The following is a 57,671-nucleotide window of genomic DNA, read 5'->3' on the forward strand; positions in this document are numbered from 1 at the left end:
CGCCGAACGCAGTTCCTTGCAAATAAGCGATATTATTCATGATGGACTGAAGGAGGTACTGGAGCGAATACAGCCTGCCATCCTCGATGAAGAGAGCGCTAGTAAACCAATCGTTCCAGAAAAACACCGCAGTCATAAGCCCGATCGTAGCGAATACAGGCGTCGATAAAGGGACAACCATCTTGATAAACGTGTTAAACTCGCCCGACCCGTCAATCCTAGCCGACTCTATGATCGAATCCGGAATCCCGATGAAGAAATTCCTCATGATGAGCACGTTTATTGAAGAGACGAGATACGGGATGAATAACACGAACAACGTGTTTTTGAGATGAAGGTATTTCGTGATCAGGATGTACCATGGCACAAGTCCGCCGCTAAACAGCATGCAGAACACCACAAGAAAAGCGACGATATGCCGATACTTGACTTCTTTTCGCGAGAGTCCGTAAGCAAGCATGGACGAGAGGATCAGATGCAGAATCGTTCCCGCCAAAGTAGCGATCGTCGTGACCCCATACGCCTGCAAGATGGGCGATGATCCGAACAGGATATATTCGTAAGCTTGGAAACTGAAATCCACCGGAAGAATGTGATAGCCGGTCCTAAAGATAGACTCTTCATCAGACAACGAGATGGAAAGAACGACAATCAACGGAATGACGCACAAGGCGGAGTAGATCAGAAAGATCGCGTTCACGGATAATTTAAATAGAATGGGCTGCTTCATCTTTGGCCTCCTAGAACAAAGCGCTGTCGCGGTCGTAGATTCGAATGATCCAGTTCGATACCATAATGAGAACAAATCCGACGCAATTCTGATAGAATCCGATCGCGGAAGACATGCCGAAGTCGTTCATCCCTCGCAAAGCGCGATAGACGTAAGTATCGATGACATTGGTCGCGCTGAACAAGATCCCCTGGTCCTTCGGAAGGGTATAGAACATTCCCCAATCCCCAAAAGCCGCGTAAAAGATCTTCCCCGCCTGCAGGAGCACCAAAATAATCGTAATCGGAGTCAGCATGGGTACCGTAATTTTAAGAGCTTGCTGGAATCTGTTAGCACCATCGATCTTCGCGGCCTCATAATACTCCGGGGAGATCGTAGTAATCCCCGCTGCGAAGAAAACCGCGAAGTAGCCCACGTTTTTCCAAATATAAGCGGCCGGCAAGATAAACCTCCAATACGAAGGTTCAAAATACCAATCGATCGGTTCCCCACTAAAATGAACGATCATTTTATTAAGAATTCCGTTATCCGTGCTCAGAAACGCATACAGTAAATAGCTGCCGACTACCCAGGATAAGAAGAAGGGAAGCAAGATCGCGCTTTTGTACGCGCCGGCAAAATGACGATTGCCGATTTCGTTAAGCAGAATCGCAGCCACCAACCCGAGGCCGATCCCCGTTACGAGGAAAATCCCATTATAGAAGAGTGTGTTAAACGTCACTTGAAAAAACGCGTCCGATTGAAAGAAGAACTTGAAATTGCTTAACCCGACCCACTTGCTGTCCCATATTCCTTTGATCGGATCGAATTCTTTAAACGCGATCACGGCTCCGAACATCGGGAGGTAGAAGAAAAGAAGGATAAACAGTAATCCCGGAAGCATCATGGCATAAATCGTTTTGTTTTTGATGAGTTCACCAATGACCGGCCATCGATTTAGACTTATTCTATTGGTTTTTGTTTTTGACGGCTGCAAGGCCTTCGCAACTCTTTCCATCGCCATTTCTCCTCCGTTTCTTTTTTGTAGCCCAATCATAAATTCTCGGCGCTGCTGTTGAAAACAATGAATAATGATCAAAACAACGATTTTTCGATAGGAGCCGCACAGAGAAAAGGGTCGTTCAACGAAAATCGCTTCGTCCGCCGCATCAAATGCCGCCCGTTTGAACTACGAAAAATGGGTTTTTCTCTAAATAATCAAGAAACGGAGGGAAATCCAATTGTAAACCTGTTTCGGCCAACCCAGTTTTGATACAATTTAGAAAGCGTTTACTTTAGGCAAAGGTGGCCCTGACTGCATGTACAAAAAATTACTTCTCACCTTCGTTGCCAGCATCACGTCGCTGATCTTGGTGCTTTCATCTTTGCTCTATTACAACTACAATTCTTCTATCGTAAGCACTGTTAAAGGAATGAACGAAAACCTCTTATCGAATATCAGCTACAGCTCCGTCTATATGGACAATATTTCGAAAAAGTTTTGCCAATCGTTGATGCTGAACAATGCTATTAAAGCCTTCGCCTATAGTAACGACAATCAAGACGAAGACTTCTTAAACATTCTGGGTGCCATTCGCACGTTAAAGGAGTTCACGATCCCGAACACTTACATCTACTCGACCTACGTGTATAACCGCCACATCGATACCGTTATCGATTCAAGTTCTTTCTATGACGCTTCCAATTTCTACGATAAGGAAATCATTCAACTCATTAACGATGCAGGAACGGTAGCACCGCTTAGCCTGAGCCCGATTCCGAGAAAAATTCCGGTGCCGCGCGGCTCCGATAAGAGAACCGCCAACGTGTACACGTATATTTTGTTCGATAACAACGATTACAAAGGAAATTTCGACAGCGCCATCGTGTTAAACGTGGATGCGGAATGGCTCAGGCTGACCATCTCGTCCCTGAACAAGCTCGGCAACGAAATTATCGTTTTGGACGATCAAGGAGATATCGTCAGCCACTCTTCTCCCGATATGTTCATGAGAAACGTTTCGAATGAGGACTACCTCCAAGAAGTGTTTACCGCGTCCGCGCCGACGGGCACGTACATCGATCGGATGAATCGGGAGAAGCACGTCATCTCTTATGTTTCTTCCGACGTCCTTAAATGGAAATTCATTAGCCTGACGCCGTATGACACCGCATTCTCCGCCGCCAAGAAGAATGGGATTATCACCCTTATCTTTTGTTTGATCGTCTTACTGCTCGGCTTATTGTTCGCCGTACTCGCTTCCAAGAAACTGTACAGGCCGATCGGAGCGCTTACGAAGGGCATCATCCAGAAGCTGGGACCGGATAGCGCGCCTTCCAAAAACATGGATGAATTGGGCTACTTGTCCACGGCGTTCACGGGGATGATCGATAAAACGCAAGTACTGGAAAATATGAAGAGGAACACGACGCCCGTCATAAAAAACGAATTTTTGAAAACCGTCGTAACCGGCCGCGCTCACTTGTCAACCGACAAACTGATCGCTAAGCAGCAAGAGCTTCAAATCGATTTGGATTTTCAAAATCGCCTTTACTTGTTTATTTTGAAAATCGACTTCTATAAAGACTACGTAGATCGGCACAGCGATAAAGACCGTTCCCTCTATCAATACGCAATCACGAATATTGCGCGGGAAATTACGGGGGAGCGTTTCAGAAATGAAGTCGTCGAGACGGCGCACGATCAGTTCACCGTTCTGGCGGATATCGGCGGAGCCCCGGAGCAGCTGTCGCAGCTGTCGGATATATTCCACGGCATCGTCGGCAAAATCCAAGAGAGCGTTCTGGAGCTTCTGAACCTCTCACTGACCGGAACGCTCGGTTTCGTTATCGAGTCACCCGATCGCATTAAAGGCGCATACGACGAAGCGTTCAACCTGTCTATGTATCGAATCAAGACGGGCCACTTCAGTATCATTTCGCCGGAGACGCTAAAAGAAACGGATACGGGCGCCTTCATCTTCCCGATGTCCAAAGAAAAGCAGCTTATCGATTCCCTGAAGCTGGGGAGTGGCGAAGCTGCCAAGGATAACTACCGGGAAATCATCAAGGCCATCGAGCATTCTTCCTACGACAATATCCTGACGTCGGTCATTTATTTGTTTTTCTCGATTTACAACTCCCTGAACCGGATCGTCGAAGGCTCGGAATCCAAATTCAACTCGATTTCGATCAGCTTCTTCAACAAAGTGTCCGGATTCGAGACATTCGAAGAAATCGAGCGTACGTTCTTCGAGCTGATTGACGAGATTATCGCGCTGAAGGACAGCGCGAAGGACCGGAAAAAGAACGACATCGTGAACGCCGCCATCGACCATATCCACGCCGCCTTTGCAGACAAGAATCTCTCATTGAACAGCTGCGCCGAATCGCTTTCCTTATCGTCCGTCTATCTCGGGAAGCTGTTCAAGAACGCAACCGGCAGATCTGTAGCCGAATACATTACGATGGTCCGAATGGAGAAAATCAAAGAGCATCTGGAAAACAGGAAAGTGCCGATCAACGAAATTCTGGAGAGATGCGGCGTAGAGAAATCGAACTACTTCTACACCAGCTTCAAGAAATATTTCGGTGTCTCGCTTACCGAATATCGATTGAAGAACGTAAATAACGATCGTTGACCGGCTTAAATCTCAATCAGCCTTGGACGAGAATACGCAGTCATTCGAATGCGATGAAAAACCACCTCCACAAGGAGGTGGTTTTTCATTTTCATTGTGTCCAGAGTTAGACCCCATTATAGTAATGAAGATTATTCCTGTAAAATACCTATCACGTCATATTATATAGATTTGTATCTATCTAAATCATCAAGCGTATTATTCGTTTGACTGCAGCGTAAGACGGAAACGGTATTTCATATCATCCTCGAACCACATGACGAAATTTGTGCCCCATACGTTGTTATGCAGATTAAAGTGAAACCCGCCGTCAAGCGAGGCAAAGCGGTTATCAAACTGCAGAATTCTCCGTTCTCCCGGACAAACGATAGGCGTATCCAACGTTTCGATGACCGCGTTGCCGTCTGCACCTGCATAGTATAATCCGGACTGAACCCCATGCATATTTCGATTGCCGTTTTTGACTACAGACAGCGGCGAAATACGGCGTCCCAGCTTATCCATTTCCCATAGATTCGGATTATCGACAAGCGGCGAGAATGAGAACCAACTCGCTTCAGGCAGACGGCTTGCTTGTTTCCCCTGCCATTCAAGCTCTGCCTCTAGATGCGGAGCGCTGCGGTGAAATGTATATCGAACGCTCAGCTTTTGCGGGGCTCCATGATGCTCACGCGCGTAATCCGGAAGCGCTAATTCTACGTTCACGATGTCATAATCCGGCTCTCTGTCCAGCTCGATCCGCTCGACTCTTGCCTTAAACTGTCGATGCTCCGGCTTCGGATCAACAAACTCAATTCCCGGTTTGCCTAAATCCGCCTCTGCCCAGCTGTGGTGGATGGGCAGGTTGGTTACATATTCATTAAAATAGCGGTCAAAGCTCTCTTTGCTGAACGTTTCATAGACGAAGCTGCCCAGCCGGTGATCTTCATCCGCCCACACTTTCCCTCCACCATCGATCAAGGAGTAGATGGAGCCCTCGGAAGAGAAAGCAACGCGGAATGTTCCCAGCTCATAGGATTTGCCAATAATCATAGGTTCAGCATGAACGGGCACTTTACGTTCCTCAGAAGGATTAAGCCGCTCAAGCGCGCATGCGGCTTCCTCCGCCAAAGCTCCGGGAAGAGCAGAAATGGCGCGAGATAGATAGTCGCGCTGCTCTTGCCATGAACGCTCCACTTCGCTGTAGCGGCGAATCGGGTTTGCCAATTGACGGAGATAGTCAAACTTTCTCCACTTCGTGTCGTCGACCACATCCCGCTCTCTCGCGGCAGCCAGAGAAGATGGCGAATAGCTGCCAAAATCAACCAGATAGACGGACTCGTTCAAGCCCCATGTATGCTCCGGAATTAGCATTAAATCATCGCAAAACCGGGCGTAAGCTCCGCTTTGCGGATCCAGATCGCCGGAACTTACCCACTTGTCACGCAAACGAAGCAGCTCGCGATATCGCGCGATCTTCCACGGATCAGAGGAGATGCCGTGTATCCACGAATCTCCGATTTCCTCCGTAACGACCAGCAATAGATGCTTGATTGCAAGCAACTTCTCGGCGTACGCATCCATGGTTGACGCCATGATGTCGGCCCCTGGATAATCATGCTGAAGCTTCTCATATAACGCTCGTACTTCCGCAAGCGTTGGCGGACCATCGTTATCGCCGGTATGCGCAAAGTACAGTGCGTCCTCCATCCCGTCCATATAGAAGGGCCTGCCGTAAGTGTCGGCATAATTCACGATGATTTCCGAACCATCTGCCGCGCGCCACACGAATAGCTTCGGAACCGCCGGATTTTTGCTTACCGGATTCGCGCCGAGGTGAAGATATTGAATGCCTTTGCTAGCCATCATCGGGACAATGGCAATGGTATGGCCGGGGACATCCGTCATTTTGGAAGCAATCGTTTTGCGGCCGTAAGTTTCATCCAGCTCTTGCGCAAGCGAAAGCCCATACTCAAACAAACGCTCATCCATGATCTCCGTGTGGGTCGTAAACGGCAGGCCGTGCCATACGATGCGTCCTTCCCGAATACCTTCCTCCATACGAGCGCGCATCGGCTCCGACGCATTTTGCAGATATTGCTTGATTAACCACGATCCCGTCGTCCATATGAACTTGACTGGTCCATCTTCGCGAGCAAGCTTCTCCGATAACTCCAATGCTTGCGGGATAAAGCTATTCATATATCGATTGAACACATCTTGCGCCATATGGGTAAATCCGATATCCAAATGCGTTTTGAAAATGACATGGACCCGTTTAATTGCTTTCATCCGGTTCTTCCTCTCCAATGCGCCAAACCGTCAGTCCTGCGCTCATGGTATGGCAATGTCCAATCGCTTCAGCAGCGGATGCAACATTCCCGCTCCATTCCAGACCATAGCGGAACTCGTAGAAGCCGCCCAGCGTTGCTTTGAAATTCGTTTCCCAGTAATTCGTCATCGCCCATATGTATAGCTCAGGCTTTATATCTTCCGTTTGCTGCGTATGCAGCAGGCGTTTGCCATACTCAAGCGTGCCCAGCTGCAGAAGCGGCGTATCCGGCGTTGCCAGCATAAGCGAGCCTTTATCGCTCACATATGCAAGTCCTTCTTGAATGCAAGTGAAATCAAGGAGAGAGCCCGGTATTTGATCTACCCATGGACGAACCAGCGCGCCCGCTTTCTCGATCCATAACGTCTGTTCGCTTTCTGATCCCGATGTAAACGGCAATGAGAAATAGACATTCTCCGGTTCCCATACGGAATCTTTATGGAGCCGCACCGCAACATCAACTCGGTTAATCTTCGCATACACCTTTAGGAACAAGGAATAATAGCTTACGCCGGGAAGCTCAAACTGCAGCTCTACGGAACCGAACATCGGCCCGTTATCCAATAGTTTCGCTTTTACTAGGCGACCGGCCGAACGGCGAACGTTCATCCCTTTCCGATTGCGCCCCATCGAACCGCGAGCCGAAACGCCCGGTGTCACTTCATAAACAGGTGTGAACGCCCCATGCTTGCTGTCATCGCGAATCTGTTCTTCCCCGGTTTCCTTGTTGATCCAAGAAATGATGCCTTTCTCTTCCGTCCAGCAGATCCGAACGAATGGGGATTCAATAGAATACTGATTTGCAACAACGGTCCCTTCCGCTCTTCCGCTCGGAAACATATCATGAACGTCGTCAACGCTGTCCGCGGCAAGCAGCCTGAAATTATTCGTTGTTTTCGCCTTAGATACCTTGGCCGGACGAAGCCTGAACGCCTTCTGCTCACCTGGCTCAAGACTGGCTTCGATCGTTACGCTTTGATAGCCGGGCTGATGAGGGACGACAAGTCCCGTGCTTTCATCGATGACTTCGATGCCCTCCTTGAAGGGTTCATTCTCGAAGCCCTCCCATTCCATTTCAACTAGTTGCCTGGAATGCTGAAGCTCCGTATTCGCGACGCGGTAACGGAACGCGCGGCCAGGGTGAAGCAGCGTGCCCCCCATCGCATTGCGCACTTTATCTAACGCGGAATGCGCCAGACGGCTGCCATTGGCGGCATAGGCAAGCTTCCGCACCTCAAGCATTTGAACATTAAAGTGCCATGGCTGATGAACGGAGGTGTGGAATCCCCATGTATGCTCTGCGTACATGACGAGCTGACGCTCAATTTCGTCAAGCTCCTGGCGGCTTACAATACGCTGCTCCGGATCAAGGCGCTTTACCTTGCGAAGCACGCGTTGGCCATCCTTGAAAATTTGCGTATGCATCGGAGTAGAACCTGCGCCATCCGACCACCAATCCGGCCAATCGCCGGCATAGACAGGGATATCGATCGGCTGTTCCTTCAAATGATTGAAAAATTCACTTAAGGTCGCCATTTGAATCTGCACCCAGTCCCCATGCTTGGCGTTCCATCTGTTGATGACATCCATAATCGCTCCGTTCGGCGCCCCGTTGTCTGTCGCAAGGCCCGAGACTGTTACCGGCACGAAATCATATGGATAATTCTCTTGTTCAAGCAAACTTAAATAACGGTCGATTCGTGTCTCCATCATTTCATCATGGTTGCTGACGATCGCCGGCGTATGGAACTCATCGCGAATGATATAGCTGCCTACGGCATTCGGACACATCCCCAGCTCGTTGCCTAAGAAATAATGATCCCCGTTCCAGACGAGCAATTTCTCTCCCTTTGGCGTCTCCCACCAGAAAGGCGTCTGCTTCCGTCCCAAAACGAACATGCCGTGATGCGTATGAATGCAGGAGAATAAATGCTGCACGCCCGAATCCAATAAGCTTTGTCCATAACCCCAGCTATAGCCGTTAATGTCAGCCGTCATGGCTGAATCCACGTGCACGCCAATGCTTCTTCCGTATTCGGCAGCCTTGGCATGAATCGCTTGCAGCAAATCGTAATCGGCAAGCTCCGTCATATTCAGATAGGTACCGGATAGCTCGATATCGCCGCTGCGTACAGCTTCCGCGAAGTCACGTTTCTCCTCTTCGCTCGCTTCCTCCAGAAACTTTTCGACAGCCCAGAAGGTTTCGCACGTCCACTTGAACCCTTTCCACTCCGCTTTCTGCCCTTGCCCGATTTGCTTCGTAATTTGCAGGGCTTGCCGAATGAAATCGACATGGAATTGCTCAATTCTTTCTTGTCTTCTTGTATAGCCGATATCGGTATGTGAGTGATGAATCACGAAAATGCGCCAGTTGCGGCTCAGCTTTGCCATATGAATGTACAGTCCTCTCCAACAAATGAATGATATTTACATTGCTACTCTTTCACGCTTCCCACAACGATTCCTTTTACGAAGAACCTTTGCAGGAACGGATATACAAGCAAGATCGGCAATGAGCCTACGATAATTTGAGCGGCTTTCGTCGTACGGTCGGAAATCTCGGACATATGCTTCGCCTGCAGCATGCTGATTTTGTTGAAATCGGGTTTGATGATGATCGTCTGCAAATACGTAGCAAGCGGATATTTATCCGGTGACTTCATCAGAATCAGCCCGTCAAACCAGGAGTTCCATTGACCGACAAAGGCAAACAACAGGATGGTCGCAATCGATGGCATCGAAATCGGCACAAGAATTCGCCACAGTGTCGTCCAATGCGAAGCACCGTCAATGAATGCGGACTCCTCCAGTTCCTTCGGCAAGCCGCGGAAGAAATTCAGCATGAGAACGGCATTAAACACTTGTACCGCTCCCGGCAGCACTAATCCCCATATCGAGTTGTCGAGCGAGAACATCTTAATCGTCATATACCACGGAATAAGCCCGCCGCCAAACAGTACCGTGAACATGAAATACCAGGCGTACAAGGTCCGAAACCGGAAATCCTTAACTTCCTTGGACAAAGGATAAGCCAGCAGGATCGTAAAGAATATACTGATCGTTACCCCAAGCACGCAGCGCTCTATCGAAATGAAGAACGACTTCACAAACTGAGAGTTCGATAGAATGAACGAATACGACGCCGCTGTCGCATCGACAGGCCATAGCTTGACTAGACCGGCAGACGCGGCAGTGCTGGTGCTAAACGAAATGGCAAGTACATGCACCATCGGAGCCAGACATAGAAGCGATAACAGAATAAGAAAAACATGATTAAATACGCTAAACGTACGGTATTTAAATGACGGACGATGAATCATAGGTTTGTCCCCCTAAAATATGCGATAGTTAGATAGTCGGTACGCGAGCCAATACGAGATGCTAATCAGCAGTAAGGACACGACGGATTTGAACAGTCCCATCGCCGTTGCAACACTGTATTGCGCGTTGACGATACCGGTACGATAGACGAGTGTATCCAATATATCGCCTGTTTCGTATACGGTCGCATTATACAGGGTGAAAATTTGATCGAATCCGGCATTAAGCACATTGCCTAAGCTTAACGTCATCATCAAGATCACAATTGGGAAAATGGTCGGAACCGTAATATGCCTCGTTTGCTGCATGGGTGTAGCGCCATCGATGACAGCTGCTTCATATAAGGACGGGTTCACGCTTGTAATCGCAGCTAAATAGACGATCGTACTGAAGCCGAACTCCTTCCAAACATCCGATATAATTAGCACTGGCCGGAACCAATCGTTGCTGCCTAAGAAGAAGATAGGTTCAAAACCCAGACTCTTAATCACTTGGTTGACAATCCCTGACTCGGGGGACAGAATGTCAATTAATATTCCGCCCAAAATAATCCAGGACAGAAAGTGAGGCAAATAGATCAGCGTCTGAATACCGCGCTTAATTAACGCGTTTCGAACTTCATTGAGCAGCAGGGCGATCGCAATAGGTACAATAAGGCCGACAACAATTTTAATAGAGGCAATAATGAGCGTGTTCTGGATCGCCTGCATCGTATCCGGCATCATAAAGATATAATGAAAGTTATCGAAGCCCACCCATTTGGAATGGAAAAAGCCCATTAACCCCTTGCCTTTAAGGCGAATAAACTTCTGAAAGGCGAGCACGATCCCAACCATCGGGAAATAACTGAAAATAAGAGCGAAAATAAAGCTGGGAAAAATCATGGCATGCAGCGGAAGTTCCTTTCTCAACCTTCTGTACATAGAGGCACCTCCTAGTTTCCCTATAAAAGTAAAGAGAGAGGAGTGAGGGACCCTCCTCTCTCTTTCTATTCACTTCCTATTACTGCTTTGCTGCCCAATCATTCACTTCAGCTGTAATTTGATCGCCGCCAAGCTTCTTCCATTGCTCGACGAACTTATCGAATTCTTCGATCGGCGCAGCGCCCATAATGATTTTGGTAAAGGTTTCATTTTGCAATTTGTCCAGCACGCCTTGTTTCTCAACCATCGTCGGCGTATTGGCGCCTAGGTAACCCGTCGTAAGCAAGGTATCTTTATAACCAGCCAATACCTCGAATGAAGATTCCGTCGGACCTGCTTGGCGATAAGTCGCCCACTGTTCTTGGTCGCCGTTCATAAACGCCGTGATTTTCTCGTACAGGGACTTTTGCTCCGGATTCAGCGCAGCTGTATCTTTGGATTCCACTGCCCCTTTAACTGCAAGGTAGTTATCCGGAACGTCCTTATTAGGTGCGAATACTTGGAATACCGGATATTGGAAGAGCTCTGTTCCTTTTGCGGATACGGAGTACTTCGCCCAGTCCGCCGTCTGCCCATAAGCACGTTCCAGCCATAGGTTTAGCATTTTCACGATCACTTCAGGATGCTCGAAGCCATCTTTAGCCACATAATATTCGTATACAGGGAAGCCTACGCCTGCGATTGCCGGCTTATCATCTGCGGAAACGATCGGAAACGGCTTCCACTCCATGCCTGGATTTTGCTTTCTAGCATCGTTAAACGGCCAGTAAGAATACCAGTTCGCGCCGAAATAGATGCCTACTTTGTTTTGTGAGATGGATTCAATCACTTTACCTCCATCTTTCACGGCAAACTCTTTATCCAAGAAGCCTGCTTTATACAGCTTCTGAAGCTCCCCTAATGCTGTTTTCATTTCAGGAGCGATGTTTCCGTTCGTCAGCTTGCCTGATGCGTCTTTCACCCAAATGCCGGGATAAGCGTGGAATCCATTGTAGAAGCCGGTCAAACCACTAAGCTCTTTGCTGATCGCTAGGCCGAATGTGTCATTCTTGCCGTTCCCGTCCGGGTCCTTGGTCATGAATGCTTCAGAAATTTTGAGCAGCTCATCCATCGTCTTCGGCGGCTGCATGCCCAGTTTTTCCATCCAATCCGTACGAATCCACAGAATATCTGCGCTCGTAATATTTCCGCCGAATTTCGGAATCGCCATCAGTTTACCATCGAAGGTGGCTGATTTAAGTGCAAGTCCTCCATCTTGATTTGCCAATTCCTTCAGTGCAGGTGAAGCGTACTTCTCCCATACCTCTGTTAAATCTTGAATTTGCTCGCCTTCTACCAACTGGTTCATCTGCTTCGTAGTGACGCCGAATACATCCGGAATGTCATTAGAAGCAATGGAAATATCCAATTTGTTGCTATCACCGCTTGGATCGCCTAGCCAGTCGTACACAAGCTTAATGCCTAAAGCGCTGTCATACTCTCTAGTCCAAACATTATTCTCATTCGTATCGCCATTCTCAAAGCGGTCTGCCGGGAGGGCCATCCGTACAGAATGTACGGTAATAGGCGGAACGTATTTACCGAATGGGTCAACCGTGCCTTCAGCGTCCGTGTTAGTCGATGTCGTGTTTGTATTTGCGCCATTATTTGCGGATGTCGCTTCACTCTCTGTCGATTGCTTCGAAGCTTCATTACCCGCATTGTTGTTTTCCCCGCATGCCGAAAGCATAAGCGAAGTTGTAAGTAAGCACGCGGCGAAGAGTGTAATCTTTTCTTTTCTTGCCATTTCTTAACCCCCTGGTTTGGATGTATTGCTTACAAGTTGATTATAAGTAGACGAAGGGGCAGCCATCTATTCGCCTTTCTTTACTTTACACTCGCATTTCTAGACATCACGACACTATCCCGATATTCCTGAGGCGTCATCTGCAGAGCCTTCCGAAAGAAGCGAAAGAACGACTGCTCCGATAAAAAACCGACAGAAGTAGAAATTTCATGGATTTTCAAGCGATTTTCTTCCAGCAGTTCTTTGGTTTTCGCAAGCCTCGCCGTCATAATATAGTCGGATAAGCCTTCATTCGTGACCTGCTTGTACAACCGAGATAGATACGAAGGATTGTGTCCAACCACATCACCAATACGATTAAGCGTCAAATCCCCTGCTATGTTCTGCTGAACATAACGCTGCACCATCCGAATCACATCGTGCTCCTGATTTCCTTTGCCTGCCTGTTTATGCTCAAACAGCGCCTCCGCCAGCTTATAGAAATAATCCACTACTTCCTTCCAGTTGTCATGACAATCAAGAGCCGTCATTTTACCCAAATGGACTCGGCCTCCAACCTCACTCTGAACTTCCCAGCGGTTGATATAAGATAAGAAGATAGAGACGAGTGTGAAATAAACTTCCGTCTTTATTGCATTCTTAGCAGCCGCGCAGTCTGTCAGCGCTGTCATAATGCCTATATATTCAGCCATAAATTGCTCCTTCTGCCCGTTCTCCAGCAAGGTATGCAGCAAATTCAGCCTCTTGAGCTGCTTTCGTTGATCATGCTCTACTTGATCGGCTGAGGTAATCGTGATCGTTGGCTCTATAAGCAGCAGCTGTTGACTCAGCCCAAGCCCCCGGTTTAGGAGCTGCTGCAAATGTTCGAATTGCTCCGATATGCGATCCCATTCCTTGAACGAAGCGCCTATGGCAATGGAAAGATTCAGCTTGAGTAAGACACTGCAAGAGTCCTGCATCATCTCCGCCGTTCCCTTTAGAAAAACAAGACAACGCTGCTCTAGCTCGGCAAGCTCGGCGGTGGACAAATCTCCCATCTGCTCATTGGGCTGAATCAGCCACAGCAGTTTTGTTTTTCTCTCAAAATCAAACGAAATGAATTGCACCTTCGCCGCTAGATATTCCTTCGCAATGTTCTGAATGGCAAATAGATATAACGATTTGTCAAAAGGACGCGTGTCCTCCTTCCAATTGTCTATCCTGCCGATCATAGCAACGACAGGTTTAGTAGGATCAAGTTCAATGTCAGCTTCCTCAAAGCTTCGGCTGAGCACGCCATTTGCAAGCGCCCCCCCTTGTACAAGCTCCATAAGCAGCTCTTTCTGCAGTAATGGTGTCATCGCTTGCATCTGCTGCTTCGATTTAGCAATATACGCTTCAGCCTCGACCGCTTCCGATAGAGCCGTCAGTGCTTTCTGAACGGAAGCGACGATCACTTCTTCTCCTTCAGTCTTTAATAAGTAATCGACGCCTCCGTTTCGCATCGCTTCATGGATATAATCAAAATCATTGTAGCCCGTTAGAAAAATCACTTTACATCGCGGCCAGTAGTTGATGATCTCGCGATGGAGCTCTAAGCCGCTCATGCCAGGCATTCGAATATCCGTCAAGACGATATCGATCTTCACCGTTCGCATGCAGCGAAGCGCTTCTGCCGAAGAGTAGGCGCAAAGCAGCTCCAATTCGGGAATAGCCTTTCTTTCAAACAAATCCAGAATACTTTCTACGATAAATGGTTCATTATCGACAATGAGTAATCTATACAACCTTCTCCACTCCCTTAGCAGATAATCTCATCTCCACCCGAACGCCGCCCTCTACTCCTCGAGACACAGAAAGTCCATACTGCTCGCCATATCGTAATTTGAGGCGTCGATGCACATTCAGAATACCGGTGGATTCTTTCTCCAGAACATGTGATTGTATCCGATTTCGCAAGTCATTAAGACCCGCTTCCGAAATGTTCTCCCCATTGTCCTCCACTTTAATCACTAAGTCCTCATCGTCTGTTTCAAATCTAATGGAAAGGATGCCATCCGAAACCTTGTCTTCCAGACCATGCACGTAAGCGTTCTCAATGACGGGCTGCAAGATAAGCCTAGGAACGGACAGCCTGCGGAACATCTCCGGCAGCTCCTCCCATTCCACTCTGATTTGTCTGGAGAAACGCAGTGTCTGTATCTCGGTATAGGCCTTTGAATGTTGAACCTCTTGGTCGAGCGTGACGGTTTCATTTCCCGTACGAGTAATAAATTTGAAATAGTCTCCAAGGTGTTGAATGAGCGGTTCCGCCGTTTCAATATTACGCATCCGAACAAGTCCCTGCAGCATAAAGAAGCTGTTATATAGAAAGTGCGGATTAATCTGAGATTGCAGCTGTTTAAGCTCCGCTTGCTGGGAACGAATGCGCTCCTCATAAACCTCTCCGATCAGCTTATGTAACTGGCTGACCATTGCATTGAATTGTCCATATAAGTATTTAAATTCGTCGGTGTAGTTATGGTCAATCTCGACCTGCAAATCCCCCTTTTCCACCCTGCGAAAGGAAGTGACAAGCCGTTTGAGCGGCCGATGAATTAAGCGGAAGATCCAGTAAGAAAAGGCAACGATAATAATGGTGGATAAAATAGACAACAGCCATAAAAATTTACGATAGGTATCCAAGGGACCCAACACTTCATCAGCAGGAATATACACAACTAAATAGGTGTCTAGCAGCTTCGAGTACTCATACGTAATCAAGTAATTCATGCCGTTCATGTTGATGTTGCCTTGATCACTCGGTCTTCCGCTAATATCCGGGTTGTTTAGGAACTTCCTTAGCTCAGGAGATATTTGATCGTTTTTCCCATCCGAAAATGCCCAATTCTGTTTAACATTGATAAAGGAGGCGCCCGCCCCATTCATGTCGACGATTTGACGAAGCGTTTCCTGAATCTTCTTCGTGGATAGATCAACTCCAAGCGCAATCGTCAAAGGCAGCTTCTGAAACGGATCGGGATATACTTCACTCAGAAAGAGACCCTTCTTCCAGTAAGTGATCTTCGATCCAGAGCGGCCTGACATCTTTAGAGCGTTTAGCTCGTCTGACGGAATGTGATTGTCGTAGCTGTTGGAGAATATCCCTCTCTCCATGGAAGGGATGTACACCTTGACATTGTCCACATATAAACTGGATGTTTTCAGTAAATTTAGCCTGTCTTTCACTTTAAGAATCGTCTGAACTCTTGTGTAATCGTCCATATCCGCGGCGATCGTTCGAATTTTGAGAAAATCCTCGTTGAAAATAAGCTCTTTGTTGATCTGGATAATACGATCCATTTCGCTTTCAAACGAACTCATATAGAAATGGACATTCGTTAGGACGGATTGCGACAATTCCTCTCGCATGTTCTTCTCGGCGGATTGGATGATAAAGATGCTGATGCTAAAGATCGGAATGATTACGACTAAAAATGATAGCAGCAGCTTTGTAAAAATACCTGCTTTAAATGGTGCCTTAAATATCCGCATGCTGATCCCCCGAATTCATTGAAGTTGGATTGTTGGACGTATTGGAGTTAGACAAAGGTAATAACATTCTATATCTCATGGAAATTCCCTCCCTAATCGATAGGAATTGGTATAAAGAACCTGTCGAATCACGCGTAAATAGCAAAAAAAGCACTTCCACAGCGGGGTCAGTGCCTTCTAAATGAATGATTTTACTGTATCAGCCAAATCGTTAATTATTTTTCTTCTTATCTGCCCTCAAATTGATCTAAGTATAGGGATAATGAGAAATAATGTATAATACTCGATCGTAGGGGGATATCACAGTTGGAGCTGCTTCAATTGCAATACTTTGTAACAACGGCCAAACTAGAGCAAATGACGAAAGCGGCGGAAATTTTACAAATCGCTCAGCCTTCGCTAAGCAGAACAATATCAAGACTCGAGGAGCATTTCGGTGTTCCCTTATTTGACAGACAGGGCCGCACGATCCGATTAAACGCGTATGGAAAGGTGCTTCTTAAGCGGGTAGAACATGTCTTTCAGGAGTTAGAGGAAGCTGAGCGGGAAATCAGGGACATGTCCGGATTGGATCGGGGAGTAATAACGCTTGCAGTCTCCCTTACGAACCTCTTGCCGGAAATGCTCGGCGCATTCTTGCAGCTGCATCCGAACGTGAATTTTCGTCAAATCGTAGAACCAACCGACGTCATGAACCAAATGCTCGAAAACGGCGAAATCGATATGTGTCTCACGTTTGCCCAGATTGAAGGCCCCGATATCGAGTGGGAGCTGCTGCGAACGGAAGAAATCCATCTGTTCGTACCGGATCATCATCCTTTACTTGGACGTGAAAGTGTCTCGTTACATGAACTGAAGCAGGAATCGTTCATTGGATTACATACCGGGTATTGGTTCAGGAATATGACAGATCGCTTGTGTATGACTGCTGCCGGCTTTACTCCCAGGACGACGATTGAAGTAGACGATGTAGATGCGGTGCTGCTGCTGTTGAAAAAAGGACATGGCATTGCTTTCGCCCCTGATCTGGCTTGGCGAACAAGAATGGATCTGACGCCGAACAAAGTAAAAATCTCAGATCTCGGCGGCAGCATGTCGCTAGGTCTTGCCTGGTCTAGAAAACATTATTTGTCCGCTGCAGCTCAGAAGTTTCGAGAGTTTGTTATCGATTACTTCAAGAGTCTTGAATGGTGACCAAACAAAAGTCCTGATATAATCAAGGGTTCCTTGACTATCAGGACTTTAGTGTTCATTATCTCACGCGATACTCTTTAAAAAATTGCGGAAGAATCGTCGTAGAGGCACCCGGCAGTTCGGGAAGAACATAATGCCCTTCTTTTACAGTCGCCGGCTCTTCAAAGATATGTCGTATCCATGGGATATACTCTAGCATGATTGCATTTTGAGTTGATGCAACGAGATGCTGGTGTATTTGTCCCATATCGCCTACGTGAGGGCAGATTGGAATATCATAAGAAGCTGCTAAGCCTGCTACCTGTAGCCACTCTGTAATACCGCCAACGCGTGTAACGTCCACTTGGCAATACTCGATGGCACCTTGGTGAATATAATCACGGAAAGCATATTTATTGTAGACATGTTCGCCTAGCGCAATCGGCACGTTTAGTGCATCTGCGAGCTTCTTATGACCCATGATATCATCCGGATTAAGCGGCTCTTCCAGCCAGAACAGATCGAATTCCTCCAGCTTCTTGCCCCAAGTCATTGCAGTATTGATATTCCACTGTTGATTCACGTCAATCATGAAAATCACATCGTCTCCGATCGCCTTGCGTACTGCTTTGCAGCGGTCGTAGTCTTCTCGCGGATCCGGCTTGCCCACTTTGATCTTCACACCCGTAAATCCTGCTTCCACGATCTCCGTTACATCCTTCAGCAGGCGCTCCTTCGACCAGTTCAACCAGCCGCCGTTCGTGTTATACGCTTTAATCGGCTTCGACTTCGCCCCGCCAAGCAGCTGCCATAACGGCTTATTCGACGCCTTCGCCATGATGTCCCAAAGCGCAATATCTACAGCTGCAAGCGCCATATGCGTAACGCCGGCTCTGCCGATCCAATGCATGTTGCCAAAACGCATGTCATCCCACATTTCCTTCACCATGAAAGGATCTTTACCGATGAGCAGCGGCGCATAGTACTTCTCAATCGTATCGACGATCATATCGTCGCCGTGAGCGCATGTTCCTGTGTAGCCAAAGCCTACATAACCCTCGTCGGTATAGATACGCACGCCTGCTAAGCCCCAATGCGTTGCAACATTAATAGCATCTGTAATCGGTGGCGTGATCGGCACGTGCAGAACAAAGCTTTCAACTTTGGTAATTTTCATGTGTTCCATCTCCCAGTCGTGTGATATGAATGCGATTAGTAGCCTAGCGATGCTCCTCCATCCACAGGTAACGCAACGCCGGTAACAAAACCTGATTGGTGGCTAGCCAAGAAGAGCGCCGCTTGTGCGATCTCATCTGCGTTAGCTGGACGGCCAAACGCGTGCATGTCGTTAAGGGCTTGCACGGTGGCTTCCGGATCATCCTGCTGCCGTATCCATTGCTGCAATAAAGGAGTAGACACGCCAGCCGGGCAAATGCAATTGACGCGAACGCCATCATGCGCATAATCCAGGGCCAGAGATTTTGTTAGCGCGATTACGCCGCCTTTCGTTGCGGCATAGACCGGATTCATCTTTTGCCCGATCAATCCGTTTAGGGAAGCCATGTTGACGATCGTTCCTCGCGTCTTTCGCAATTCCGGGATCGCATGCTTAATCATGAGAAACACGCTTTTCAAATTAATATTTATGAGGCGATCGAATTCATCCTCTTGAAAGTCCTCTAAGTACTTCGGCATAATAACAGCGGCGTTATTGACTAGCACATCCAATCGACCAAATTGCAGTATGGTCTCCTGGATGAGCGCTCGAACATCCGCTTCTTTCGAAACGTCCGCCTTTACTGCAATCACGTCCATTCCGAATGAGCGTAGTTCGTCAGCGAGCCTTGTCCCATCGTTATCGTTCCAGTCCGCGATGACTACTTTCGCAAAATCTGCCGCAAACAATCGTGCAATGGCTTCGCCGATTCCCGAGCCGCCACCGGTGACTATAACCGATTTCCCTGCTAAGCTCATTTTTCCGCCTCCCCTATTGCTTGCTTATAGATACGAATAAGTGCGCTGTCATAATCCCCAACCAGGTGCAGCTTAATCCCGATTTCCTTTAAGGCCTTGCCGCTTACGGGTTCCGCCTCGCCTTCAACTGAATAAAGAGCATGATCTTCCAACCCAGCCAGACGAAGCTTAGGCAGCGTATTCGCGAAAGAGTTCGAGCGCAGGAATGCGAATACGACCGCTTCGTCCTTCGACTTGTTCACATACATCGTCGCGGATAGTTCATTGTCTCTCGGTGATAGCAGCCTGTACTGATCGCCGTGTTGAACCGTTGGGCGGATGCCCTTATACAATTCGATCAGGTCGCGCGCTTCGGCACGTTCTGAATCAGACCATTTCAGCAGATTGTCTCCAATCCCCAAGTTCCCCATCATGGCGCTATGGAACCTGTATTTCAGTGAAAGTTTTCTTTGATTCAATGGATGGACTTCATCCGACACCCAAGCCTCCATAATTTTCGCGCAATAAGCGAATGAGAAGCCTTCCTGAATGCGAAGTCTGTCATAGGCATCCGTATTATCACTGGTCCACACTTGATCAAAGTACTGAATAATACCAAGGTCGACTCTTCCTCCGCCGCCGGAACAAGATTGGAAGATCACATTAGAATGACGCTCCTTTAATCTTCTCACGATCTCATATACGCCTTGGGCATGCCTCACCCAGATTTCGCGCTGTTCGGAGACAGGCGCCTCGGGATATCCCGGTTCGCTGAAATTCCGATTCATGTCCCACTTGATGAATGTGATCGGATGTTTGCTTAATAGATCATCCATAAAACTATAAATATAGTCGCGGACATCTTCCCTCGCCAAATTCAAGACGAGTTGATTGCTGATTTCCGTTCGCTTCCGGGTTGGGAAATGGTACACCCAATCGGGATGCGCGCGATATAGATCGCTGTCCGGGTTCACCATCTCGGGTTCTACCCACAAGCCGAAATCCATTCCGAGCGCATTTACCTTGTCGATCAAACCGTTAAGTCCTCGGGGAAATTTCTCCGGGTTCACATGCCAATCGCCTAATCCGGCTTTGTCATTCATGCGTTTCCCAAACCATCCATCATCGATGACGAATAGCTCCACGCCGATGGAAGCAGCCTCTTCCGCAAGCCTCGCTTGCAGCTCCTCGTCAAAATCAAAATAAGTCGCATCCCACGAGTTATAAAGAACCTTTCTAAGCTCGCTTCTTGCTGGGGCTGGCAGTAAATGTTGAAGCTGCAGACGGTGCATATTTCGGCTCGCTTCCCCGAATCCGGAATTCGAATAGCCAATAAAATAGCTAGGGGTTTTGAAGCTGCTTTGCGGTTTCAAATTCCAGCTGAAATCGAAATCGTTCACGCCTGCGCTTATTTTAACGAGTCCGAAGTGATCCTTCTCCAGCGTAATTTTCCAATTCCCGCTAAACGCAAGCGCGCCGAAATACACTTCACCCAACCTTTCCGTCGCTTGTCCGTCCGGGTCCAATGTATAGAAGGGATTGGCAAAATGACTCGTCGTTCCCCTTCTGCTTTCTAACACGACTTTCGTCGTTGGCAGCATCATCTGATCGAATTGCGTCTCGCCGACCCATTTCCCGGTTAAGTAACCGAGCCGGTAATTCCTGTGTTTGGGTACGAACGTCGAGCCGGAGAGAGCCGCTTCCAACGTTATGCTGGTTTCGGCTTCATTCACGATCACCGCAGCCCGCTCGATAATATCGAGATCTTCGTAGAGTTTATAAGTTAATAGGACCGATAATGGATAGTGCCGATCCTTGAGCACAATCGTCAACGAATCTTCCGTCATACTCCATGATGTATAGTCGAGCACGGCATCCCTTACCTGATCGGCAAAGGTTGCTTTCAAGCACGGTTCCGTAAATTTAGCCTTGGACCACCCCATGAATTCCTCGGCGCCCAATTCACTCCCTAACGTATAGGGATATTTCGCCTCAATCTCAGCGCTTGGGTAATCGGAGAGGTAGGGAAGCTTCTCGCCGAAATAAATGTAATTGATTGTCCCCGTATCGCATAGCCCTATCGCGTATGCCGCCGTTTTGGTTTCCATGACCCATATCGTTCTCTTATCGTCAAACCGAATCATTGTTTTCCCCCTAAACCATTCGCTATCCCAGTTCTGCGAAATCCTGCAGCGTAACGGCAACCTCTTGTGTTCCGTGCAATTCGAAGAGGATCAATTCATTTTCGCCTTTATGCAGGAGAGGAGCAGGTACATACAAGGTTTGTTGCGGACCTCTATCCCAGTAACGTCCCAAATTAAAGCCATTTACATAGGCGACACCTTTCGTCCAACCTTCTAATTTGAGGAATGTATCCCCCAATTCTTCCACTTGAAACTTCCCTCTATAGAATGTAGGTATCGTTGACTGAGCGGAAGTCTTTGTCACCGGCCCGAATTCAAGTCCAGTCAACTGATCCAGCGGAAGCGTATGTATGGTCCAATCAAATAGGAATTGCCGTTCCAGCCTAACACCTTCCGTAATTCCCTTCGCATCCTTGAGCATCCAGCCGTAATTGGTACGTCCCATGTTTTCAACGAGAATGCTTAGCGTCGCTCCTTCCGGAGGGATTTCAAGCAGAATGTCGTTTTCCTTGATAGCTAACGTAATGTCATGGGTGTTTCGATCGATGACGCCTTGATAGCGGCCATCCAAGAAAACAAGCGCGCGATCGCGAACGTTCTGAAGCGCTAACTTGCTCTTCTCCCGCGGCCCCGTTATTCGAGTCGTGTATAGGATGAAACCGTAATTTTGACCGAGCCTCTCCATCGTTTCCGGGCAAGTCCGTTGAACTGGTGACGAAAGCCGCGGAAGCGATTCGAATAACGATACCTGCTCCGTGAGCCGGACGCTTCCATAGTATTGTTTTGGCTGCGAATCGGAGACTTCAATCTCCGGGATATCCACATACTTGGCGATAACATTTCGAATCGCCCGGTACTTGTCCGTGATGTCACCTGACTCGTTCAGCAACGCATTATAATCGTAGCTGGTAACTGTCGGTTCATAGCTGCCAAAGTCGTTGGCGCCATTATAGAATCCGAAGTTCGTTCCGCCATGAAACATGTAGAAGTTTACGGAAGCCCCCGATCTCAAAATCCGGTCAAGCACGTCCGCTACGTCGTCGAAGCCACGGACATGATGCTCTTCACCCCAATGGTCGAACCAACCGTTCCAGTATTCCATGCAGACGAGCGGCCCTTCGGGTTGATACTGATGCAGCTTATCGAATGCCTCTTCCGGCCGCGAGCCGAAATTAACGGTCGCCAATACACCGGGAAGAGAACCGCCTTGAAGCATATGGTCCTCCGGACCATCGGACGTAAATAAGAGGACATCAATCCCTCTATTCCTCATTCCTTGACGCAAGTATTCCAAATAGATATGGTCATTGCCGTAGCTTCCGTACTCGTTTTCGATTTGCATTGCAATTATCGGTCCGCCGTTGGTGCACAGTAGAGGCTTTAACAACGGGATCAGTTTGTCGTAGTAGTTGTCCACCTTCTCCAGGTACTTCTCGTCCATGCAGCGCAATCTCATCTCCGGAGAGGCAAGCAACCAAGCCGGAAACCCTCCGAATTCCCACTCCGCACATATGTACGGGCTCGGACGAACGATGACGAACAAATCCAGTTTTGCCGCAATACCTATAAAGCGCACGATATCCGCAATGCCCTCGAAACAAAATTGACCTTCCCTAGGCTCGTGCAAGTTCCAAGCAATATACGTCTCCACCGTATTGAAGCCGCATGCCTTGAGCTTTAGCAGCCGATCTTCCCAGTAATCGGGAACGATTCGAAAATAATGCATAGCTCCGCTTAGGATGCGAACCGACTCCCCGTTAAAATAAAACTGACTGCCTTCTGTTGTGAAATCGCTCATTTACGCACCTCGTTATTCTGTATGACCTTGTTATCCTGAATCTGAACGCCGCTGCAAGCCGTTAAACGAACCGCCCCAGTCAAATTGACCGGTTTACGAGCAACATCCGTGAATGAGATTTTATTTTTCCGAAATGTCAGTCCACGTGTACTCTTCGCATCGAGCAGAAGCGCATCAGAGGTTAGAATTGTATTTCCTTCAATCCGAATGTTCCGGTGAACAGGGGTATCGAGATCGACGTGTCTATTCTCCGGAGCAATATAAATAACGGGATGCTCTCTCCCCCCACAATGGTTGAACGTGTTGTGGCGTATCGTGACGTCTTCTACTCTACCGGATTCGAACCAGCTCTCCGCATCGTCGGCAATAAGAATTCCGCTCATGGCTAACCGATCGAATTGATTCTGCTCGATGACGACATTACGGCGAGTGGTGACAAGAATCCCTCTCGTAGGAATTCGCGCAAACCGGTTGTTTCGAATCTCCACTTGAGGTGTCCATGTCGTATTTTCGATAACATCTTCGGTTGCAAGATGCTCGGGGACTGGTTTAAGAAGGGTCAATAGGATATCCCGCGGGCTTATCTTTTTGACCGCAAGTACGGTATTGCTTTCGTATGCAGCAAGAGATTTGGCGTTAACGAATTCGATGTCGTCTCCCGGGAAAAAAGCATCAAAGCCATAGCTTTGACCGTGCATGAATCGAACAAGCACTTGATTGAAAGCAGGCTTGTCGACCACCTGCAAATGAGTACCGTGAATGTTAATCGGGTCGTCGTGTGTGCCCTCGATATGGCTGTTCTCGATTCGTATAAGCCCTCGGCAGCCGGTAATATGAATACCATCGGCAAAAGCGGCCGCCGTTCGCCCCGAATCCTTACAAGGTGCGAGAGTCAAGCCGTCAAACGTCAAGTTCTCGCTGAACTGGCCAACTACGCCAAGTCCGTGGGTATAGTGAAGTTTCACGTTTCGCCAAGTAATGTTGCAACTCCTATGAATGAATACACCGGCTTGATCGCGGATGCCGTCACGCATTTGATAGGTTAGGCCTATAGCTGTTTCCGGTATTAAGCCATGATCATAATGAAGCCTCAGCCGCCCGGACGTGATCTCTTCGATATGAATGGCTGATGATATCGGATTAGGTACGCGCCAGGTTGTATTGTTGGCTGGATCGAAGAGTTGTGTCGGACCTTCTTGATAGGCCCACCCTTCTCCTACCCAGCTCAGCTGACCATCAACCAGCTCATACCACGAATCGCGATGAACGCTGACTTCGATAAATCCTGAAGCTATCGCCTCTACAGTCATTTCAGACATCGTCGGTCTTGCGAAGTCCGACTTTAAATTGCGAATTTCGATGTTCACACATAGTTCGAAGACAAACATCGTAAACTTGCCGTGAAATCTGAACAACGCTCCATTTCCCTCAATAGTGACATCGCTCAGCCCTTGAAACAGCGCTCCGACCGTCTTCGTTACATCCGGATTCTCTTGCTCGCTGGCACTATTCGAAATATGGAAAGGGACCTTTGCAGCATGTTCCGGATAGAAGTCATAGCAGCCTTCAGCACATTCCAGTACAACGGGAGCGTCTATGGCAGCAACAGCTTCAAGAGCACGCTGCATCGGAACAACCGTATCTTCCCCGCTGTTGGGATTGGCTCCATAATCCGTTAGACGAACGACAATCATGTACTACGCACCTCACGATCTACTCCTCTCACTGTGCACTGCTCCCCGGCCTCAAGAGAAATCGCGATATTAATGCCGATCGGACATTCGATAACCGCTATAATTCCATCTCGTTCAAATGAAAGCCTTTCGCTATCAAACCGATTTTCGAGCAAAAATTGACCGCTGCGCTCCGCCTGCAATTGCACATACTCCATTCGCCCTCCGGTTGCTTTAGCAGATATTACGATGCCCATTTCACCGCGAAAACGCTTAAACTCAGTGCCTTTCTCAAGCCAATCGTTCGGCACAGCCGCGAAGGGAACAATCTTTTCGCCACTTGTTTGCAAGAGCATCTCTTGCAAAGCATCAGCGGCAGCCATATTTCCTTCCAATGTAAAAGGCCGGTAATGAAACTGGGTCAGTCCCGTTCTCCTATAGTCGCCGTTGAGATGAAATCCGTTAGGCGAGCATAGATGCTCCCAGAACTGGCGCAAATGATACCTTGCAGCTTCACCGTTGCCCTGCCTTGTATATAGAGCCGCCATCCAGGCGAACGAGTAGCCTACCCACATCCCTTTGCCAAGCACCTCAAGATGGGCAATTGTATCATCAATGATCTTCTTCTCCGCCTCGGAACTTCGATACTGGACGGTTTGCAAAGGATAAATGGCCATAGCGTGCGAGAAGTGTCGATGACTCTCTAGCAATCTCTCATCCGGACTTAGCATGAATCCCGATTCATCGACGGCAAGTTCAGGCAGCGCTTCCCCGATTGCTGACCATCGTTCATGATCCTCCTTCAGTCCAAGAAGCTCGGACATAAACGTCAGCCGTTCAAAGAGGTACCGAAGTAACGCCAGATCATAATTACTGTTCGGCGTCAGCCAAGATTGCAGGCTGTCATCATGGATTTCAGGCGAGCTGGAAACAGGAAGCCTTAGCTTACCGTCCTCACCTCTAACCAGTAAGTCCAACAGGCAAAGTGCTGTTTCTTCGAAATAAATGTAAGCCTTTTTTTCCAGAAACCCCCTGTCTCCGGTATATAGCCAATAACGATCGAACGTTTGGCAGAGCCAAATCTGATTCGTTGGGCTGAGCGAATACATCGGCCATCCGCCCAGCGGCTTGCCATCTATGGTCATAACCGAAGGTAAATTGATGCCGCCCGATTCATAATACGATTTCGCAAATTCGCGAGCGGCCGGACGTAGAGTCCACAGAAAGTCGAGAAAGCATTCTCCTTCCTCCAGGTGATTCGCCTTTAAATAATGCCAGTAGCTAAGCTCCGTGTTCAGGTCATGGTGATAATCGCCTTTCCACGGCGGCAGCTTCCCTTCATCGGCCGTCCAAACGCCTTGAAGCGGCATGGGAGGGGCACCTTTCCGTGAACAGGAGCCGAACAAGTAATTCGTGACATACCACTGCTTCTCCATCTCTGGCTCAGGCAAAGTCAGCTCACTTTGCTGCCAATATCGCTCCCACCAAGCCAAGTGGGCTGGAAAAGCTGCATCGAAACCCTCGCGAACAGCAGCCTGCACGTTAAATTTCGCTTCTTCAATCCAATCTTCACCATCGTGGTTAGCAGCCACGATATACACCCATTCTGTCGAACAGTCGGATGTTTGGCGTTCGGCTACAACAATCGCATATTCCAGCTCATGGTTCGTTTGCTGATAGAACCAATACAGATTGCCATCCGTGCCGAATTCCGCTCCAGGGTAACCTAGTAAAGCCAAAGAATCATGCGAGTCGATAGAATGATCTGAATAAGCCGGGGCACTCAGCTTGAGTTGAATCTCGTTTTCTTTCACGCCTTGAAGACGAATATAACCGAGGCCATTCTCCGCATGCAGAAACGTTTCAAGCCGATAGGATGTTCCATCTGCAAGCCAGTTTACCTCCGCCTTTGCCTCGCGAAGATGAAGTCTGCTTGTCATCGTTTCTGCAGAAGATCCAAGCAATTCAATTCGACCTGCGGGCAGCTTGGTAGGATTCGGATACGAAGTGAAGAAGTCGCTGAACCTGCGGGAGATTTGCTGCTGATCCCCGTTTTGCACAAGCTCAACCAAGTTGCGGTACGTAAAGCCCTCGTCGAGCACTTCCGGAACCGGTCTTGTATCCCACAAATCCCCTCTGTCCAGGCTTAAGCGAAGAGGCGATCCGTTGCCCCACACCAAACAGCCGGTTAAGCCGTTTCCGAGAGGAAGCGCCTCATCCCAGCGCTCAATAGGCTTATCGAATTGAAGATCATGATTTACTGAAGGTAGTTTGTATGTATTCATTGCGCACCGCCTTACCGGAGGATATATAAACGGGAATACCCTGCCTTTCAGCAGGGTATTCCCAACAATCTCAATTTATTTACCGTCTTTAGCCATCACATCAGTGACTTCCGTAATTGCTGCTGAAAGCCCTTTGCCTTCATAGCCTTTTACGATATCGTGCCACAGCTTGACCGGATCTTCTTTACTGAGGATAACTTTTGTTAAGTCATCACCAAAATTAATAGTGCTTAGCTTATCTTTAGCTGGAGTCGACAGCGTCAAGAGTTTGAATTCGGTTGGAATTTGCATAGCATTTGCCAACTGCCAATCCATTTCAGCTTTAAGGAAGTCCATCGTTTGTTGCCCCATGTTAATACGGTTCGCTTCGCTGTCATCGTAAATGCCTGCATTAGCCCATACAGCGATTTGGCTTGCAACATCAATGGATGGATACATTGCTTTTATATCTTTGAATTTGCCTGTTGCTTCGTCTTTTGGACGAGTAACTGTGATCGTGTCTCCGGACTTCGTGTAATCCTTGCCTTCAATACCATAGTTAAACAGCTCTTTGCTTTCAGGAGAGATTAGGTAGTCGAAGATTCTTAAGATACGATCCATCTTCTTATCATCTACGTTCGCACTAAACATGCTTTCAGACCACCAGGTTAGTGTCGTGAAACGGTAGATGTTGCCGTCAGCCGAAGGCCAGAGATGCAATGCTTTTACATGGTCATAGAAATTTTGGCCCGGGTTAGCTTTCTCCCACTCTCCTCTGTAAGACAGGTTTGTTAGACCAGCAGCAAGGGCGCCTGCTTTGCCTTGATAGAACTTTTGGTTGGCTTCACCTGCTTTTTCAACCGCAAAGTCCTTATCCAATCCGCCTTCAGCATATAGCTTGCGGGCCTGAGTTACTACAGTATCCATCTGTTTGGACGCATAGAAAGGCATCCATTTTCCGTCTTCTTTCAACCATCCGTTGTTCCCAAGCTGCGGCAATGCTGGAGTTAATATCGTTGAAATGATGCCAGAAGCGTTCAAGACTAAGCCAGTTGTGTCCTTCTTGCCGTTGCCATCTGGATCTTTCTCCTCGAACGCCTTCAGCATGGCTGCAAATTCGTCGAAATTTTTCGGGTCTTGGATGCCCAATTTCTCCATCCAATCTTTACGAACATAAATACCGCGATCCAAGGCCCACATATCGTTATTCGGATAAGTCAAACGTGGAAACGCATACAATTTTCCTTCTTTTGCGATGCCTTCTACAACATCCGGCAGCTTAGCTACTTCCGCTACATTCGGATATTGACTCAGATCGTCCGGAAGCGCACGAATAAGCTTCTGATCGATCCATTCGTTATAGCCTGCAGCGTTGTAGCCGCTGGCAAGGTCATTGGTAATAATATCTGGCAATTGTCCGGATGCGGCCCATACTTGGGACTTCTGTCCGTAGTTGTCCCAGCCTACATCCATCGCTTTAAACGTTACATTGAACTTCTTCTCAATGGATTGCAAAACTTCATCGTGAGGTTGGAATGCAGCGCCGACGCCCCACCAGGATATCGAAATATCCATATGATCCTTCAATGGATCTTCTGTAGGTGCCTCAGTGTTTGCAGCCTCGGTGTTTGCAGCAGCAGCGTCGTTACTAGATGCAGTATTACTGGCAGTTCCCTCATTCGTTGCAGCATTCTCTTTACTTTCATTTGTAGAATTTGAATTTGCACCACAACCGGTGAGCAGCACGAGTAATGCAGTTAATGCAGCAGCGGATTTCATAGATGTTCGTTTGTTCATAATAAAATTCCTTCCCCTCTACTTTTTTTTATAATAAAAGCCGAAGGCTTCTACTAACCTTTTACAGAACCGAGCATGACGCCCTTCGTGAAGTATTTCTGTAAGAACGGATACAAGCATACGATTGGCAATACGCTTACAACCAATACGGCCATCTTGATCATCTCCGGCTGTAAGGCAGCGTTCTGGGAAACGACCGAGCTCGCATGTATACCGTCTAGAATTTGTTGATAGTTCGTTAATATTTCCCTAAGCAGTGCTTGCAAAGGAAGCTTGTTGATGTCGGTCATAAACAGTACACCTAGCCACCATTCATTCCAACGATCCACTGCATAGAACAAGGAAATCGTAGCGATCATCGGCATCGAGATGGGTAAAGCAATTTTGTATAGAATTTGAATGTCATTCGCCCCATCGATCTTTGCCGACTCTTCCAACGCAGCTGGTAAAGTTCTAAAGAACGCAAGGCAGATGATCAGATAGAACGTGTTGACACCAACGGGAAGAACCATGGCAAACAAATTGTCGATGAGATGAAGATTCTTCATCGTTAAGTAGAATGGAATGAGTCCACCATTGAAAAACATCGTGAATATAATGGCTCCCATAACCAGTTTTAGCCCAGGGATGCCTTTCTTCGCTAACACATAGGCGCCAGATAATGTCGTTAGCATGTTTATTAGCGTGCCTACAATGGTTACAAATATGGTGACATTGAAAGATTTTAAGATCCTTGGATCATCCCAAATGTATTGATAGGCCGATAAATCGAATTTCGTCGGGATTAAATAGACCACTTGCTTCGAAATGGACACCGAGTCGCTGAACGACATCAGAATAACGTTATAGAAAGGGAAAATCGTCAACAAAGTCAGCAGGATTAGAATCGTGTGAATAATAACATCAGCTATATGAAACTTTTTACGCTTCTTTACCAATGTCGCAGCTGCCGCAACGCTCTCCCTGGTCATTGTAGCTTCCATTACACCAAGCCCTCCCCGCCTAGTCTTCTTACCGTGTAGTTCGCAAAGTACAGCATAGCGAAGTTTATGACTGCCTTGAACAGACCAACTGCCGTCGTAATTCCAAATCCCGCAGCATCGTTGAAAGCCGATCTAAAAACATAAGTATCGATGATATCGCCGGTTTCATAGACACCTGGATTATAGAGATTAAAAATTTGTTCGAAGCCGCCATTCATCGTATTACCTACAGCCAGAATAAGGAGAATTGCAGCCGTTCCTCGTATCGAAGGCCACGTTACAGCCATTAGCTTCTGAAACCGGTTTGCTCCATCCACATAGGCCGCTTCGTACAGCTCAGGATTAATACCGGCCATCGCCGCAATATAGATGATTGCGCTCCATCCTATCTCCTTCCACATGCTTGAAACAAACAAAAGCGGTCTGAATGAACTCGGATCCGTCAAAAACGTCTGCTTCTCATAGCCCAAGTACGCAATCAATTGATTGATGACACCGGACTCGCCCAGCAGGTTCAGCATGATGCCGCTGATGATAACCCAAGAAATAAAGTGAGGAAACGTATAGACCGTTTGGTAAAACCGCTTAAGCTTGTTTCTCGTTACCTCATTGATGAGAAGGGCAAGAATGATTGCGGCTGGAAACTCAAACACGATTCGACCTACGCTAATAAATACCGTATTGTTAAATGCTTGCCAAAAATCCGGTATCTTGATCAATTCTTTAAAATTGCTCAGTCCTACCCAAGGACTTTTTATGATGCCTTCACCTAAGTGAAAATCTTTGAAAGCGAGAATAACTCCATACATCGGCAAATATTGAAAGATCAAATAATACAGAATGGTAGGCAATAACAACAGATATAAATATCTATTTTGATAAAATTTGTTCCAAGTCATATTGTGCTGCGGCACCTCCGAATACGATTTCTGCAAGCGTTATCATATATGTATTATCCGTGATGATGGCCTGTTCGAGTATGCACGTGTTCTATCTCTTTCCTATGCAAAAAACACATACCTAAAAAAATAGAAAACTCCCATTAGAAAGTTTTCTAGAGATACTCCATATTGACCTAAAGAAAATCCATAAGACTTTATGTCATCCTTAAGAATCTCTGCTTCGATATTGCGATGGTGTCTGGCCCATAGCTTTTTTGAAGGTTCGCGTGAAATAGAAATAGTCATGATAGCCCGCTTGTTCCGCGATCTCGTTTATCGGGCTATCGCCGTTATCAAGCAGCTCACAGGAATACGCAATTCGCAGCCTGGTTAGATGGGCCGTAAACGTCTCTCCGGCTTCCTTGCGAAACAGTTGGCTGATGTAACTTGGGTTCATATGGAATTGATCGGACAGATCTTGCAGCGAGATATCCGAACGGAAATGATGCCCTACATAATCTAAGATGGCGTTTATCGTGTGGTTCTTAGTTTCTATAGACGCGGCGTTACCGTTATTCAGATGCTCCAAGGTCTGCTTGTTAAGCTTGTCGAGCATGTCAAATACATGCCTGAAATGTTGTGTTAACTGATCGAAACTGTATAACATGCTCTCGGTCTTCCCCAAATGGAAGAGAAACGAAACGGTCATATTGTAGACTTGAAAAGCATGTTCGATCGACAGTGTTCCTTCATGAAACAACATGCCGAGTTTCTCGAAAGCTCGATTGACCGCATGAATGTTCTTCTCACTAATCGCTTCGTTCATTTCCAGCATGTTCGCATTCAAGCTGGTCTGATTGAAGAGTTGAGGCGTGTAAATGCTGCTGCCTGTCGTAAAATACTGATAAGCCAATATGTCTGCTTGCTCGATGGCCATCCGGACTTCCGCAAGATCAGTAACTACATCACTAATACCGATTCCCAATATCCCCTGCGGCATATCGTTCATCCATTTTCTCTTCATCTCTTCCGCCTGTAGATTCCTCATGAGGTATGCGGTTTTGGATTTGCCTAGCTTTAATTTCAGGAATCCCTCTCGCATCCCAGTCAACTCGCACGAGCCGATGGAGACTACCGCCACGATTTCCTCCGCCTTCCAATCGTGAATTCCTATATTCTGTAATGCTTCCTGCCACTTAGAAGGAAAACCCGGCTCTTGATCTTCCAACAGCCCGATAAATTGCAAATCGCCGCCAGCTTTCGTCTCTTTCACAAGCATTTTCTTTATTTTAAGCAGAACGGCTATAATTTCCGTTTCATCATAAGGCTTTAAACAATAGGCGACTGCACCATGACTCATCGCTTTTTGCGCATATGCAAACTCGGCGTAACCGCTTATAACCACGTAATGAATCGGGAGTGAGAGAGCCTTTCCTTTCTGAATCAGTTCCAAGCCGCTCATTTCCGGCATGCGAATATCCGTGAACACAACATCCGGTTGTTTATCCCGAATCATTTCAAGCGCTTCGAATCCGTTATAAGCCAGGCCTACCACCTCGAACCCATACTCACCCCAGTCCACAAGATCATTTAGACTCTCTACAACCCAGCTTTCATCATCAACAAGCAACACTTTATACATGCTGTTCCCCCTGAGCATCAAGTGTTAATCGAATTTTGGTTCCGATGCCGACCGTACTTTCGATGGTCATGCCGCAGTCATTTCCGTACATCAATTTAATCCGATTATTGACGTTAACCAAACCGATGCTTCTTTGATCGTCTTGTTCGACGCCTGACAGCAAATTTCTGATTTCGTCAAGACGAGCAGCATCGATGCCTACGCCATTGTCTTCCACGATAATCATCAGCTGTCCCCGCTCATTTACGAATCCCTTCACAAGCAGCCTGCCCGGTTTCAGGGTAGGTTCAAATCCGTGAAATACGGCATTCTCGATCATGGGCTGCAGAATCATCTTCGGAACCATATAGGCCAAAGCTTCATCGGTATACTCGTAATCTACCGTGAATCGATCGACGAAACGGACTTGCTGAATTTGGATATACGAATTAATCATTTTTACTTCATCCCGAAGAGGCACCGTATTGGCCCCCTTGATGCTGTACCGGAAGATGCTGGATAAAGCCCGGGTCATTATCTTGATCTTGCTCTGCCCTTCAACCACGGCGATTCCGGTAATGGCTTCGAGCGTATTGTACAGAAAATGAGGATTGATTTGGCTGCGCAGGAACGCAAGCTCGGACTTCTGTTTCTCCAGCTCGATCCCATGCAATCTTGTATTCGTTACTAGCAAACGCTGCGTCAATTGATCGATCTCATCAAGCATGCTGTTTAATTCGGTCGCCATAACGCTGATTTCCATGTAACCATGCAAGGATATGTTTCGTTTTAGCGTTGTTAGATCACCGCGTTTAACCATAGTCATAAACGAAATCAACTTTTTTATTGGGAATAAGATGTTGTTGATGATAACGGTAAACGGTATCGCGAGAATGAGGAGACAAATCCCTAAAATAATGAGTTCCAGCCTGCGTATGTGCAGCAATTCGCTGAGCAGTTTATTTTTAGGTGTCATCGTCAAAATACTGCCCTGGATATCAGGCAGCTCTACCGACTGTACGACGTACTTCTTGTCTCTCCATGAGATCATTTCATTATTGGCGTGAAGCATGTCTGGGGATAGATCAGGCAGCGGTTGTCCTGCTATTGCTTGTCGATTGCTTGTAATGACATTTCGGTACCGGTCCAGCAAATAAATTTCCGTGGCGGACGGCTCGGTCGACTCGTACTTCTCTTCTCCGACAAGCGCTTTCGGGTCGATGATAAAATATAGCGTTCCGATACTCCTATTAAATTGCTCGTCCGACTTCATATAATAGACATTGGTAGCGAATATCATGCAGCTATTCGTACAATAACTGATGTTTAGGCTCATGGTTGTATCATAATTAACCATGCCGATATAATAAGCATTCACTTTCGGCGGCACAGTCAGCTTCAAACTCGATATGATTCGAATCCCACTATTAATATCCAGCCATGATCCGTTATTGCCCGAAACCACGATATCCATGATACCGTCTTTTAACTCTTTTTGGTTGGATAACCAACGATTCAGCTTCTGATAGAGTTGGAATCGGGTTAATTCATTTTTTTCGACGAAGAAGTTCTGGACATCCTCGTTATAAGAGATGCTTTGCATCATTCTGAAAATAACGTCTTTATTGGCGGTTACGTTTTTGTTGATTTCCGTTACGGTTTGCTTGACGTACTCTTCATGATTTCTTGTAATCATCCCGGACATCATGGAGTAGGTGAAGAAGATAATGAACAAGATGACGGCTACAGTCGAACCCGCCAATATCATCAGTTGCGATCGAATGGACAACCTTCTCAAATAAGCCATCAGCGCTCAATCCAATCTATTGATATCAAATACCGTGAAAGCGTTATCAAAAAATGATTATAGCGAAAATAAATGGAATTGTATAATACGGAAAACGTTATATCATATAGACCCCAGACTATGATCCCCCAATAATTCACAATAAATAAAAAGGTACGGTCTCCTCATTCTTCATGAGTATGACCGTACTTTTTTATTTTTCAGTGACCGCTTGAACGGTACACTTTCTATTACTTATTAATTGTGAGAAGCCGCTTCAATATCATGGAATGCCCAATGAGAAGCCGCGACGTCAGACCAAGTCGGCTGAGCAACCGGTACCGTGACCGTGCGGCCAAGATAACGGTTTATCATGACGACAGCTTCAGCGCGGGTCAAGGATTGATCCGGTTTGAACGTTCCGTCTTGGTAACCCTTAATGATAGTTGCCGCTGAAGCTTGCTGAATAGCTGCCTCTGCCCAGTGACCGGAGATATCCGTAAACTGGCTTGCTGCAGCTGGCTCAGCATTCTCCAACAAACGTGCGATAATTGCAGCCAATTCCGCGCGGGTAATCTCTTGATTGCCGCGGAATGTGCCATCTTCGTAACCCTTCATGAGTCCCATTTGAGTTACGACCGCAATTACATCATGCGCCCAGTAGTCTGACGCTACATCCGTGAATGTAATCGCTGCGCCTGTTGCTGGCTTATTCGCAATCGTTGCTAGAATCTTAGCCGCTTCGGCTCGCGTAATCTTTCCTTCAGGCTTAAAGGTGCCGTCCGGATATCCATTTACATAAGCCTTCGCTGTGACACTGAAGTACTTGTCAACACCTTTGGCTTTCACGACGGAGAACGTACTGAACTTGTGCGTTGTGAATTGAATGCCTAGCTGTCCGTTATCCAATTTCACAACCTTGCCTTGAACAAGCTCCTTCGTGCCGTCGCTGTGCTCGATGTAGATCGCAAGATCCTTCGCTTGATCGGTCGTTAGATTGCCCAGTGGCAATGTAAGCGTGACAGGCTTGTTCTGAAGTTGCGTGTCGATTTCGATCGGCTGACCGATGATCGAAATCTCGCCGCCGGCGATTTCTTTCATGATCGGCAGGTTCTTCGCATTGTCGGTTACTTCGTGCTTCTTCTCATCGGTCGCAGGGTGAACCGTAAAGGTTACATCCCCGGAAGCATTGGTTAATGATTCACTTGGAATGTTGACTTCCACGCCCATGACCGAGATCATAAGATCTTTCTTCGCATGAGCCAGTTCTTGTACCGCATCCTTAGGAAGCGATACTTTAATGTTCGTTACGCCGGCCGTATCAGGAATGATAATCTTCACTGTTCCCGTTGCTGCCTCTGCTATTGCTTTAACCGCTTGCTCGGGAGTAAGTTCCGCTTCGATTCCCTTCGTTCCATCCGGCAATGTGATTTCTTTGATATCCGCTTCCGCAGACCCTTGTGGAGGCGTGATTGGCGTTCCACTGCCAACGACTACAATCGGATTCCACTTTGCATACAATCTTGTAGTTGCCGTTATTTTATCGGTTGTAAAGTTCCAAGCTTGCGTGCCGCCTGCATCTTTATACCAACCGCCAAAGATGTAGCCCGGGTTTGTCGGAGCAGCCGGAGCCGTAATGAACGTATTATGCTCAGCTACAACGCTCTCAGCTAAGTCGCCGTTTTGCTTATCGAAAGTAACGGTGTACTTAGCGATCGCCCATTTCCCGTAAACCGTCTTCGCCGAATAGATGGAGCTGGTGAAATCCCAAGGAATCGTACGCTCTTCATCCGCAAACCAAGTCAGATCATAGCCGACTACAACCGGCGGCGTAATTCTGCGCGCAACAATTTGATCTTGAATCGCTTCAAATGGAGCATCATCCTGCATAACGAAATGAATTTGGAAACCATTGATCACTTTTTGAATAACTGTAACATCCGCATACTCAGCTGCACTGATCGTGATACTGTAATCGGCCGCTTTCGTAAATAGGCTCTTATCCAATGTAATCGTACCTGCAGCAGCATCTACCTTATATTTCGCTGTAGGAATAACAGATCCCGCAACCTTAATGCCTGTAATCGCTCTTGCCCATGCAGAGTCGTTGAATTCAAGCGTCATTGCATTGCCAAGCACGTTATCAGTCGTGTCGGTCGTTACAAGGGATGCTGCCAGCGCATATTTGGCGTAAAGCGTTTTTGCTCCTGTAACAATGTTAGTAAAATCAAACGGCGTCGTTAATTGCTCGTTCGAATACCAGCCCGTGAACTTAAAGCCGGCTTTACCCGGATCAGCAGGTCTCGATACACGCGATTCAACAACTTGTGATGCGACAGCATCTCCGCCGTTTGAGACGAATGTAATCAAGTGACCCACAATTTGATCGGAAACAACGGCATCCACGTAACCTTCCGATGCAATCGTTACATTAATCTTCTGTCCAGCCGTAAACAAAGATTTATCAAGCGTAATCGCATTCGCGGAAATCGTATAATCCGTATCCTTGTTCAATGTTTTGGAGCCAATGCTAACGGACTTAATATTCGATTTCCATCTGCCATCATCCGTAAAGGATAACGTAATTTCACTGCCAACGATATTGTTAGTAGTATCCTTCACTACCGTTGGAGGCGTCTTAATCCAGCACATGTAGTAATTCGCATTGTCTGTCAAGTAGACACCAACACCGTTAGAAATCGGTGACGTATTTCCGGCGGTGCCTGCAGCATCCAGATAGAGCGTTGGACTAACGGAAAGTTTGCCATTGGTAACATGTTTCATCGCATTCGACATATCCGGCGCGAATGCTTTTCCGTTTACAACCGCGTCGACGAAATAGCTGTCGTTTATGCTATTTAACGCTCCGCCATTCAAATCAATGTGGCGTCTGTAGCCGAGTTTTACATCCGGAATTTCGATTGCCTGATTCGTTGAATCAGCCGGTGTAATGGTTACCTTGTATCCTCGATACGGGCTGCCAAAGGATAAGCTTGGCGCTGCGCTGAATGCAAATTTCTCGCTCGGATGCGCGGTTGCATAGGCCTCTGTAGCCGTCTTAAAGGATAGCGTTCCATTGCCGCTCTCGAGCAAGAATTCGTACGTGCTTGGATCGAGCGTATAAGTGGTAGGCGTCGTCTCAGTTGTGCCATCGCTCTTAATCTTATAGTAAGAAGCTTCGATCTTCGCGATGTTCACTTTGTTCGACAACCATGAAACGTTCGTTGTAACGTCCGGAATGCTGATTTTCAGGGGTCCTTCTCCGAGCACCCAGCCCATTCCGTTTACACTCGAATTTGTACCGTCGAACTTATAGCCATTCGGCTTCGCTTGATCAACAGGCGAATAGTTCTGCGAAACATTCATTTGCCATTTCGCATAAACCGTCTTATCGCCAGTCAACCAATCGTTTGGATCCCACTGTTTCGTACCTTCTGGATCATTATACCAACCAATTAAGGTATATCCAGCTCTAGTTGCACTCGGATTTTTAAATCCGCCAACGTACGCACCGTTAAAGAGGTAGTCTGCTCCGTTTCTTGTTTTGGACGGATTGAAGCCAACCGCGATCGGGGCAACCGGAGCTCCACCTTGCGTATCGAAGTTAACGCTGTATCCAACCGCTTGTCCCGTCCCGCCATTCGCATCTAATCCAGCGGTTACGAGCGGGTAAATCGTTTGGTCAGTTCCGTTCGTGTACGTTGAGCTAATCTCGAATTTGTACAGCTGTGGCAAATCATTCGTTCCGCCGGGCTCAATAGGCGATGTAGGGCTAACTGCAGCCGCATTCGTCTTGAATAGTCCGGCCTTAAATGTAATTTGTCCCGGCGTACTGATGTCGTAATACTTATTGCCGCTGCCATCCGTCTTATCCGTGATATCGACTCCAGCTGCGAAGTTCGCTGTCTTCACGACAATTTTATTAATGCCGCTGCGCCATTTCGGATCATCGGTAAAGGTTAACGTCAGATCTTTGCCTAGATGCGCTTTGGACGGATCCGTCACCAATGGAATGACAGGCGTCGCAATTGGCGTTGCGGCAATTGAGAAGCTCGTATCCACATCTTTATATCCATTAGCTATGATCTTAACCTTATACGTACCCGCTGTAGCAAACAACGATCCTGACAGCGTAATTTTGGACGGTACGAAAATTCGGCCTTTTTGTGGATCGAAGTACGTATATCCTTCTGAAATATTTAATTTCTCGGAAGGCACAACTTTAAACACGTTGCTTCCAAGTTGAAGCTGAACCTTCGTAATTGCATTTCTCCAAACAACGTCATCCATGAAGACGGAGCTGCTTGGAATTAAAGTGATAGTAGAGCCGTTCTTCAACTCATCCAACGTCGGCAGCGTCGTTACAGATGTCTGCTGTCTTGGACCTGCAAAATTAAGCTTTTGAATGATTTTCGTAATATCGTCGCCGGCCGCTAACGTAAGTGGCGGGAAATAGGCCGGATACTGATCCGTATAGGACGACTTTATGATCACTTCATTCGTTAATGTGAGCTGCGGAGTAGGAATAGTCTTACCTGCCGCTTTCGCGCTCTCATTGACTTTGCCAAAGTTTTTGAAAATATAGTAGAAGTCATTGTAATCAATAGCCCAACCGCTAATGGACAGCGGGTTGACCCAATAAATATCCTTGCTTCTGTTCTGGGCCAGGAAAGTCTGTCTGACCAGTTTGGAATCTCCCATATCGGTCTTGGCCTTATATTCAACATAAGCCTTGATCTCTTCAATAACATCCTTCATGTCGATTACATCATCGCCATTGACATCTCCACCTAATAATGACGGTGTCTGATAGGAGGGGTGATCGTAAGAGTAGCCCGATTGATAGCCATAGCGATTGTAGCCGATAACAGGCGTTGTTACATAACCCTTGAAATGTCCCGGCATGCTGATTTCAACGTTGTACGGTGCTGTGCTGACACCCATCGAGACAGCGTACGTACCGGAAGTATTGCCTGCATATTCAATCGTGTTCCCTGCTGATGTAGGCTGATCTGTTGTATATTTCGTACCATGCTCATCCGTAACCGTAACCGAAGCCCCAGATGCCACCGTGACATTCTTAAAGCTACCGCTTAGCGAGTTTTCTAGGAACGACTCCGCGAATAGACCGCCAGTCATCATAGAAGTCGGCTGTTTCACATAGACCAGATTTGTCGGGAATGCAGGAAGCGTCTTGTCGCTGCCGCCAAATGTTAACTTGGACTCTGTAACCACATAGTTTTCCCATCCAACATATGGAAGTGGATTCGTATAGTTCACATCGGCTTCCAAAATGTTCATATCCGCTTCAATAGCGCCGTTCGCGCTAATCCCGGATATTGTAATATCTGTGGAAATGCCAGCTTTGTGTGAATCAGAATATGGCTCTCCTTCGTGCAGAACCGCAGTCGTGTCAATTCCTTTGCTCTGAAGATAAGCCTTATACTCCGGTGCCAGCCTGATATTGCTGAACGTATAGAGATTACTATTATTAATAGTAAACGATCCGCCCGCCATGCCAATACCATTCTTGGTCGCGATTGTCGCTTTGAACGTTTTGCCCGGTTCTACGACAACCTTGCCTTGGCTTTCCAGTTCAGCGTCTACACCGTTTGATGATGTAACCGTTACATATGGAGAACCTTTCTTGATGAAATAATACTGCTTTTTCGTAGTTAACAGATCACCGGCATTTGCATAGTCGACCGGATAGATAAAGAATTCACTGCCTTGTTCTCTAATATCCTCAGGCGTTAGGCCGAAATGGAAGCGGCCTTGCGCATCTGTACGGAACAATGTCGTCGGGAATATACCGTCTTGATAGCCCCAGACAACGTTCAGTGCCTGATCGATAGGCGCAGGCGCATTGGGATCATCAAGACTCGGAACCGAGGTTTCACCGTTATTCTTCATCACTTCGATATTCGAATCGTAAATCGTGCCATAGAAAGACTTAATCTCTTGTCCAGGCTGATAGCCTGTAGAGTCGATCTCATAAATCCCTGGCTCCGAATCTTCATCCATCGTAATCGTTGGCGCTTGATAATCGACATAGAGCGTGTCTTCAGCTGTATAGTGACCACCGGCAGCGTCCGTTGCGATTATCTCTACGGAATAAGCGCCTTCCTTCATTACAGCTGCCGTCGTTGCAATGCCGGAGCGATCAAGCGTGCCATCAAATTCCTTTGTAAATGGCAAATAAAGTCCGCCTGTCAGCAGTAAGAGTGGGCCGTAAATGACACCGGGACCTGCAGCGTCGACAGCCTGTACATCTTGAGCCAATCCCAAATAATTGCCATCTTTATCTTTTAATACAATATAGATGTTCTCCATTGCGCTATTAATAGAGAAGTTGTACAGCGAGGTTCCTGGCCCCATATTATTAGGGTTATAGTTTCCTGTATAGCGCTCTGACAGTGTCATCGCTTTGACAGTCAAATTAAAATCGATTCCTTTTACGGAAACGGTAATTGTAAACGGAATACGATACGATTCCGTCTCGTCATCGGCATTCACAACCCGGATATAACCCTCATAAGTGCCGTCTAATGCATTGGCCGGAACTGTAATTTGAGCCGTTGTTTTCACCGAGCTGCCGGCGCCTACCTGAACGGACGAAGTTTCCGAACCGTCAGCAGAGAATGCAATGGTTACATCATTGCCTGTGCCCGGTCCAACTTGATTCGATTTCGCGAACTTCGTCGAAATGAACGATGTGCTCAGATGAAACGTTTTGCTGCCTGTTCCCCTATTGACAACATTGAAGTCCTTCGACTGAATGACGTCATCAGAGCCAACAGCTGCTCCTTCTCCCCGTCCTTTAAATCCGAAGAACAGACTTCCGTTCAGATGATCAAGTACTTTCTGCGTCGTTTGATCTCCCGCAGTACCGAAAGTTGCAGACTTATCCAAAACTTGAACTTGAACGTCAGCATGAACAGCACGCACAGGATCAACGCGTCCAGCGCCGACTTGGTATACGCTGTACGTAAGCGAGCTTGTATTGACGTCTTTCGCTGTGTTCATTAACGCGGTCTTGACGTCTGCCGGCGTATAATCCGGATGAGCCGCCAGAACGAGCGCTGCAATACCCGCAACGTGCGGCGATGCCATTGAAGTACCCGACATCGGCTGGTAAGCATATGAATAATCTTTGTTTTCTACGCCAGCTTGCGATGTCCAAACATCATAAGGGGCGGTAGACATAATATCTACACCAGGCGCTATCACGTCTGGCTTAATCTCCCAGTTCTTAACCGGGCCTGTTGAACTAAAGGAGGCCAATTCATCCCCATTCTTGATATATGGCGCATCAAGCTTAGCTGGGAACGTAATCGTTGCTGTATCCGGCTTTGCTTGGACGGCTGCCGAAAGCACTTCTCCCTGTGCTTGGGTCAAAGAAATGGCATACACATGATTCATCTTGGACCCCAAGAATGTATTTACATAACCTTGGGTATCCAGATCGGCGGCGTTATTCCAAAGAACCATCCCTGCAGCGCCTGCTTCTACGGCATTCGCCATTTTTGTCGACATATATTCGCCGCCGCGTTTAACGAGAGCTAGTTTGCCGGTCATATCTCGACCCTCGTAGTCGGCCATAGTACCTGCGCCGACATCTACGATCGGCAAGGTTTGACCTGCCAATTCATCGTCTGCCTGTGTGTAGGATTTACCAAACAATCGAGCTTGGTAAGACCCTGATCCGCTTTGGACGGTCATGACGGGTATCTCTCCCGGTATCGTGCTTGCACCAACTGTAATCGCAAGCGGAGACGTGCCAGGGGAACCTACGGTTGCTACGCCCGGACCTGAGTTTCCTGCGGAAATTGCGCAAGTAACCCCCATCAACGTAGCATTGTTAATGGCAATGCTTGTTGGGTAATAAGGATCATTAATCGATGCGCCAAGCGATAGATTGATGACATCCATATCATCTTTCACCGCTTGATCGATCCCGTTCAACACGGAATCCGATGTACCGTGACCGCCAGGTCCTAATACACGATAGCCGTAAATAGCAGCATCCGGCGCTACGCCATTAGCGGACAGCTGTGCATTATTCGCCGTTGTATGAGCAGCAATTGTACCCGATACATGCGTGCCATGTTCCGTAATATATTGCTTGTAATCCGCTGGGACTGCTCCTTCAAGCGGATTCGGATGCTCCTTGTCATGAAGCCAATCTTCGTATGTCGTTTCCATCGGATTCAGATCATCAATGTAAAAGATGTTTCCGTCCGCATCGACCGTATTATTGACGAAGTCATGTCCTCCTGCGTAAACATCTTTGAGATCCGGGTGATTGTAATCAATCCCAGTATCCAATACGCCGACCTTTACTCTCTCACCTTTACGGTCACCGGATTTAATGATCCCTGTATGACCTTCTGCTTGAAGCAGATCGACTCCCATCAAATGGAGGCCTGTCGTAGGATGGCCTGCGGATGAATCCGTTAATTCGGTCATGTTGATCGCAGTATCATCAACAGCTGCACCTTCAGTTGCACCCTCAGCTGCACCATCTGTTGCACCGTCAGTTGCTCCTTCAATTGCACTGTCGGTTGCACCTTCTGAACTTTCTTCGGAACCGTCTGTCACCGGCTCAGATTCATCCGACGCCTCATATTCAACAACAGACCACACGGAAGCAACTAGTGGACTATCAGCAACCTGGGTTAATAGATTTGCAGGAAGAGACAGCGCAACGCCATTAAACGCTTCCGAGTACTCTCTCGAGATTCTCATATTCGAGTTGACAGCTTTACCGCCAACGATTTGCGGTTTTACTTGCTTATTTATAAAGTTTTTAAATTCTGCATGAGAAGCTTCGACCTTTTGCTGCGCCGACGCGTAATCATCCTCGAACGCTTGGCCCGTTACAGCAGCGCCGCCATTAGCCAAAGATTGCTTGATGATTTGGACTTTGGCCGGATCTATTTTGAATTGAACGATCACATTGAGATTCTTGTTACTGCGCAAATCCTTCGGATCAACATGGAGTTTCTGGGAAGTGTCTGCTCCAGTCAGTTTATTGATGCTTCCCTTCTGCTCAGGAGTAAGACCGTCAAGAATACGGTTTACTTCCTCTGCACTGAATGTCCCGTTTGTTTCACTTTGCCGGCTCTGCTCTGCAGCATGCGCATGCATTAAGTTTTGAGGCAACGCACCGCTTAGAAGTATCGAGCCTAGCGCCAAGAGAGTTGCAGTTCTCTTCGCTTGTTTCATCCTCTTGCCCATGTAAATCCTCCTCTGATGTATACTTGCTGACTTGCGTGAACCTCTAAACCCCCTCATGACAAGCTATATCAAAAAGGACATTTCCTCTGGGAGGAATCCTGAATGAACGTAAATGGATATAAAAAAAGGCCAGCAGGAAATCGGCCCCCATTACGAGTAAATGGAGAACTGATTTGTATCCTGCTGACCCTTCTGCTCATCGCTTTAGTTGTCAGTAGCGGCGTATGGCAACCCCGAAATCGTTAGAGCGACTCTCCGTCTGACGACACGGTTGCTGCTAGCGAAGGAAGATTCAATTCCTTTCGCACGATCATTTCTTCGATGTTTTTGTTAAGTGTAAGAATCATATACGTATACTCGAGCTCATGCCTGACTTCATAACCGGTAACTTCAAGAGAGCCGTCCAAGCCTCTGAGCATCTCAGTGACTAAGGGGAAAATGTGCTTCTTGTTAAACTCCAGGTACTGTTTCGTCAATTCGTGCTTGTCCAGAAACTCAAATACGCACATTTCAAACCAAGTCTTCCTTGAGTCGAATACGACATAGAATGAGTTATTGACAATTCTTACCGTAGTCCTTGAAGAACCTTTCCCCCTATACGACTTAAACAATCTAGCAAACTCTCGTTCCAGGTAAGTTTCGAATTCTTTCAAGTGAACCACGTAACCCCTTTCAATCGTTTGACTCGCCTATTATGACTCATAAAATGCAAATTATCAATATAAATTGCACGATATGTGCAATTTAAGGCATGAAATAAACCATCCTTCAAAGGATGGATTCCTGTTTAAATTATTCCTAATTATAGTGGGGAAGAGCCACTGTGTATAATACCTAATCGTTTATATAAGATAACTTATGAGCTATTAATCAGATACCCTATCTCCCAACTTGAATCTAATTATATGGTTGAAGAGAAATCATGTATAATATATAAATACTCCTATGAGATAGTTAAGAACATATAGTCCAAGCTAAGTAAACGAGGGAAACTCGAGATGAAACATGATGAAAGCAAAACGAAACAGCTTCAGCGAACTAAAATATTAAACGAGTCTTATCGGCTATTCATTGATAAAGGCATTCAAAACGTGACCATGCAGGACATCGCCGAAGCATCGTCCATTCAGCGGCGCACGCTGTATTATTACTACAATAACAAAGAAGCGGTAGCTATAGAGCTGATCAACAACATACTCGGCGAATTCCAGAAGATATCGCCTAACATTCCTGATTATATGAATTCCGGTTATGCTCGAATCGAATATCTCTTCCACTACATTTTGGATTATTTGCTGAGAAGTGAAGATGTCGTCTTGTTTATGATGCAATTTGATTATTATTTCCATAAAGGTTATGGAGAAAATGAAACAGGCATTATATCCATTTACGGCGATATGGTTGAACAATTCCTCTCCGAGTTTCAACTTGGTATCGATGACGGCAGCATTCGAAAACAATACAGTCACAATTTAAGTGAAGTGTTCTTCATTACCTTCTCCTCCATCTTCTCGTTAGCTCAACGAATATTGTTCCGCGAGGATATCATCAAACAGGAGTCCGGATACGACAGAAGCAGCATCAAATTGCTGGTCGATCTCTTGCTTGGCGGACTGAAGGCATGAATCCATCCTTTGAGGGATGGGTTTATTTCATCCAATAAATTACTCACTATGTGTAATTTATATTGCTTATTTGCAAATCGTGAGATATTATGAGCGTATCAAAGGAGGATTGATTATGCTTACGATACCAAAGATTAACGGCAATTCGGTTATTCATGATGTGCATTATCAGTTGCAACATGGATTCAAAGTGGAAATCGGCGAATTTCAATTGTCGACCGGTCTGTTACTTTTGCCCAATTTGGTTCTAATATATGTGTGAAGGCATTCCTGACAAGCGAAATGTAATAAACTACTAGCCACTACAGACTCGCAACTAACATGATTAAGTGGTATACGACAGTTTGAATTAAGGAGGGATTAGCCATGAAAACGGAAAAAGTTAAGGAAATGAACCAAACAATCATAGCACTAGAGGTTCGCCAAGAGTGTGCATTATCGTTTATTCAAGATGCACAGAAAGAATTGCTTACCATCGGGCAACTGCTGATTACCTTGCGTAATGACTACGAAGCAATTAAAAGGAAGTCTGAATAAATTGCAATTTCTACCGAGAAGATACATCGGCGATGTTAGTCTAGAAGTTTCAAATTCTGAACATCCCAACAAACAGTACAAAAGTCTGAACCATTTATAGGTTGGTTAAATTTGATATTAACTTTCCCTTAGAAATTTGTTTATTCACATCGAAATGTCACTTGTTTTTGTCATATAATGAACATGCGTCGACATCGTGAAGGAAAATGAGAGGGAATTTCGACATGAAACAGGATGAAAGCAAAACGAAACAGCTTCAGCGAACTAAAATATTAAACGAGTCTTATCGGCTATTCATCGATAAAGGTATTCAAAACGTGACCATGCAGGACATCGCCGATGCTTCCTCCATTCAACGGCGCACGATTTATTATTACTACAACAACAAAGAAGCGGTAGCCATCGAGCTGATCAACAGCGTACTCGGCGAATTCCACAAGATATCGCCTAACATTCCGGATTATATGAATACCGGTTATGCGCGCATCGAATTTCTCTTCCACTTTTATCTGGATTATTTGCTGAAGAACGAAGATGTCGTCTTGTTTACGGTGCAATTCGATTACTACTTCCAAAAAGGGTATGGCGATGATGAAAAAGGGATTATATCCATTTATGGCGCCATGGCTCAACAATTCCTTTCCGAGTTCCAACTCGGAATCGATGACGGCAGTATTCGGAATCAGTACGGCCCGAATTTAAATGAAGTGTTCTTCATTTGTTTATCATCCATCTTCTCGTTGGCTCAACGAATATTATTCCGCGAGGACATCATTAAACAAGAGTCCGGGTACGACAGAAGCAGCATCAAATTGCTGGTCGATCTCTTGCTTGGCGGACTGAAGGCATGAATCCATCCTTTGAGGGATGGGTTTATTTCATCCAATAAATTACTCACTATGTGTAATTTGTATTGCTTATTTGCAAATTGTGAGATATTATGAGCGTATCAAAGGAGGATTGATTATGCTTACGATACCAAGGATTAACGGCAATTCGGTTATTCATGATGTGCATTATCAGTTGCAATATGGATTCAAAGTGGAAATCGGCGAATTTCAATTGTCGACCGTTGAAGTTTTCTTGCAGCGTGTCAAAGAAGCTTTTCATTTAGATGGGTATGTAAGCGGTTCCGAGAAAGTCGATATCACTCTGATTAAGGATCCTTGTCCAACTAACGAGGCTTATTCTGTGAGCGTAAGCGCTAATGGCATCTGTTTATCAGCTGGCGACGATCAAGGAATGGCCTGGGCGCTGAGCACCCTGTTTCAAATGCTCTCGGAAGCTCAAGATATAAATAACGGCAAGAAACTTCAAGGCACTGCTTTCACGGACTGGCCGAAGTATTCGCATCGCGGCTTGTTGGTTGACGTAGGCCGTCATTTCTTCCATGTCGATCAAATGAAGAAGATTATCGAAGAGATGTCCCTGTATAAACTTAATGTGCTGCATTGGCATCTTACGGAAGACCAAGGCTGGCGGATTGAGAGCAAGGTTTTTCCAAAGTTGAACGAGATCGGATCCCGTGGCGAATACTATACGCACGATCAAATCCGCGAGATCGTAGCTTTTGCAGCCAGCAGAGGGGTTGAGATCATCCCCGAAATCGACATGCCGGGGCATGCATCCGCCGCGATCGCAGCATATCCGGAACTCAGCTGCCTAGATGAACAAATTCAGGTAGCCGAGAAGATGGGCGTTTACAAGGTGATCATGTGTGCAGGCAAAGATAGCACGTATGAATGGATTTATAAAGCGTTGGATGAAATCGTAGAACTCTTCCCTTCCTGCAGAATCCATTTGGGCGGAGACGAAGCTCCTAAAGTGAAGTGGCAAGAATGCCCGCACTGCAATGCCCTGATGAACCAGCTTCATCTCGAAGAGATCGAAGACCTGCAGGGAGCATTCACGAACAAAGTGGCTGATTATTTAAGAGCAAAGGGAAAGCAAGTCACTTGCTGGAACGAGAGCTTACAGGCGAAGTCTCTCTCGCAAGACATCACCGCGCAGTATTGGATCGAAATGGCCCAAGAAAGCTATGTATATCCACAATACGTGAAAGGCCGTCCGATGGTCTTCTCCGAACTATTCCATATGTATTTTGACTACCCATATAGTATTGTCTCACTCCGGAAAACATATGAATACACGCCGAAAATTATGGGAAATCACAACCTGACCGGCGACAACGTACTCGGCATTGAAGGGGCGATTTGGACAGAACGCGTTCCGACAAGCGAGATTCTCGAAGCGATGATCTCCCCTCGCATTCAAGCGCTTGCCGAAGCCGCATGGACGGTTGAGCGGATCTATGATGATTTCCTCCTTCGCTTAAAAGCCCATATGCATGAACTCGGACTGGTAAAGCTGATGTCGACGCCTTTCGAACAAGCGACAATTAGCGGGGAAGAAGCAAAAGCTCAAGCAATTGGCTTCATGCAAGCTTTCATGGGAGCTATGGCTGGCAATGATATCGAGATGGGCCTTTCACCGGAAGAACTGCAAGGCTTCGCGACGGCATTCTTGATCAATATTGTTGGCGAGGAAGCGGCAATGGATATTGCAAAATCACTCACTAACTAGAACCAGATAAACAAACGGGGATGGTCATCATGGAAAAAACTCAAAAAAAGTATGCGGCAACGCGCTTCGAAAGAACCAGCTACGACGTTTTCTTTATCGGACAGAATATCCTGTTCATGATCCTCACTTCTTTTTTGGGCATTTTCTATACCGGCACTTTGGGCATTCCGGCTACCGTCGTGGCGGCCATTTTCTTGTCGGCGCGCATTTGGGATGCGTTCGTCGATCCTCTCCTTGCCACTGTGATCGAGAAATCCAAATTGAAGGGCGGAAAATTCAAGCCGTGGCTGAAAGTGGCCGCCTATACGGTACCGATTCTATCCGTGCTGTGCTTTGGTTTCGAGAATACCCTTATCGAACAAAGCTTAGCGGTCCGCATTGCATATGCAGCCATTACCTACTTCGTATGGGGGACGGTCTATGCGGCTTCCGACGCTCCCGCTTATGCGCTGTCGACGGTTATGACTCCTTATCCGGAGGAGCGTAATTTGCTATTATCTTTCAATAAAATCACAGGTTTGCTTGGCATCCTGCTCGCGATGATCGGTTTCCCTCTCCTCCTGTCAGCGACGAACGATAACTATTTTATAACCGTGCTCAGTTTCTCCGTGATCGCTTTCCTTACGATGTTCATGATCCGGTTTACCAAAGAAAGAGTGAAGCATGAAGGAACGAAACATCCTGCGATCCGCGAGCTCTTCAAAGCGGTCACTAGCAATAAGTATTTAATCGCCATCGTGCTCATCAGCATCATTGCGAACGGCACGAATTTTGCTGGGACGCTTACGCCTTTTGTTGCAAGCGACATCTACAACGATTCCAGCTCCGCCGCCAGTATGCTGGCCATTGGGATTCTGCCGATGTTGCTTATCGCGCCGATGGCCCCGATGCTAATTCGCAAATTCGGCAAGATCAAGCTGGTCATTGTTTCTTTCGCTGCCAACATCGTATTTTCATTGCTCATTTATCTATTTGCGAAGGATAGCCTTACCTTGTATCTGGCGCTCTCTTTCCTAAGAGGATTGATATCCTCCCCCTACATCGTGATCTATTCGCTGTTCTTTACGGACTGTATTGAATACGATGCGTATACAAACGGCAGACGTTTCGAGGCGATTACGTTCGCAGCCCAAACCTTTATGTCCAAAATCTCTTCAGCCATTTCGGGCGGGGTCGGCATGTGGATCATCGGGATGGCAGGCTATACCGCAGCGGTTGCCGGTCAAACCGTCACGCAATCGTCCGCTGCACTTGATGCGCTATGGGCGACGATGAATTTGGGGCCAGTTATTGGTTCTGCGATTGGCATTGTTTTGATGCTAAAATACTACGATTTGACCGAAGACAAAGTAAAGATGATGGTTGAAGCCAATCTTCAGAAGACAGTCGGCTAAAAGGAATAAAGGGCAAGCTTCTATAGAAGCTTGCCCTTTTTCTGAAAAATATTTGTAAAAAAGTCATAACTATTGGTTCCCGAAAATTATCCCTCGTTTTCATTGTCTTTAGGGATTGTAATATAGTGGGCAGGAACCAGTAATCCGACAAACAAGATTGCAAGCATGCCGAAGAAGAACAGATAAATTGCAAAAGTATCCATTATTCTACACCTCCATTCAATGTTTGCCCCGTTGGATATGTTTCGTCAATTGATTCCATGTTCAATGCAGTTTTTACAAGAATGCCTAAAACTGCAACCGCTGCTATATTGAATCCCATGATCATGAACATAACTTCCATTGTCACCACTCCTAGTTGTTGTGTTTGTATTCCTTTTGTATCCCAGCCGTATTAGTTGCTTGCTTCAAGTTATGAGTTGATTATAAATAGCAAGCGAAAACCTGTATTGTAAAACGGCATTTCGATTGTAAAAAAGTCAGGAATACAGCGGAGGGAAAATGCCCCAATCCCGATGTGGAAATTCAATTAAAAAAGTCCTGCATATCAAAAATTTCTTGATACGCAGGACTGACTTTATTGTAATTTGAGGGCATGATAATGAGCACCGATATGATTCACGTCAAGTCGAAGAACTGCAGCAAGCTCTTCGGCTGCTTCCTTGCCGCTTCCGAGTCCCAACAAGCCCAGCCCTCTCATATAGCGGCAGTGAATTTCGTTCCTTACATTCAAATCGTCCTCGAAGACGAGAAAGTCCGGCAGCGAAATCGCGAAATAATCGATTTTCACATCGTCGAAAACATGCTTCTCAGCATAGTCGATCAGCTTGTAGAACCGTCTTTTGGCTTCCTTGCCGTTTCCGAGCTTTAGCCAAGCCAAGCCTTGATAATAGATCATATCCGGCGGTTGATCGTTGTAAAACATCGCGCTGGCCGGTTCCTCGAGTCCAACCGATGCGGCACGGAATGCCGTTTGGGCCTCTTCTGCTTGGCCTAACGCCGCATAGGCACAGCCGAGATAATAGTAAATATTGTTTTCTTGCGCTCCCGTGAGTTTACCTTCCCCGAGATTTTCCGGATAGACGAACGCCTTCTTCAGCCAATCGATCGCTTCGTCATAGTTCTCTTCGGACAAGCATGCTTTTGCCAATTCTACATGAGAGAGCACATATTGGCCAGTTGCTTTTCCTTCCCCGCCTTCCCACGGATGGAACTGTCGCGCTGCGAGAAGTTCGACTGCACTCTGGTGGCGGCCAAGGCGATTATGGAGTGTGACATACTCCAAGTAGAGATCGTCTCTTCGTTCCACGAGATGTACGTGTGCAGACAAACGAGCTAGTCGGTCTTCTGGAGAGATGCCGATTTTCTTATACAGCTGATCCAGCTCGTAGAAGACCCTTGCATCATCTTGATTGCAAGCGAAAGCTCGTTCCAATGCTTGGTTGGCCCTATCCTTGTCGCCGAGCTTGTTGTAGTAAGCAAGCGCTAAATTCCGGCTCACGGTCGGGAAGGAAGAGTCAATCGACAGAGACGTCTCCCAATGAGCAATCGCTTTGTCCGCAACTTTCTTGTCGTAGTACAAGTTGCCCAAGTAATAGTGCGCTTTGGCATCTCTTTGCCCATGGATCGTTGCGAATGTCAGAACCGTTAAGTCAAACAGCGTGTTCGGGAAACAATAGTCCGGGGATGCCGCTCCTCCGGCTTGCAAATGCTTGATCGACAGCTCTTGTTGACCCTCTCTGCTATACAAATAGCCTAACGTGTAATGAATCATAGGATACGTGTTATCCGAACTGCTGTCTGCTATCATGTTCAATACTTCAATAGCCTCGGCGTATAGCCCGGCGTCGGCATAGTCGGAAGCTAATGACAAGTGGTTATGTGCGTCCGCTCGCAACAAGAAAAGGAATTCCTCATACACCGATTCCGCTTTCTCGATATCCCCTGCCGCTTCCAAAGCTAGTCTCAATTCGTTGTACGCACCGAAGTCAGCGATGTCCAGTCGGAGCGTTTCGCTGCCGAACGTAATCGCTTCCTCCGGCCGGCCGAGCCTGCGAAGCAGCGCTGCTTTCACATTTCTTGCTTTGTAATTACGTGAGTTGCGGACAAGCGAACGTTCGACCAGTTCCAATGCTTCGGACAGCCGTCCTTGTTCGGTCGCGATTTGAGCTAAGGAGAAGTAGCCGCTGTCTTGCCATGCTGCCGACCATACCGATTTGTAAAAGGCCGCAAACGCTTCTTGTTGTCTGCCTTGAAGCTTTAACGAAACGCCCAACTGATAGTAAGCTTCGCCGTCGTAAGGATTCGGATTGCGCCAAGTCAAACTCTTGATCGCAACGCGGAAGTGACGCTCGCTTTCTTCCAATAACCCTTTGCGGAGAAGCAGCGTTCCGTATGCGACGTTGATTCGGATATCACTGGAATCCCGCTTCAGTCCTTCGAGGTAATAGGCTTCCGGCTCGAACGTCGCATGCCGGTATTGCTCCAGGTGAAGCCCGGCCAAATACAGCTGCTCGTTAGTCTTCAGTTCCTGCGGCTCCGGCAAAGGCTTCGCCGCCTCGGGCATTTCTTCGATTTGCGGTTTCTTAGGTGTATAGTTCACGAGCGTCGAACCGGATCCATCCTTTACCGACAACGTGAGTTCGTGCGCCTTAATGCCTGAATCCAGACGAACTTCGGCTTGAAAACCCTGCAGCGGAGTAAGGGTCAAGCTTTCGCAGTAATACGATCGGCCATTGCCCGACAGTTCCAGCGTTGCGCCTTCCACTCGGGAAGTCGTGTAGACGTAGATGGCAGCCAAGGCAAGATTCTCGTCGACTTCCAGGTTAACCGCGGCTTCGGTTGTCGCATTTTTCACGACTCCGATATCTTTGTACGGCATGAAGTATTGTTTAAAGGACTTCTCTTCGTAAGGCTGCAGCCACGTAAAATCGGGTTGGTTGTCCGTGTAAACGCCGGTCATCAGCTCGATGTACGGTCCGTCTTCGTCGGTTAAATTGCGATCCCACGCTTGCCCGAATTCCCCATTGCCCCACGTCCATTGTTTTTTGCCCGGTGAAATATGATGATTCGCGACGTGCAGCAAGCCCGCTTTCAGCGCGTGATCGTAGCCTCCAACGAAGTTGTAGTCGGATTTGTACGCCATGTAAGAGGTTGGGACAGGAATGTTCTTGTAACGGGAGATATCGACGCCCTCGGAATAGTCCATTTTGTAATACGTGCCGGTGGCGATTGGAAATTTGGACACGTCGCGTTTGCCATGGTCATATACGGCGTTCACGTCCGGCGGAAACACCGATTGCGTATGATCGTTGACCGCAACCGCGGGGTTTGCCCACCATAGGAACGTTTGCGGCTCCGGCGTACGGTTGTAGAGCTGTGCGGCTATTTCCAGATAAGCTTTGTCCGGATACAGCGTGAAACCCGCCGTCACTTTCGTCCCGTACATGCGGTCGATCTCGCTCACCCAAACGGTGGCGCTGCCGTCTTCATTCTCCTCCAGACGGTATTCTACCGGGCCGTACGTGTTTGGACGATGATGCTGCGGCCAGTTAAACTCGATACCTCCCGAAATCCAAGGCCCCGCCAGCCCGACGAGCGCCGGCTTGATCACCTGATTATAGTAAACGAAATCGTAATTGTTCGTGCGGTCGACCGCGCGATAGATTCGGCCGCCGAGCTCAGGCATGATTTCGATGCGCAAATAATCGTTTTCTAAGATGACGATGCGATAGGGATGAGGGGTTTTCTCGTCCTCTATTTTATCGATAACGGGATGGGGGTACACTTTGCCGGAACTGCCCTGATATACGCGCTTTTCCAGAAACATTGGATTTTTGTCGGGTTTCCCTACATCGTACGTAGGAATGTCGACGATCTCTTCCCAGACGCGGGAACGTCCTATATATTGCGTCAATTGCAGTCACTCCCTATTAAATGATTAAACCTTATCCCTACTTTAACGAACAGCGTCTGGAAGAACAATTGAACATCAACGGATAATGATGGACTATATTCGGATTTATCGATCTTGCATATCGCCTCAACCCCAGATACAATAGCAGTAATAATGCACCCCCGAGGAACGAAGGGATTTGATCCTATCAACGCTACGAAAAAAATGGAAGGATTTCGAGAACAGCGTCTTTTCGTCCTTCCGGAGTATATGCAGCGCGAGCTTGCCGGAACCGAACTGACCCGGCAATTGTTCGTAAGCGATATCGGTTTTTTTCCGCATGCCAAGCACCACTACAGGGAGCGGACGGAAGGCGCGGACGCCCATATCTTCATCTATTGCATCGACGGTCATGGCCAAGTGGTCATAAGCGGCGGAGAGCCTCTCGACATCGGACCCGGCAGTCTTGTCGTGATTCCGGCTGGCATGCCTCACCGCTATTGGGCTTCCGAACAGGAACCTTGGAGTATTTATTGGTTCCATTTGAAGGGAGATCATGCTTGGGAATTGACCCATTTGTATGGGCTCGACGAGCACAAGGCTATCCCGCTTCCTCGCTCGATTGTTTCTGAATTCGTCTCTAGCATCGAACAATCGCTTGCGATCATTTCGGACAGACCGTATTCGATCCACTCTCACGTTTACGTCTCGCAGACCATGCGATGGGTATTGAGCGGCGCTGGCCAAGAACTCATGCATGCAAGCCAGGATCATAAGCGGGACCAGTATCTGGAGAAAGCGATGCGGTATATGAACGAACACGTGGGGACTACCGTTCGGCTCCCCGAGCTTGCCAGATCCACCGGCATTTCGACGCAGCATTTGATTCACCTGTTCAATAAGGAAACCGGGTTTTCCCCTATCGATTATTTCCTTCGCATGAAGATGCAGCATGCCGCGAGCATGCTCGATTTAACGGACTTAACCGTGCGGGAGATCGCCGTCTCCGTCGGTCTTGCCGATCCCTATTATTTCTCCCGCCTATTCAAGAAGCTTATGGGCTACTCGCCTACCGAATATCGTAAAATCCCTAAAGGCTAACCTATGCAAGAAAAACCCCGGATGAATGATCATCCGGGGCTGTTTATCTCCTCACTCTCGCCAATCCCCATGTCCAAGCTGGATGTCGACAGACCAGCTGTAACTTTCACCGGCTCGTAAACGGACTGCCGTGCCACCCCGCTCAGCCCGCTCCAACGAGTCGTAATAGCCAATGCCGGGCTCCAGTGCGATCGTTGCTCTATCGTTGAATTTACCTTGATCGATCCAGACGCCTAAATGGGGTACAGCGTCCTTCGGAACGGATATCATCATATAGGTTTGACTGTTCATGCCAAGCAAACCTGACCAGCCCTCCGGAACGGACCCCTTATAATAAAATTTGGTGCCCTCGCCTGTCGTTTCGGGTCCATAAGCCCAAACATCGGGGATCATGAAGTCGCGGTCCGCCTTGCCGTAAACGCAAATCATCTCTCGTACCGATTCCGGCGTAAGAATTCGCGTAGGCTCATTCACGGCAAACTGGGGATGCGCAGCCCATAGAAAAGAAAACGGAGCTCCGCCGAGATGCCGGACGGAGTAATTTAGCCGTAGGTGTCGCTCGCCCGGTAATGACAGCGTTCTGGTCAGCCGGTAAGGAAGCTGTCTCCCCTCCACAGCGCAAACGATCGCATCTTCGCTTAGCTCCGCCTGCCAAGGAAGCGCCCATACCTCGCCATGATCGGGCAGCTTCAGACTGCCGTCATCCCCCGATACGCAGGCATCTATAGTCGGAAAACATTCGTCCCATCCGCTCATATCTCCATCGCAGAAAGGCGATCCGTAAGCTAACTTCCGCAAAGGTCGGTCCCCCGCATCAAGCAGCCATTCTTTGCCCGTAGGTTTATAGAGTAGGGATACCAGCTTCCCCCCGAGCTCAGGGATGGTCGCCACTCGAACGGTTTCATTTTCGGCTACGAGCGAGAGGCATCCTCTATACTTGGTTTCGTAGATTTGCGTACCGCTTGTTTGCATCGGTCATCTTCTCCGCTACTGAATTCGCTTTAAGTGAATCATTCGGCTCTGGCAATCGCCCGAGAATCCTAATGCCACGCCAATACGCATCAGAAAGCTTCCATGAAGCGCAACCGTTCGGTCATCTCCGGCATCGACCTCATACAAGGCATCCGATTCAAGGCCACTCAGAGCAAGCCGGCGTTCCCAAGCGCCAAAATGCTGCGCGTTCTGGAAAGCGAATACTACGGATTCTTGTCCGTCTCTGGCTACGTACTGGCATGCCGCAATGTTTGAATGCCGCAATGACGACAAGCGATATAAATCGCCATGCATCGTAATCGATCGGATTCGTTTATACTGCTCCACATACCCCTTCGCATCGGCCAGTTCTTCCTCTGACCAGCGATCGATATTTGCTCCTATACCGAGACCACCCATCATAGCGCTATGAAACCGGAAGGAAAGCGGAAGCCTTCTTCCATTCATGCCGTGAGGGGACTCCGTAACCCAGCACATCATGACAGACGGATCATACGCGTAGGTGAAGCCTTCCTGAATAGCCAATCGATCGAGCGCGTCCGTATTGTCGCTGATCCATGCTTGATCCGCATAACGCAAGATACCCAGGTCGATTCGGGCACCGCCGCCCGCGCATGTCTCGAACTCGACGTTCGGGAAGCGCCTGCGGAGCTCGCCCCATATCTCATACAGGTTGTTCACATGGCGAATCCAGTCCGAATGCTCCCTCTGCTGCCGCTCATCCGCAATTCCCGGCTCGGTTACCGTTCGGTTCATATCCCATTTAATGAAGGAAATATCATAGGCACTAAGCAATTCCGTCATAAAGGCGAGGACGAACTGTTTGACTTCCGGGAGCCCGAGGTTCAGCAGCAATTGATTCCGAAGCTGCGAGCCGGCGCGCGTCGGGAATTGATAGACCCATTCCGGATGCGCGCGGTACAGATCACTGTCCGGATTCACCGATTCGGGCTCCACCCAGATCCCGAAATCCATGCCAAGCGATTTGACCTCGTCGATCAACTCGTTTAAGCCGTTCGGGAATTTCTGCGGATTCACCTGCCAATCGCCAAGTCCTGCCCGGTCGCTGCTCCGTGCGCCAAACCAGCCATCGTCGACGACGAACAGCTCGACGCCGATGGTCGCCGCTTTGCGCGCCAATGCTTTCTGATCCTGTACGTTGACCGCGAATTCAGTCGCTTCCCACGAATTGTAGAGCACCTTGCGTTCGCGTGAGCCCGGCAGGATCGCTGTTTTCTGATAGCGGTGCAGCTTACGGCTCATCTCGCCAAATCCATTCTCGGAAAAACCGCCCGTAAAGACGGGGGACGTAAAGGCTTCGCCCGGCGCAAGCGTGAAGCTGCCGTCGAAATCATTGATTCCGCCGGTTACCCTAAGTTGTCCGAACGTCGTTTTTTCTGCGACGATTTTCCAATTGCCGCTCCAGCCGAGCGCGCCGAACCACACATTGCCGTTCGTTTCGCTGGCTGTCCCGTCGTCGATCGCAAACCAGGGGTTAGCGTGCGGACCCGTAAAGCCTCTTCTGGACTCCAGCACTTTCTTCCCCTCGGACAGCACATTCGTTCGCAGTTGATACTCTCCTGCCCACCGTCCCGTGACATGCGTCAAACGGTATGCGGGGAGGGCAAGCAGCGACCAGACGGCAGACATTACTTGCTCGATGCGTACAGGAGACGTTTCGCCGTTCGTTACCGTGATATATCGCTCGATCAGATCGAATTCGGGATACACGTTGTAATGCAGATTCACTTTAAGGGCGTAGTAATGGTCCGCTAAACGAACGACCAGCTCCTCGGGCTTCTCGATCGAGTAGCCGTCGAACTGTAGCAACAGATCGCGTACGCCGTCGCTGAACGTTGCTTTTAATGCCGGCTCCGCGTACAAGAGGCCGCCCCAGCCCCCGTATTCTTCCGTTTCGCGGTCTACGGCCGCATCGAAGGAGCTGTGATGCTTCGTTCTAAGCAAATCGGCGCAATCCCCGGCATGAACCGGGGACCCCCAATAGAGATGCTGCACGGTTCCGCTG

At 47.5% G+C, this 57,671-nt stretch carries 35 protein-coding genes (2 of these 35 cut by a window edge); 9 read left to right on the forward strand and 26 right to left on the reverse strand.

All coding sequences use genetic code 11. The features are described from left to right. Window positions 1-730, reverse strand: partial view of a carbohydrate ABC transporter permease gene (locus tag AC50Y3_RS18900; RefSeq protein ID WP_494820274.1) — the 5' portion only. Its footprint begins 140 nt before the window's first position; only the first 730 of its 870 coding nucleotides appear in the window; its start codon is at window positions 728-730; its stop codon lies beyond the left edge, outside the window. Between the two features lie 10 nt (window positions 731-740). Further along, complete coding sequence (locus AC50Y3_RS18905; protein WP_494820275.1) at window positions 741-1,727, reverse strand: ABC transporter permease subunit; 987 nt, start codon at window positions 1,725-1,727, stop codon at window positions 741-743. Between the two features lie 301 nt (window positions 1,728-2,028). Here AC50Y3_RS18905 and AC50Y3_RS18910 point away from each other — a divergent pair, with 301 nt between their 5' ends. After that, window positions 2,029-4,350: a helix-turn-helix domain-containing protein gene (locus AC50Y3_RS18910; protein ID WP_494820276.1), complete on the forward strand. Its 2,322-nt coding sequence runs from the start codon at window positions 2,029-2,031 to the stop codon at window positions 4,348-4,350. Between the two features lie 198 nt (window positions 4,351-4,548). On the opposite strand, the gene AC50Y3_RS18915 is transcribed toward AC50Y3_RS18910, so the two are convergent. The 7 genes from AC50Y3_RS18915 to AC50Y3_RS18945 all read right to left on the reverse strand — a co-directional run bounded on the left by AC50Y3_RS18915 (window position 4,549) and on the right by AC50Y3_RS18945 (window position 16,204). After that, window positions 4,549-6,621: a DUF5054 domain-containing protein gene (locus AC50Y3_RS18915; RefSeq protein ID WP_494820277.1), complete on the reverse strand. Its 2,073-nt coding sequence runs from the start codon at window positions 6,619-6,621 to the stop codon at window positions 4,549-4,551. Next, window positions 6,608-9,052 carry a glycoside hydrolase family 38 N-terminal domain-containing protein gene (locus tag AC50Y3_RS18920; protein WP_494820278.1) on the reverse strand — a complete coding sequence of 815 codons (2,445 nt, stop codon included), beginning with the start codon at window positions 9,050-9,052 and terminating at the stop codon, window positions 6,608-6,610. The genes AC50Y3_RS18915 and AC50Y3_RS18920 overlap by 14 nt, the downstream gene beginning before the upstream one ends. 44 nt (window positions 9,053-9,096) lie before the next feature. Next, a complete protein-coding gene (locus AC50Y3_RS18925) occupies window positions 9,097-9,981 on the reverse strand; it encodes a carbohydrate ABC transporter permease (RefSeq protein ID WP_494820279.1) in 885 nt (294 codons plus the stop codon). A 12-nt stretch (window positions 9,982-9,993) separates the two neighbouring features. After that, complete coding sequence (locus AC50Y3_RS18930; RefSeq protein WP_494820280.1) at window positions 9,994-10,905, reverse strand: ABC transporter permease; 912 nt, start codon at window positions 10,903-10,905, stop codon at window positions 9,994-9,996. Between the two features lie 79 nt (window positions 10,906-10,984). Then, window positions 10,985-12,691, reverse strand: coding sequence for an extracellular solute-binding protein (locus AC50Y3_RS18935; protein WP_494820281.1), 1,707 nt, complete (start codon window positions 12,689-12,691; stop codon window positions 10,985-10,987). Window positions 12,692-12,771: 80 nt separating this feature from the next. Beyond that, complete coding sequence (locus AC50Y3_RS18940; protein ID WP_494820282.1) at window positions 12,772-14,457, reverse strand: response regulator transcription factor; 1,686 nt, start codon at window positions 14,455-14,457, stop codon at window positions 12,772-12,774. Continuing rightward, a complete protein-coding gene (locus AC50Y3_RS18945; protein WP_494820283.1) occupies window positions 14,450-16,204 on the reverse strand; it encodes a sensor histidine kinase in 1,755 nt (584 codons plus the stop codon). The genes AC50Y3_RS18940 and AC50Y3_RS18945 overlap by 8 nt, the downstream gene beginning before the upstream one ends. A 306-nt stretch (window positions 16,205-16,510) precedes the next feature. On the opposite strand from AC50Y3_RS18945, the gene AC50Y3_RS18950 reads away from it, so the two are divergent. Beyond that, window positions 16,511-17,398, forward strand: a complete 888-nt coding sequence (locus AC50Y3_RS18950; RefSeq protein ID WP_494820284.1) for a LysR family transcriptional regulator — start codon at window positions 16,511-16,513, stop codon at window positions 17,396-17,398. 58 nt (window positions 17,399-17,456) lie between these two features. On the opposite strand, the gene AC50Y3_RS18955 is transcribed toward AC50Y3_RS18950, so the two are convergent. The 13 genes from AC50Y3_RS18955 to AC50Y3_RS19015 all read right to left on the reverse strand — a co-directional run bounded on the left by AC50Y3_RS18955 (window position 17,457) and on the right by AC50Y3_RS19015 (window position 44,026). Continuing rightward, window positions 17,457-18,554: a mandelate racemase/muconate lactonizing enzyme family protein gene (locus AC50Y3_RS18955; RefSeq protein ID WP_494820285.1), complete on the reverse strand. Its 1,098-nt coding sequence runs from the start codon at window positions 18,552-18,554 to the stop codon at window positions 17,457-17,459. Between the two features lie 35 nt (window positions 18,555-18,589). Continuing rightward, window positions 18,590-19,351, reverse strand: coding sequence for an SDR family NAD(P)-dependent oxidoreductase (locus AC50Y3_RS18960; RefSeq protein WP_494820286.1), 762 nt, complete (start codon window positions 19,349-19,351; stop codon window positions 18,590-18,592). Next, a complete protein-coding gene (locus AC50Y3_RS18965) occupies window positions 19,348-21,474 on the reverse strand; it encodes an alpha-galactosidase (RefSeq protein WP_494820287.1) in 2,127 nt (708 codons plus the stop codon). The genes AC50Y3_RS18960 and AC50Y3_RS18965 overlap by 4 nt, the downstream gene beginning before the upstream one ends. 22 nt (window positions 21,475-21,496) lie before the next feature. Then, entirely contained in the window at window positions 21,497-23,272 is a 1,776-nt protein-coding gene (locus AC50Y3_RS18970) for a glycoside hydrolase family 35 protein (protein ID WP_494820288.1), read from the reverse strand. After that, window positions 23,269-24,966, reverse strand: coding sequence for an alpha-1,3-galactosidase-related protein (locus AC50Y3_RS18975; protein WP_494820289.1), 1,698 nt, complete (start codon window positions 24,964-24,966; stop codon window positions 23,269-23,271). The genes AC50Y3_RS18970 and AC50Y3_RS18975 overlap by 4 nt, the downstream gene beginning before the upstream one ends. Further along, a complete protein-coding gene (locus AC50Y3_RS18980; RefSeq protein ID WP_494820290.1) occupies window positions 24,963-27,230 on the reverse strand; it encodes a glycosyl hydrolase family 95 catalytic domain-containing protein in 2,268 nt (755 codons plus the stop codon). The genes AC50Y3_RS18975 and AC50Y3_RS18980 overlap by 4 nt, the downstream gene beginning before the upstream one ends. A gap of 75 nt (window positions 27,231-27,305) precedes the next feature. Beyond that, window positions 27,306-29,006 (reverse strand): type 2 periplasmic-binding domain-containing protein, encoded by a 1,701-nt coding sequence (locus tag AC50Y3_RS18985; protein WP_494820291.1) that lies wholly within the window; start codon window positions 29,004-29,006, stop codon window positions 27,306-27,308. 53 nt (window positions 29,007-29,059) lie between these two features. Continuing rightward, window positions 29,060-29,989, reverse strand: a complete 930-nt coding sequence (locus tag AC50Y3_RS18990; protein ID WP_494820292.1) for a carbohydrate ABC transporter permease — start codon at window positions 29,987-29,989, stop codon at window positions 29,060-29,062. Then, a complete protein-coding gene (locus tag AC50Y3_RS18995) occupies window positions 29,989-30,888 on the reverse strand; it encodes an ABC transporter permease (RefSeq protein WP_494820293.1) in 900 nt (299 codons plus the stop codon). Before AC50Y3_RS18995 ends, AC50Y3_RS18990 begins: the two co-directional genes overlap by 1 nt. A gap of 208 nt (window positions 30,889-31,096) precedes the next feature. Further along, entirely contained in the window at window positions 31,097-32,512 is a 1,416-nt protein-coding gene (locus AC50Y3_RS19000) for a response regulator transcription factor (protein ID WP_494820294.1), read from the reverse strand. Next, entirely contained in the window at window positions 32,505-34,298 is a 1,794-nt protein-coding gene (locus AC50Y3_RS19005) for a sensor histidine kinase (RefSeq protein ID WP_494820295.1), read from the reverse strand. The genes AC50Y3_RS19000 and AC50Y3_RS19005 overlap by 8 nt, the downstream gene beginning before the upstream one ends. A 237-nt stretch (window positions 34,299-34,535) precedes the next feature. Continuing rightward, complete coding sequence (locus AC50Y3_RS19010) at window positions 34,536-43,517, reverse strand: S8 family serine peptidase (RefSeq protein ID WP_494820296.1); 8,982 nt, start codon at window positions 43,515-43,517, stop codon at window positions 34,536-34,538. 242 nt (window positions 43,518-43,759) lie between these two features. Continuing rightward, window positions 43,760-44,026, reverse strand: a complete 267-nt coding sequence (locus AC50Y3_RS19015; protein WP_494820297.1) for a hypothetical protein — start codon at window positions 44,024-44,026, stop codon at window positions 43,760-43,762. Between the two features lie 489 nt (window positions 44,027-44,515). On the opposite strand from AC50Y3_RS19015, the gene AC50Y3_RS19020 reads away from it, so the two are divergent. From AC50Y3_RS19020 to AC50Y3_RS19045, 6 genes are all read left to right on the forward strand, one after another. Next, window positions 44,516-45,142 carry a TetR/AcrR family transcriptional regulator gene (locus AC50Y3_RS19020; protein WP_494820298.1) on the forward strand — a complete coding sequence of 209 codons (627 nt, stop codon included), beginning with the start codon at window positions 44,516-44,518 and terminating at the stop codon, window positions 45,140-45,142. A 115-nt stretch (window positions 45,143-45,257) separates the two neighbouring features. Next, window positions 45,258-45,404: a hypothetical protein gene (locus AC50Y3_RS19025; RefSeq protein WP_494820299.1), complete on the forward strand. Its 147-nt coding sequence runs from the start codon at window positions 45,258-45,260 to the stop codon at window positions 45,402-45,404. A 104-nt stretch (window positions 45,405-45,508) separates the two neighbouring features. Further along, the gene (locus AC50Y3_RS19030; protein WP_494820300.1) at window positions 45,509-45,679 is read left to right on the forward strand and encodes a hypothetical protein; all 171 of its coding nucleotides are present in this window, start codon (window positions 45,509-45,511) and stop codon (window positions 45,677-45,679) included. Between the two features lie 224 nt (window positions 45,680-45,903). Then, window positions 45,904-46,530, forward strand: a complete 627-nt coding sequence (locus tag AC50Y3_RS19035) for a TetR/AcrR family transcriptional regulator (protein ID WP_494820301.1) — start codon at window positions 45,904-45,906, stop codon at window positions 46,528-46,530. Window positions 46,531-46,645: 115 nt separating this feature from the next. Next, window positions 46,646-48,262, forward strand: coding sequence for a beta-N-acetylhexosaminidase (locus tag AC50Y3_RS19040; RefSeq protein WP_494820302.1), 1,617 nt, complete (start codon window positions 46,646-46,648; stop codon window positions 48,260-48,262). A gap of 29 nt (window positions 48,263-48,291) precedes the next feature. After that, a complete protein-coding gene (locus AC50Y3_RS19045) occupies window positions 48,292-49,656 on the forward strand; it encodes an MFS transporter (protein ID WP_494820303.1) in 1,365 nt (454 codons plus the stop codon). Between the two features lie 202 nt (window positions 49,657-49,858). Here AC50Y3_RS19045 and AC50Y3_RS19050 read toward each other — a convergent pair whose 3' ends face one another. Both AC50Y3_RS19050 and AC50Y3_RS19055 read right to left on the reverse strand, forming a co-directional pair. Further along, a complete protein-coding gene (locus tag AC50Y3_RS19050) occupies window positions 49,859-49,999 on the reverse strand; it encodes a hypothetical protein (protein WP_494820304.1) in 141 nt (46 codons plus the stop codon). Between the two features lie 234 nt (window positions 50,000-50,233). Then, a complete protein-coding gene (locus tag AC50Y3_RS19055) occupies window positions 50,234-53,572 on the reverse strand; it encodes a DUF5107 domain-containing protein (protein WP_494820305.1) in 3,339 nt (1,112 codons plus the stop codon). Between the two features lie 204 nt (window positions 53,573-53,776). On the opposite strand from AC50Y3_RS19055, the gene AC50Y3_RS19060 reads away from it, so the two are divergent. Continuing rightward, window positions 53,777-54,652 carry an AraC family transcriptional regulator gene (locus AC50Y3_RS19060; protein ID WP_494820306.1) on the forward strand — a complete coding sequence of 292 codons (876 nt, stop codon included), beginning with the start codon at window positions 53,777-53,779 and terminating at the stop codon, window positions 54,650-54,652. Window positions 54,653-54,703: 51 nt separating this feature from the next. Here the strand turns inward: AC50Y3_RS19060 and AC50Y3_RS19065 are convergent, their stop codons facing one another. Together AC50Y3_RS19065 and AC50Y3_RS19070 are read right to left on the reverse strand one after the other, a co-directional pair. Next, entirely contained in the window at window positions 54,704-55,624 is a 921-nt protein-coding gene (locus tag AC50Y3_RS19065) for an aldose epimerase family protein (RefSeq protein WP_494820307.1), read from the reverse strand. A 15-nt stretch (window positions 55,625-55,639) separates the two neighbouring features. Continuing rightward, window positions 55,640-57,671, reverse strand: partial view of an alpha-galactosidase gene (locus AC50Y3_RS19070; protein WP_494820308.1) — the 3' portion only. Its footprint extends 80 nt past the window's final position; only the last 2,032 of its 2,112 coding nucleotides appear in the window; its start codon lies beyond the right edge, outside the window — the gene reads right to left on this strand; its stop codon occupies window positions 55,640-55,642.

It is taken from the genome of Paenibacillus sp. J22R98 (assembly GCF_059383835.1).

Excerpts from the sequence above, each read along its gene's own strand:
- AC50Y3_RS19010 (WP_494820296.1), bottom strand. The coding sequence starts at position 43,517 with ATGGGCAAGAGGATGAAACAAGCGAAGAGAACTGCAACTCTCTTGGCG.
- AC50Y3_RS19060 (WP_494820306.1), top strand. The coding sequence starts at position 53,777 with ATGGAAGGATTTCGAGAACAGCGTCTTTTCGTCCTTCCGGAGTATATG.
- AC50Y3_RS19000 (WP_494820294.1), bottom strand. The coding sequence starts at position 32,512 with ATGTATAAAGTGTTGCTTGTTGATGATGAAAGCTGGGTTGTAGAGAGT.
- AC50Y3_RS19035 (WP_494820301.1), top strand. The coding sequence starts at position 45,904 with ATGAAACAGGATGAAAGCAAAACGAAACAGCTTCAGCGAACTAAAATA.
- AC50Y3_RS19005 (WP_494820295.1), bottom strand. The coding sequence starts at position 34,298 with ATGGCTTATTTGAGAAGGTTGTCCATTCGATCGCAACTGATGATATTG.
- AC50Y3_RS18990 (WP_494820292.1), bottom strand. The coding sequence starts at position 29,989 with ATGGAAGCTACAATGACCAGGGAGAGCGTTGCGGCAGCTGCGACATTG.
- AC50Y3_RS18985 (WP_494820291.1), bottom strand. The coding sequence starts at position 29,006 with ATGAACAAACGAACATCTATGAAATCCGCTGCTGCATTAACTGCATTA.
- AC50Y3_RS18960 (WP_494820286.1), bottom strand. The coding sequence starts at position 19,351 with ATGAGCTTAGCAGGGAAATCGGTTATAGTCACCGGTGGCGGCTCGGGA.
- AC50Y3_RS18925 (WP_494820279.1), bottom strand. The coding sequence starts at position 9,981 with ATGATTCATCGTCCGTCATTTAAATACCGTACGTTTAGCGTATTTAAT.
- AC50Y3_RS18910 (WP_494820276.1), top strand. The coding sequence starts at position 2,029 with ATGTACAAAAAATTACTTCTCACCTTCGTTGCCAGCATCACGTCGCTG.
- AC50Y3_RS18995 (WP_494820293.1), bottom strand. The coding sequence starts at position 30,888 with ATGACTTGGAACAAATTTTATCAAAATAGATATTTATATCTGTTGTTA.
- AC50Y3_RS19065 (WP_494820307.1), bottom strand. The coding sequence starts at position 55,624 with ATGCAAACAAGCGGTACGCAAATCTACGAAACCAAGTATAGAGGATGC.
- AC50Y3_RS18970 (WP_494820288.1), bottom strand. The coding sequence starts at position 23,272 with ATGAGCGATTTCACAACAGAAGGCAGTCAGTTTTATTTTAACGGGGAG.
- AC50Y3_RS18915 (WP_494820277.1), bottom strand. The coding sequence starts at position 6,621 with ATGAAAGCAATTAAACGGGTCCATGTCATTTTCAAAACGCATTTGGAT.
- AC50Y3_RS19045 (WP_494820303.1), top strand. The coding sequence starts at position 48,292 with ATGGAAAAAACTCAAAAAAAGTATGCGGCAACGCGCTTCGAAAGAACC.
- AC50Y3_RS18905 (WP_494820275.1), bottom strand. The coding sequence starts at position 1,727 with ATGGAAAGAGTTGCGAAGGCCTTGCAGCCGTCAAAAACAAAAACCAAT.
- AC50Y3_RS19030 (WP_494820300.1), top strand. The coding sequence starts at position 45,509 with ATGAAAACGGAAAAAGTTAAGGAAATGAACCAAACAATCATAGCACTA.
- AC50Y3_RS18955 (WP_494820285.1), bottom strand. The coding sequence starts at position 18,554 with ATGAAAATTACCAAAGTTGAAAGCTTTGTTCTGCACGTGCCGATCACG.
- AC50Y3_RS19015 (WP_494820297.1), bottom strand. The coding sequence starts at position 44,026 with ATGTGCGTATTTGAGTTTCTGGACAAGCACGAATTGACGAAACAGTAC.
- AC50Y3_RS18930 (WP_494820280.1), bottom strand. The coding sequence starts at position 10,905 with ATGTACAGAAGGTTGAGAAAGGAACTTCCGCTGCATGCCATGATTTTT.
- AC50Y3_RS19050 (WP_494820304.1), bottom strand. The coding sequence starts at position 49,999 with ATGGAAGTTATGTTCATGATCATGGGATTCAATATAGCAGCGGTTGCA.
- AC50Y3_RS18975 (WP_494820289.1), bottom strand. The coding sequence starts at position 24,966 with ATGATTGTCGTTCGTCTAACGGATTATGGAGCCAATCCCAACAGCGGG.
- AC50Y3_RS18920 (WP_494820278.1), bottom strand. The coding sequence starts at position 9,052 with ATGGCAAAGCTGAGCCGCAACTGGCGCATTTTCGTGATTCATCACTCA.
- AC50Y3_RS18980 (WP_494820290.1), bottom strand. The coding sequence starts at position 27,230 with ATGAATACATACAAACTACCTTCAGTAAATCATGATCTTCAATTCGAT.
- AC50Y3_RS18945 (WP_494820283.1), bottom strand. The coding sequence starts at position 16,204 with ATGCGGATATTTAAGGCACCATTTAAAGCAGGTATTTTTACAAAGCTG.
- AC50Y3_RS19025 (WP_494820299.1), top strand. The coding sequence starts at position 45,258 with ATGCTTACGATACCAAAGATTAACGGCAATTCGGTTATTCATGATGTG.
- AC50Y3_RS19040 (WP_494820302.1), top strand. The coding sequence starts at position 46,646 with ATGCTTACGATACCAAGGATTAACGGCAATTCGGTTATTCATGATGTG.
- AC50Y3_RS18935 (WP_494820281.1), bottom strand. The coding sequence starts at position 12,691 with ATGGCAAGAAAAGAAAAGATTACACTCTTCGCCGCGTGCTTACTTACA.
- AC50Y3_RS18965 (WP_494820287.1), bottom strand. The coding sequence starts at position 21,474 with ATGATTCGGTTTGACGATAAGAGAACGATATGGGTCATGGAAACCAAA.
- AC50Y3_RS19020 (WP_494820298.1), top strand. The coding sequence starts at position 44,516 with ATGAAACATGATGAAAGCAAAACGAAACAGCTTCAGCGAACTAAAATA.